A 57,671-nucleotide genomic window follows, 5' to 3' on the forward strand; every position below is an offset into this window, starting at 1 on the left:
TGCATTATTGTCTTGGAAGTGGCTTACTAGTTCTCTGGGAAGTAGTACCACCTGCATAAAAAGAAAGGCTGGAATTATTAGACAGATCTATCTTCCTAAATTTGTTCTGCCGCTTATAGATGTTGCGACTAACTTTGTAAAGTTTTTATTTGGGATCATCATTTTATTAATGATGATGGGGATATATAGAATTACTCCAACATGGCATATGCTCGAAATAGTTCCAATTTTAATTGTCAACTTTCTTTTTATCTATGGTATTAGTCTTAATTTTGCACATGTTGGAGCACTGTATTCTGACTTTAAAAATGTAATAAGTCATATGTTGCGTTTGTGGTTTTATGTCTCTCCAGGGATATATAGTTTATCCAGAATACCAGAGAAATATAGGTGGGTATGGAAGTTAAACCCAATTACCTCATTTTTTGAAAGTTATAGAAATGTGTTTATGTATGGAGCACCTCCTATGTATAAAGAGTTGGCAGTATGGTCAGTAGTAAGTATAATTATTCTTTTTGCAGGGATACATAAGATTTATAAATTTGATAAGAACTATGCTAAGGTGGTTTAAGAATGGATAAAAATATTATAGAAGCAAGAAATCTTACGTTAGAATATACTCTTATAAAGAGAACCGATTTGAAAAGAGGGATAATGGGGGCTTTAAAAAAGCATTCAGAAAAGAAAAAGTTTAAAGCTCTAAATGATGTTTCGTTCGAGATAAAGCATGGAAAAAAAATTGGATTAATCGGTTCCAATGGTTCTGGAAAATCCACACTTCTGAGGATGCTGGCGGGGACAATGGCTCAAGATAGTGGAGAGCTGAAGATAGACACGGAATCGGTATCCCTTATGGCTTTGGGAGTCGGTTTTGAAGGTGAGCTGAGCGGCAGAGAAAATATATATATAAATGGATTACTATTAGGATATTCTAAGGCTCAGATAGATGAAAAGCTAGAGGAGATAATTGAATTTTCAGAGCTAGAGGGATTTATAGAAAATCCTATAAAGACTTACTCTTCAGGGATGAAATCTAAACTTTCCTTTGCCATTGCAGCTCATATAGAGCCTGAGCTTCTCCTTATAGACGAGATATTCAGTGTGGGAGATGCGAAGTTTAGAAAGAAGAGTGAAGCTAAGATAATGAGCTTAATTCATGATGAAAGAACAGTGGTAATGGTATCTCATAATATGGGGATTCTAGAGAGACTTTGTGATGAGGTAATCTGGTTGGAAAAGGGTAAGATAAAGATGCAGGGTGAGGCTAAAAAAGTTTTAGAAGAATATAAGCTCGAAAATAAATAGGAGGAGAATTGTGGTCATTTATATAACCTCAGAGAAAAAAGACCTTTTACAATCTACGACAGCTCTATTAAGTTTCAAAGAGTCTCTACCCAATAGTGGAATAAACTACTATCTATTTACAGAAAAAAGTGAAATAAAATCAGAGGTACTTCAGAGGATCAGTAACTTCGGGATTGATATATTTGACTTCAAAGAGTTAAAAAGTGAGACTTACTTTTCGGATAGTAAGTTAGGAATTTTAGAGAAAGTAGCGTTAACAGTTCCAATTTTTGCTCTAAATAAAGGTTATGACTATTCTGTAAAAATCACTAAAGACACCCTTTGTAAAGGCAAAATTAACGAGCTAAACTTACCTAAAAGAAAGATTGTGTTCGCTGCTGGGAAGTCAGAAAATACACTCTTAGATCATACAGAAAATAATATTTTTTACAAAGACCGGTATAAAATTGGGAAAAAAACTCAGGAAAAAATAGCGATAAAGACAGAGCTTATTATTATAAATAACCTGCAATATGCAAAGTATGATATAGTGAAAAAAATAAATGATGTAGTGGAGAATGCAATCAATGTAAAAAATGGAAACAATGTTGAAATGATTCTGAATATGGTTATAGGCTTTTACTCCATCCCTTTTAAATATATTAATACTTTTAACTTTGTTAAAATTGCAAAAGAAAGAAATAAAATAATAAAAACTTTGGAAAAGCTTCATATTCAAAGAAAAATTATGGTTAAATTCTTCTTTGAAAGAATATGGAAAGGCAGGGGAAAGTAATATGAAAATTTTATTTTTAGCTACTTCTAATATTAATGCTGTTGGTGGAGATACAGTTCAGCTTTGTGCTAATATGAATATGTACGCTCAAGAAAATGAAGTTCATTACTTTTCCAGGTACAAACTTTATCATTCGGCAAACATAGAGGGGCTTTGTGAGAACATAGAGATGATTTTTCCTACAATAGAGCATGAAATTAATGAATTTTCTCTGAGTATTTCAAAATATATTAAGTACGCTGAGAGAATTGATGAAGAAGAAAATTTTGATTGGCTGTATGTAAGAGGCTCTGAACTTATAAAAGAGATTACTAAAGGGTCAAGATTAATTGAAAAAACAATAGTATATATAACAGACTATGAAACGTTGGAAGAAGAGGAATATATCAAAATTTTTAAAAAAGCCAGACTAATAAGGTGCCAAAGTAAACAACATATGAATATGTTAATTGAAAAGTACGGTGTTAAAAAAGATCAAGTTTTTGTCTCTCCTCCTATTTTAGAACCGATACCAGACATTTATAAGCAATCGAGAAGTTATGATATTGCTTATATAGGAAAAGTTCATAGGGACTGGAAGGTAGATGAATATCTAGAAATTCTTAAATTAGGAAAATATAAGGGCGCTCTTGCTTATTCAAGATTTTCAAAATATAGTGAGGATGAAATAGTTAAATTTGAAAAAGAGTTAGACTATCTAAAAGAAAACTGTGGACTTTTAGCTTTTAAAGGTATAAGTCGTGAGGAGTCATTGGAGCTTGCCTCACGAGCTAAAATAGGATATGCTTTTAGAAGTGAAAAGATAGATAATGAAAATTCATTTGAAATATCTTCAAAACTTTTAGAGTACTGTGAATTAGGGGTGGTACCGGTGTTACGCCGAACAGCAATTCACGAGGAAATTTTTGGGGAAGAGTTTATAGGATATTGCGAAGATTTAGAAGAATGTAAGGAAAAAATAGAGACAATCTTGAACCTAGATGATTTTACATTAAAAAAAATTAGGTCAAAGTTAAAAGAAAATGTGAAATTGTTTTATGTAAATGCTGTTTATGAAAATATTAAAAGGTCACTGATAAGTATTTAAATGAAAACAACATACAAAGAAAAAATATGAATAAGGAGTGGAAAATGATAAAACCTTTGGACAAGATATATGAGGCATATTTTAATAGTATGGGTGAAAAATTTGGAGAAAAAGTAAGAAAAAGAATACATTGGATCTGTCAAAAAGCAGAAGGAGAAAAAATACTGGATATTGGTTGTTCTCAAGGAATCGCTAGCATTCTTCTTGGAAGGGAAGGAAAATCAGTTTTAGGTTTGGATTTATTAGAAGAATCGATAGAATTTGCTAAAGAAATGCTTGCAAAAGAGGAGTCCACTACTAAAGAAAGGGTCATCTTTAAAAGTGAAAATTTTATGAATTTTGACTTTAAAGATGAAAAATATGATACGATCCTTTTAACAGAAGTATTAGAGCATGTTACAGATCCTAAAAGGTTTGTAGATAAGGCGAAAATGTTACTTAAAAATAATGGGAGAATGGTTGTTACTGTTCCCTTTGGAATAAATGATTATTTTGATCATAAAAAAACTTATTATGTAAATGATATTTTAGAGCTTATTCCTGATGATTTTGAAGTAAAAGATCTGAATATTATGGGGAGCTGGGTAGGAGTAGTTGCTAAAAAGAGTTCTAATAAAGAGAATAGTTTAGAGTATAAATATTTCTTGAAGAAAGCAGAAGAGGGATTTTTTACTCAAGAGCAAGAACTTTTAAAGTTTAAAAAGAGACTTCAAAAAAATATTAGTGTATTAAAAGAAGAAAAACAGCTTTCTGAAAGGAAGTTAGAAAAATTAGAGGTTTTAGAGAAAGCCAATGAAACCCTCGAAAAAAAGTTAGAGAAAGCCAATAAAGAAATTGAGAAATTAAAGTTGGAGCAATTAAAGCTACTTAACTCAGAAGAGAAAGCTTTGCTAGAGCTGAAGAAGGTAGTCAAAAAAAATAATATTTTATCCAATTCTAAGCTAGGAAGATTAACAATAAAGTACTGGGACTTCAGAAATAATATTAAGAAAAAGAGAGGCTTGTAATGGTAATAGATATAGAAAAAAGACTTCGAGAAATATCGAAATTAAAAGAAAAATTAAATCCAGCACATAGAGTAGATGATTCTAACAACAATTATACAGCTGGTGAAATCAACAAGGGGAATTATGATATAAAGTTTCTTGAGACAATTAGTGATATCTCAGAAAAAATACCTCAAAGTAATGGGTCGCGATATTATAAAAAACTAGATATTAAGGTTGGAATTATTGCAGATGAATTTTTATATAATTCATATAAGGAAATAGCTGAATTTGTGTATATAACTCCAGAAAACTATAAGGATAAAATACCCGACATTGATTTATTACTAGTTGTCAGTGCTTGGAAGGGTTTAAATGATGAATGGGTAGGCCTGACACAAAAAGCTCCGGATAAAAGAAATGTTTTGTTTAAGATTATAGAAAAATGTAAGAAAAATAAAATAAAAACAGTCTTCTACAGTAAAGAGGATCCGGTAAACTATGAACGTTTTATAGAAATAGCCAAAAAATGTGAATATGTATTTACTTCAGCCAAGGAAAAGATAGAAGATTATAAAAAAGAATGTGGCCACGAAAATGTAGATGTACTAACGTTTGGAATTAATCCGATTTATCATAATCCTATAGGACTGAGAAACTTTAATTTTGAAAAAAAAGTGGTTTTTTCAGGATCATGGATAGCTGAAAAATATCCTGAAAGAGGTCCGGAAACAATAGATATCTTTGACGGCATACTAAGAGCTGACCATGGTTTGAAAATAATTGATAGGAATTTCAACTTGAATCTAAAGAAATACAAGTTCCCTGAACAATACACTGAATTTGTATCTCCGGCAATAAATCATGAAAAACTACAAAAAGTTCACAAGCTCTATAACTGGGCTATTAACTTAAATAGTATTAAAGACAGTTTTTCAATGTTTGCTAATAGAGTTTATGAACTGCAAGCAATGGGAAATATATTACTATCTAATTATAGTATAGGGGTAAATTGTCTTTTCCCAAATGTTTTTATAGTAAACGATGGATCAGAAGTACAAAGAATTCTAAATGGGTTTAATGAGAAGGAGCTATATAGACACCAAGTACTAGGAATTAGAAATACGATGTCAGGGCATTGTAACTTTGACAAACTTCAAAGGTTATTTAGTATTGCTAAAAAAAATTATGAGTTTACTCCTCCTTTAGTAACTATATTATATGACAAGCTAACTGAGAGTATTCAAGAATCTTATAAAAGACAAACATATGAAAATAAAGAGCTGGTTTCAATAGAGGATTTTTCAATGAATCAGTATGAAAAATCAGATATCATTTGTTATTTTTCTGAAGAATATCTCTATGAAGAGTTTTATATTCAGGATATGGTAAATGGGTTTAAATATACTGACTCGGATTATATCACAAAGGATATGTATTATGAGGGCGATAAATTAGTCGAAGGAATTCAAAACAATTATGTCAGTTATATCAAAGATGAAGCAAGAACATTGTATTGGAAAAACTCCTTTACATATGAAGCTTTTAAAAAGAGAAAAATTGTAGGGAAAGTAGGCAACGGATACAGTATAGATCCTTTTGAAATAGAAGCTATCAATGAAAGAGTCGGAAAAATAAAAAAAGACTATAAACTATCATTAATAATACCTACTTATAATAATGGAGACCACTTGTGGAGTAAGTGTTTTAACAGTCTGAAAAGAAGTACTATGTTTAATGATATAGAAATAATTATTGTGGATGATGGTTCTACTGACAATTATACACCTAAAATCGTAGAGAGATTAGGAAGGCATTATGCCAATGTTAAGACATACTTCTATAATGATGGAGGAAGCGGAAGTGCTTCAAGGCCAAGAAATAAGGGAATAGAATTGTCAACTACAGAATTAATAACTTATCTAGATCCTGATAATGAAGCGGTTAATGATGGTTACTATAAATTGTATAAAAAAATGTTGTCAACCAATTCAGATATTGTAATAGGTGATTACTTGAAATTAACAAATAAAAAATCTCTTTTTTCTGTAAAGCATTTTTACCAAAAGGACATTAACAGTCCAAGAGATTATTTATTAAAAACTAATTTTAGAGCTCAAAGTATACAAGCATTAATAGTGAAAAAAGAAATTATAACAAAAAATTCTTTAGAGATGATTGAAGGAGCAATAGGACAAGATACTTTGTTTTTTCAAGAGTTAATTTTAAATTCTAAAAATATTATTTTTATAGATGAATTAATACACCTATACTATGCTGCAGTAGAAGGATCTGCAGTAAATAATATTTCAAGAAAATTTTTTGAGAGATACTTAATTATGGAAAAGGGAAGACTCGAAGCACTTGAATCCTATGGGTTACTAAAAAGTTATAAAGAGCAGAAATTTGAGTATTATTATAAAAACTGGTATTTAGAAAAATTAAAAAAAATAAAGCCTGATGACTATCTTTATGCTAAAAAGGTCTTATTGGAGATATTTAACCTGTATTCGACTTCAGGTAAAATAAAAGATGAAGAAATTAGAAAATTTGTTAAATCTTGATTTTCATAAGTTGATTTTATGTTGTTAATTCAAGTTAGCAAAATTTAAAAGAAAGTAATTAATAATATAAATTAAAATACTAAAAGGAGAGAAACTAGAAGATGAAAAAAATTAATGTAATTGGATTGGGGTACATAGGATTACCTACAGCTCTTATGTTCGCAAAAAGCGGAGTTAGCGTTGTAGGAACAGATTATAACAAGGAGTTGGTTGACTCTTTAAATAGAAATGAGCTAACCTTTGAGGAGGAAGGCCTTGAGGAACTATTCAAAGATGCTCGTACAAACGGGATAGAATTTTCAACGGAGTATCAGAAAACAGATACATATATAATAACAGTACCAACGCCATATTTAAAGGAATCTAAAAAATTAGATCCTAAATATGTAATATCTGCAGTAAACTCTGTGCTGGATATCTGTGAAAAAGGGACTAAGCTTATAATCGAGTCAACTATATCACCAGGTTCTATTAATAAGTTTGTAAGACCTGCCATTGTAGAGAGAGGATTTATTATAGGAGAGGATATTCACCTTGTTCATGCACCAGAGAGAATTATTCCGGGAAATATGATATATGAACTTGAATATAACTCAAGAACGATCGGTGCAGACAGAAAAAAAATTGGTGAAGAAGTTAAAGAACTTTATAAAAGCTTCTGTAAAGCAGACATAGTGGTAACTGATATTAGATCTGCTGAGATGTCTAAGGTAGTAGAAAACACATTCAGAGATATAAATATTGCATTCGCCAATGAGCTAACTCAGATTTGTAGAGAGGATGATATGGATGTATATGAAATTATTAAAATAGCTAATATGCACCCTAGAGTGAATATATTACAGCCAGGTCCAGGTGTAGGAGGACATTGCATTTCTGTAGACCCTTGGTTTCTAGTGGGAGACTACCCTGATCTAACTAACTTAATATTGAATGCAAGAAAGATAAATGATTCTATGCCAGATCATGTGCTAAAAAGAATAAGAGATATCATGAGAGAGCATAAAATTACAGACATTTCTGAAATTGGGTTATACGGTCTTACTTATAAGGAAAATGTAGACGATATGAGAGAGAGTCCGACACTACAGCTTTTAGAAAAGATGGATGAGCACCTAGCTTTTGGTGTAAAGGTATTTGATCCATTTATAAAAACTAAGCAGGTAGATAACCAGTTTGTAAGTTTTGAGGATTTTGTGGATCAAGTGAAAATAGTAGTTGTACTAGTAGGTCATGATCATATCAAAGAAAACATGGATAAAATCAAAGATAAGTTAGTTTTAGATACTAAAAACATTTGTACTTTTGAGAGTGCTTATAAACTGTAGTGTTTTTTTTCTTAGGTTTAATTTATTTAAGCAGAGTTCAGTAAGAGTTTAATTTTATTTAGTTTATTAAGGAAAAGACAGGAAATTCCTGTCTTTTTCTTAAAGTAGAGAAGTTGAGTATCTTATAGAAAAAAATTATAACAAATAGGAATAATGATAAAGCTAATAAAAAATAAAATATTTAAGAAATAAGAATTAATAGAGAGTTATTAAATTTTTGCTAAAAAAGTATGCTTGGAGGAGAGAATGAACAAGATAAAGGTAATGACAGTATTTGGAACCAGGCCAGAGGCCATAAAGATGTGTCCATTGGTGAAGGCACTGGAAAGAGATGAAAGGTTTGAATCAATTGTGTGTGTAACAGCACAGCACAGAGAGATGCTGGACTCTGTACTTGAGATATTTAATGTAAAGGCAGACTATGATCTGAATCTCATGAGTCACGGACAGACGATAATAGATATTTCCAGCAAGGTGCTTTACGGAGTAGATGAGGTAATAAAGAAAGCCGAACCTCACATTGTGCTGGTTCATGGAGATACCTCTACAACTCTTAATGCAGCTCAGGCGGCTTTTTACAATAAGGTTCCTGTAGGCCATGTGGAAGCTGGACTTAGAAGCGGAGATCTTTTTTCTCCATACCCAGAAGAGTTCAACAGAAAGCTAGTGGGAGGATTTGCAGATATACATTTTGCTCCAACAAAGGGAAATGTTAACAACCTTCTTAAGGAGGGAATAGCGGAGGAAAAGATTTCCTTAACTGGTAATACAGTAATTGATGCATTGTTTGAAGTGATAAGAAATGACTTTATATTTGAGGATGAAGTATTGAAAAATGTAGATTTTAACAATAAAAAAGTAATTTTATTAACCTGTCACAGAAGGGAAAACTGGGGTAAGCCAATGGAGGATATCTTTTCTGCAGTCAAAAAAATAGTGGCTGAAAATGAGGAGGTTGAAGTAGTTTTCCCTGTACATCTAAACCCTAAAATCAGAGAGTTAGCGAATAATGTGTTTGGCGAAGTTGAAAGAGTTCATCTTATTGAACCCCAGGACTATGAACCATTTGTAAATTTAATTTCTAAGTCACACTTAATTATGACTGACTCAGGTGGGATTCAGGAAGAAGCTCCTGCATTAGGTAAACCAGTGGTAGTTCTTAGAACTGAAACGGAAAGACCAGAAGCTGTGGAAGCCGGAACGGTAAAAGTAGTAGGAGTAGATAAAAATGTTATAATAAAAGAAGTAAACAAGCTTCTAGTGGATAAACACGCCTATGAGCATATGGCTAATGCAGTTAATCCCTATGGTGATGGTAAGGCATGCGGAAGAATACTGGAAGATATTGTAGAAAGGTTTATGTAGATGTTAAATAAAAAAAAAATTAAGAACTTACTTTTTAACTTTATAATATTTATGTATTCTTCAATGATATTTATTCTGAGTCTCATTATTAAGGGGTTCTTTAAAAATAGAAAGATCTGGTTAATATGTGAGACAGATGTGACTGCTCAGGATAATGGATATCACTTTTTTAAGTGGATGAGGGAAAATCATCCTGAAATAGAGACCCACTACTTGATAAATAAGAGATCAAAGGATTATGAGAAGGTGGCGAGTCTGGGGAATGTTGTTTCCAGGCTCAGCTTTTATCATATACTCTACCTCTTTATGGCAGAAAAACATATTGGGACCCATGATTACAGGCATTGGGCATATCCAGGCAAAAGATCAATATTTCAGAAATACTTTGAAAAGCATCTAAAGGGTGAATTTATACAATTACAGCATGGAATTCTTCATATGAGAGGGGAAAGAGGATTTCATTACAATCCTATGGAAGCTAAATATGATAAGGTGATAGTTTCTTCAGAGTGGGAAAAGAGGTTGTTGAATGAGCACTTTGGGCATCCTGACCAAAATTTAATAGTAACAGGACTTGCAAGATATGACAACTTGTATAAGAGTGATGTAGTAGAAGATCAGATATTCTTTATGCCAACCTGGAGAAAGGCAATAAGAAAGAGGGAGTTATTTATATGTTCAGACTACTATTTAAAAACTAAAGAGATCCTTGAAGATAAAAATCTTTTAAAAAAACTGAGGGAAAAGAAAATCAAAGTAAAGTTTTATCTCCATATAAAATTACACAAATTTATAGATTTATTTCAAGAGTTAGAAAATGATGTTATAGAGATAGTTGAAGCAGGAGATGAAGATGTGCAGACTCTTTTGAAGAAGAGTAAACTTCTTATAACGGATTATTCAAGTATTTCTTTTGATTTTATTTATATGGAGAAGCCAGTTCTTTTTTATCAATATGACTACAAAGACTATATAGAAAGTTATAGAGTTCAAGGCTATGAGGAATATAAAAATGATAGATTTGGATATATAGCTTATAACTCAAAGACTCTAATTGATAAAATTATCTATTACCTAGATAATGATTTTAAGGCAGAAGAAGAGTATATTAAAAAAAGTAATAAGTATTTTAAATTTAGAGATAATAATAATTGTCAGAGGATATATAATGAAATCATTGAACCGAGTAAAAAGGATTGCAAGTAGAATTGTAAAATGTGATAAAAAATCCATTTCATCAAAGGTTTTTAAAACTTTAAGTGGAATTTTAAAAGGGGGAGCAGCCCTTCTGTTAAGCAGAATTTTGAGAAGGAAGAGTACATGGCTCATAGGTGAGACAGATATTACAGCCCAGGATAATGGTTACCACCTCTTTAAATATGTCAGGGAAAACTACCCTGAAAAAGAGTGCTATTATCTTCTAGATAGAAAGTCACCAGATAAAGAGAAGGTAGAAATGCTGGGGAATGTTGTCTATCACGGAACATTTAAACACTTACTTTACCTTTTTCAGACTGAAAAGCATATAGGGAGTCATGATTACAGGTACTGGCACTATCCCGGATACAGCAAGATCTTTTCCAAATTTTTCGGTAGTTTTATAAAAGGAAAGTTTATCCAGATACAGCATGGGATTATTCATATAAAATCCGAAAGGGGTTTTCATTATGATCCTGAAAAGCCCTATGATGTAATATGTGTTAGTTCCCAGTATGAAAAAGTTCTTCTTAGGGATCATTTTGGTCACTCAGAAGAGGTGCTTAAAATTACAGGTCTCTGCAGGTATGATAAACTGGAGAATCAGGAAGTAGATGAAAAATCTATTATATTCATGCCAACCTGGAGGAAGGGACTGCATAAAAAAGAAGAGTTTTTATCTTCGGAGTACTACAGGCGGATAGAAGAATTCCTTTCTGATGAGGGGTTTATATCGCTATTGAGGACTCAAGGTATCAAGCTAGTTCTCTATCTACATGTAAAATTACAGCATCATAGCAGGTATTTTGAAAAATATGAAAATGATGTGGTGAGGGTAGTAGGATTAGGGGAAGAAAGTGTACAGGAGCTTATAAAAAAGGGGAACCTTATGATAACTGATTATTCCAGTGTTTCCCTGGATTTTGCCTATCTAAATAAACCGGTGCTATTTTATCAGTGGGATTTTTCGGAATATGTAGAGGGCTATGATGTGCAAAATCCAAAAGAATATCAGGAGATGAGGTTTGGTTATATCTGCAAGACTAAGGGTGAGCTTTTGGAGCATGTAGAAGAGTACCTATTAAATGACTTCCAAGTGAACCCAATTCATGGAGAAAAATCAGACTTATACTTTGAATATCGAGACCGAAACAATTGTAAAAGAGTTTATGAGGTCATTGAGGGGTTATAGTATGAAAAAATTAATATCTGATGTTTTGAATTTAATTCTCAGTTCTACAAAGCTTTTTCTGGCTTTTCTTTTAAAGGGTTTGATCAGGGAAAAACCTGAATCTTATATCATAGGTTCCAACTATGGAACAAAAAGAAGCGATAATGCGAAGGCTCTCTATAATTACATAAAATCTTTAGGAAAAGAGGTTTATTTTATAGAGGATATCCCAACGGGTAAAAATAGTTTGAAAAGGGGCAGCTTTAAATCCTTTATATACTATTTTAAAGCTAGTGGAGTTTTTTATTCTCATAGCTTCTCAGATATTCTTCCAAGTATGCATAAAGCAGGAATGATTGTTAAATATCTTGGTGGACCTAAAAAAGTATTTATACAGCATGGAGTCATATTTACTAAAAAGATAAATAACTATGTAAAATCTTTAAAGAATACTGTAGATTATTTTGTAGTTTCCTCTAAACTTGAAAAAAAGATAGTAGAGCAAATAGGGATACCAGAAGAAAAATTAAAGCTCCTAGGATTGCCAAGACATGATCTATTGCCGGAAAATATAAAAAAAACAGAAAAAATTTTTGTATTTCTGACCTGGAAGGAAGGAAGCTTATATCTAAGCAAACTAAGAGAAATTTTAGAAGTATTAAAAACTACAGATTATCCTGTGAAATTAGCCGTTCATAATATGGTAAAGGGTGATTTGGATATTGATGAAAAATATCTGACTAGTGACATAGGTAAGGAAGTAAGGGAAGCTTCTATTTTAATTACAGATGATTCAAGTGTGGCATGGGACTTCTTCTATAACGGCAGGGAGGTAATTTTTTATAAGTCTGAAGAAGAGTGGTATGTAGATGATGAGTTTCTCGAATACAGAAAGGTTAATTCCCAGGAGGAATTGAAGGATCATCTAAAAAAAGTTATAGATAATAACTTGAAGATAGAGGTACCAATGAAATTATTTGAACACAGGGACAGTAATAATTCTGAGAGGGTATTTGAAGTTTTAAATAATAATAGGGAAAATAATTAAAAAGGGAGGATGTATCCTCTTTTTTTGTTGTATAATATATACTGGACAATAAAATTTCAAGGAGTTGGAACATTGAATAATGATAAAAAAGTATACTTAAGAATAATATATTTTATTCTCTTATTTCTTATGATCAGAGGAGGGAATATATACTATGGTACCCCAATGAAGAGTTATAGTTATATAATATTTTTATTGATCTATCTATATTACTATCTCTTTGATATATTAAATTTCACAGATGAGTATGGGAGGTGGACTCCCTGGGTAAGATCTTCAGCAGTCAATATAGTTATATCTGTTATGTTGTGGTCTTTTTCAAAGAGTTATCTGGTTTTTTTCAAGTTTTTTTTACTATGGGTCGGAAGCAACTTATTGAGAATGGTTATGGTGAAGGTTTACAGGAAGGATGGAACCTATAGAGGGTTATATATAGGGAAAGCAGAGGATTATATTACTGTAAATAAAGGATTTGCAGAAAGAAACTTCGGACAACTGGAATACATTTCCATTGATAAAGTTAAGAGTTTTAAGGAGGTAGAGGAACTCCTTAGGGAAAGAAATCTGGATCTCATATCTGTTGAAGAGGAGTTTATGAGAAAGTATGAGGTAGAATTTTTAAAACTAAAGATAAAGGGGTATAAAGTTTATTGTGAATGGCAGCTGATGCAGGAGATCGAAAGAAAGATCTACGTGGAAAAGATAAAGGAAAAGTGGTTTTTGTACAGTGAGGGTTTTGAAATTTTACACAATACATTTCAAAAAAATTTAAAGAAAATATTTGATATTTCCATGGCTACAATAATAGGCATTTTAACACTTCCTGTAATGGGCTTAACCTTTCTTATAGTCAAACTGGATGGGGGGCCGGCTCTATTCAGGCAGAAAAGGGTAGGACTTAGAGGTGAGGAGTTCGAAATAATTAAGTTCAGGTCCATGAGTGTAGATGCAGAAAAACACGGAGCTCAGTGGGCCCAAAAAAATGATTCAAGAATAACTAAAGTAGGAAAATTTATTAGAAAAACTAGGATAGATGAATTACCACAGTTGTGGAATGTAGTAAGGGGAGAGATGTCCTTTGTAGGACCCAGGCCAGAAAGGCTGGTGTTTATAGAGAAGCTGGAAAAGGAAATTCCTTTTTATGATGTAAGACACTCTATAAAACCAGGACTAACTGGCTGGGCTCAGGTAATGTACCCCTATGGGTCCAGCGTAGAGGATGCGCTCCACAAGCTGGAATATGATCTATATTACCTTAAACACCAGAACTTTATGTTTGATCTTATGGTTTTCTTTAAGACTATAAAGGTGGTATTGAGCAGAAGAGGAGTTTAGGACCTCGAATAGGACTAAAATAATTACGATAAAGAAATCTGTACTAAAGCAGGGCTTGTGCAGTTAGGTAGAAAGGTAGGAAAATGCAGAAGTATGATTTAATTATTGAACCTAAAAAAAATAATGGAAAGTATTTTAAAGAATTATATGAATATAGAGAATTGCTTTATGTGTTAACCTGGAGAGACATAAAAGTAAGGTATAAACAGGCGGCAATAGGAGCATTATGGGCAATTATAAGGCCTATAATTACCATGATTGTATTTACAATAGTTTTTGGTAAGATAGCAAAGCTGCCCTCAGAAAAGAATGTCCCGTATGCAATAATGGTTTATAGTGCCTTGCTTCCCTGGCAGTTCTTTTCAAATGGTTTTACAGCTTGTGCAAATAGTTTAGTGACTTCTAGTGGAATGCTATCAAAGATATATTTTCCAAGATTAATACTTCCAGTATCCAGTATATTAACAGCCATGGTTGATTTTGTGATATCATTTATAATTTTTGTTCTACTGATGGTATATTACAAATATCTTCCGAGTAGTAATATCATATTTTTACCACTTTTTATTATCCTTACTTTTGTCACCGTTTTTGCTTTTGGAGTTATGATAGCTGCATTAAATGTAGAATACAGAGATTTTAGGTATATCATTCCATTTTTATTGCAGCTAGGATTATATATATCACCAGTAGGATTTTCTAGCTCGATAGTACCAGAAAAATATAAAGTGGCGTATAACCTGAATCCCATGGTTGGAATTATTGATGGTTTCAGGTGGTGCATACTAGGATCTGATGTATTAAATATAAAAAGTATTTTTACTTCAACAATAGTATTATTAACGGTTTTAATAGTTTCAGTAAAGATATTCAGAAGACTCGAGAGAACTTTTGCAGATAAGATTTAGAGAGGGTATTTATGAATAATATAGCAATCAAGGTAGAGAATTTAACAAAAGAATATAAGATATCACATGAAGTAAAAGACCCATATAAGAAACTCTCAGATGTAATGGTATATTTGTTTAAAAATATATTTACTCCCTGGAAGCTTTTTAATAGGACGGAAACAGAAGTATTTAAAGCTTTAGATGATGTCAGTTTTGAGATAAAAAAGGGGGAAAAGATAGCCATCATAGGAAGAAATGGGGCAGGAAAGTCTACTTTATTGAAAATTCTGAGCAGAATAACTGAACCGACGGATGGTAGTGTTAAGATTAATGGAAGAGTAGCCTCTCTACTAGAGGTAGGTACTGGGTTTCACCCGGAACTTACAGGAAGAGAAAATATATACTTGAATGGATCCATACTGGGGATGACAAGGGAAGAGATAGATAAAAAGTTTAATGAAATCGTTGAATTCTCAGGATGTGAAAAGTTTCTGGATACTCCTATCAAGAGATACTCCTCTGGAATGAAGGTAAGGTTGGGATTTGCAGTAGCAGCACATTTGGATTCTGAGATATTGATAGTAGATGAGGTATTAGCTGTAGGTGATGCAGAGTTTCAGAAAAAATGTTTAGGAAAAATGAATGAAATTTCGATGAAGGGCGAGAGAACGATTATATTTGTTTCGCATAATATGGAAGCTGCGAAAGAACTTTGTAATCAAACAATATTAGTAGAGCAAGGAAGTTTAAAGTTTTTAGGAGAAACTGTAATTGCGATTGAGAAGTATAATAAGAATCTAAACAAAATGGGCTTTCAAATAAATAAAAGTTTAGAGCAACTTGAATTTTTGGGTTTGGAGATTGAAGAAAGGGAAAAAAGTAGATACGATTTGAAATTAAACTTTAACTCTATAGGTAATATTAAAGATGTAGCGTTTAGCTTTATGGTATATTCAGACTCTTTGAAATCTATATTACATTATTCTGGAATAAATGTAAGAAAATATTTTGATATAAATATTGGAAAGTTTGAAGTTACTTTAAATATATTTGATTTGTTTTTGAATAGTGGAGAATATAAACTAGCTATACACTTTGAAACTAAAGATGGGAATATTTTATTAAATATTGATAATATTCCATTTATCAAGCAACGATCTAACAATGCTTTTATACTTCATAAATCATTATTAGACTTAAAAATTGATTTTAATATTAATTCTAAGTAATAGAAGGGGATAATTAAATGAAAAAACTTTTAAAAAAAATATACTTGAAAGTACCTATTTTTAGACAAATACATCATTTAAATAAAAAATTAGACCAGCAACAAAAAATACTTCAAGAAATGCAGAAATTAAATGATTGGCAATATCGTGATTTAATTGAATTAATTTCAAATGAACAAATAAAGCATAATTCAAATATAAAATTAGAGACTAATAATCCAATAGCCTATGAAAGTAATGATCACAAAAATCCTTTTGGAACATTACAAGATAACACAAGAAACCCAAAATTTATAAAAAGGTGTATAGACTTATATGGAAGCAAGATGTCATTCTTAGATTTGGGATGTTCTGGAGGAGGTCTTGTTTTTGATTTTGCATTAAGAGGCTATGAAGCAATTGGTTTAGAAGGCAGTGATTTATCAAAAAAATCCCAAAGAGCAAACTGGCGAACTATTCCTAATAATTTATTTACATGTGATATCACAAAGTCATTTCAATTAACAATGGATAATGAGTTGAAAAAGTTTAAGGTCATCAGTTGTTGGGAGGTTTTAGAACATATAAAAGAGGAAGATCTTCCTATAGTTTTTAATAATGTAAAAAAACATTTAGCTGATGGCGGGATTTTTATCGGTTCGATTTCAAAATGTTTAGATGATCCTTTACACGTTACCATTAAAGAAAAAAAGTGGTGGCAAGCTAAAATGTTAGAAGCAGAACTTCAAATGGTAGAAACAGAAGAGACATCATTTGAATTTTTAGATTTCTGTCGGGGGGTTGGTGGCGGACTATTTGATAGCCATAATTATAATGAAAGTCCTGAAAAGGGATTTCACTTTATAGCGAGGATGCCAATAAATGAATGATAAAATAAAAATATTACTGAAAGAAAAAATACTGAAAGAGAAGACTTACTTAAAGTTAAGAAGACTGTACTTTTGTGTGCTACTTTTTATTAAGAATACAAAACGAATTGAATATTCAATAAAAAAGAATGTGCGCATTCAAAAGGGAGAGTTTTCAGGAGCAAGGTGTTTTATAATAGGAGGAGCCCCTTCATTAAAAGCAATGGACTTAGAAGTCTTAAACGATGAATATACATTCGTTTGTAATAGAGGATATCTATTGAAGAAATTAGGTCTATCAAAAGTAAAATTCTACGGAATTTCAGATAATCAAGCGATGCTTGATTATGGCAAGTTAATTCCACGAGGTTATTATGAAGAATTTTTCCTTTTTAGAGATATAGTCCCAAGTAAAAATTTAAGGAATATATCTTATTTTTCAATGTATACAAAACGGTCGAAAAAAAGTATGTTTAATAATTTTTTTCAATTTGATTTAAGTAAACCGATAGCTCACTCATATACTATTGTTCTCCAACTTCTTCAAATAGCGGTTTGGCTAGGGTTTAAAGAGATATATTTTATAGGTGTTGATAACAATTTTAAAGAAACAGTTAATTCAAATATGCATTGGTACCGTGATACATTGCAGGAAAAAACAAATATTCAATTTTGGGATCACGACCCTGCAGAAGATAATTCAAGAGCTTTTTCTTATGCATACAAAATATTACAAAAAAAAGGAATTAGTATTTACAATGCTGGAGTTGGTGGGAATCTAAATAGTATACCAAGAGTGTGTTTTCAAGATCTATTTAAGAAAGAAAAAATTAATAAATAGGAGAGAGTTAATGGATATATTTTTTTCAGTAGATAAAAATTACCTGCCTTATCTATATATCACAATACATTCAATCTTAAAAAATGCTGATATAGAAGATAAATTTAATTTCTATATATTACAGAATGATTTTTCCATAGAAGATAAAAGAGCTTTTAATAAGCTACTAAATACGTATGACTTTTCCATTGAATTTTTGGATATTTGTACTGAAAAATTGGAAAAATGCAGGCCTGAAGGTTATCACTTACCTTTGCCTACATTTTATAGATATTTAATTCCTGAATTGAAGCCAGAATTACCTAAGGCAATTTATTTGGATGTTGATATTCTGGTTAAAGGGTCATTAAAAAACCTGTGGAAAACAGATATTTCTGATTATATGTTTGCAGCAGTAGAAGACTTCTATTATTTGAGTAAAGCTGACTATAAAGAGATGATTGGATTAGAGCAATCATCTAGTTATTTTAATGCTGGTATACTGTTAATGAATTTAAGAAAAATGAGTAATGATGATACTGGATTGAAGTTAATAAAATCTTCTATAGATAATATAAGTGTTTTCAAGCTTGGTGACCAAGATGCCTTAAATAAGGTATGTGAAGGTCAAATTCTAAAAGTTTCAGCAGACTTCAATTATCAAGCTTCAATGATTAAGAACTGCAAAAAGAAATTGAAACATAAAAAAAGTCATATTATCATTCATAATTTAGGGCCTGATAAAAAATATATTTATAATATATTTTATACTAAAGGTCTTGATTTTGAATATAAAATATTGGGGTTAAAGGTATATATAAAATCATTACCTTCAATATTAAGAGTTAAGCGTTCAGAGCTATTTTCTCTTATAAGAAATACACCTATCATCGGAGAACTAATATATCTTAATTACAAAAATATAAAATCGAAACTAGTAACAGTAAAACAGGGATAACGCCCATAGTAACTAACGGATATCAACTTATTGGTTTTTCTAAGAAGTAAGTCAGTAGAAGGAGAAAAAATGGAAATTTTGTATATAGGTGATTTTAAGAAGAAGAATGGCCCTTCAATGGTAGATATAAACTTAAATAAATATTTTCCTAAAGACATAGTTGTCTTTCATCAAATACAAAAAAAAATAGAGTTAAACCTTTTAAAAAAAATTATTAATTGTAAAATTATAGTTGTTTCGGGAATTTCATTTTTAGGTGCTTTTTCTTTTATTTTAGGGAAGCTATTCTCAAAAAAGAATTGTCTAATAATGCATGGAACTTTGAAACTAGAAAGAAAATTTAGGTTTGTTCCGAGGTATCGATATTATATTGAACTGTTTAGTATTTTTTGTGCAACTAAAATAATAGCTGTCTCTAAAAAATTTAGTAAAGACTTAAAAGATCTTTATCCTAGGAAAAAGAATAATATTGATTATGTGAATAATGGTGTTGAAGTGAAAAAAAAATCGAATTTATCAAAGGTAAAAGGAAAGGTATTAACGGTAGGTGGAGGGCGGAAAGAAAAAGGGATTTTAACTATATGTAAAGCACTTGATAAGTTGAAAGATATTGATATTGAGCTGTTAGTAGCAGGAGAAGATGGTGTCGATACTGAGGAAATTAAAAAATATTCCTTTGTAAATTATCTAGGTTTTATAGAACACATTCAGCTTACTGAATTAATGAAAAAAAGTGAATTATTTATACAGAATAGTGCCTATGAACCTTTTGGGATGGCTCCTCTGGAAGCATTAAATTATAATTGTAAACTGCTACTTTCTGAAAATGTGTCTTCTAAGGAACTATTAAATATTAGAAGTAGTAATATAATACATGATTATAAGAATATAGATGAAATAGCTAGCAAAATAGAAATATGTTTATTGAATGAGAATGATACTTTTTTTAAGCCTAATATCGATTTAAGTTGGTCAAAAAAATCAACTCAATACTTAAAAAGTATAAGAAATATAGGATGATATCATGAAAATAGAAATTTTAATATCCACAATGAATAGACGAAATATTGAAGAACTAGAGCTTGAAACAAAGAATATATTTTCAGATTGTCTTATTGTAAATCAAATAACTACTAATAATTTGAAATTGATTAAAGAAGAGTTGACAAAAGGGAACGTAAGATTAATTTCATTTAGAGAAAGGGGTCTTTCAATAAGTAGAAATAGAGCATTGGAGAAAGCTAAGGGGGATATTTTACTTTTGACAGATGATGATGTTTATTATAAAAAAAATTTTGAAAAAAAGATTATGAAAGAATTCGAGAAAGATAAAAATTTAGATATATTGACATTTAAAGCAGAAACTTCAATGGGTGAAGATTTTAAAAGATATTCAAAAAAAAGTTATACTCACAATAGAAGAAGTATTTTAAAAGTTTCTTCCATAGAAATAGCCATAAGGAAAAGCAGTGTAGAAAAATTTGATTTAAAATATGATGAATTATTTGGCTTAGGTTCTTTATATGAAACAGGAGAGGAAAATATATTCTTGCAAGAAGCTTTAAAAAAAGGTTGTTCTATAAAGTTTGTTCCTATATCTGTAGCTATTCACTCAAAGGAAACTTCTAATAGAATGTTAACAGATAGAACTTTGTTCTCTAAGGGAGCTCTGTTTTTTAGATTATTTGGATGGTTTTCTTTAATTTTCAATCTATCTTTTATTTTAAAAAAAAGAAAAAAAATTTTGACAAGGACCTCATTAATTAATGCTATGAGTGAAATGTATAGAGGAACTTTAGATTATATAAGGCGGTGTAAATGTGGGGAAAGCTTCAATAATAACACCTATGTATAATGCGGAGCAGTATATCGGAGAAACTATATGCTCAATTCTTGATCAGACTTATGCAAACTGGGAAGCCATAGTAATAGATGACAATTCCACTGATAATGGAGCTGAAATAGTAGAAAAATTTGTAGAAAAAGATAGTAGGATAAAGCTCATAAAGCTTCAAGAGAATGTAGGAGGAGCTGTAGCTAGAAATATGGGAATAAAAGCTGCAAAAGGAGATTACATAGCATTTTTAGATAGTGATGACCTATGGCATCCTGAAAAGCTTAACAAGCAGGTACAGTTTATGGAAAATAATAATTATAGTTTAACCTATACCTGGTATGAAAAAATAGATGTTAATGGTAATTCGTTAGAAAAAATAATGAGGTCGAAAAACAGAGTAAACTATGAAGAAATGTTAAAATATAACTATATTGGCTGCCTGACAGCTATGTACAGCGTAAAGAGGTTAGGAAAAATTTATATGCCTGAGATTGGGAAGAGGCATGACTACGCATTATGGCTAGAAATTTTAAAAAGGACAGAGTTTGCTTACTGTTTGGAAGAAACACTGGCACAGTATCGACTTGTGCAGGGATCTTTATCAAGTTCTAAAATAAGCCTAATAAATTATCACTGGGCACTATTTAGAAGAATAGAAAAATTTGGACCAATTAAATCATCTTATTATTTAATATATAATATAATCAATAGATTGTTTTTGAAGAAAAAATTTATAAGCAAGACAGAAAAACTAAATTAGCAGAGTGGATTATTCTATAAATTCCAGTGATAGAATGAAGATAAGGGTAACAGGATATATAGGATTATCTAATGTAGTGTTACTGGTTCAGAACTATGAGGTAACAGCGCAGGATATAATAAGATATGATTAATAGTAAAAGGTCGCCTATACGTAGATAAGGAATTGCTTAAGAATAAGGAACTTAACTTGAAAGCAAGAGAGTCTTATGAAGGTGCAGAGTATGCAGGGATAGGAATTCTAACAGGTCACGACACAGATAGAAACTATTTTAATACTAAACCTGTAGAGGTAGTAATCTACGAATCGTTTTTAAAATATGGAGATGGTTTCTTTAATTCTCAGTTTATAAATGATCTGATAAAGTTTAAAGAGAAATGAGTAAAAGATTTCCTAAAGATCTAAAGGATATTGAGGTAAAGGTGTATACAGGAGGCCTTTTATAAAAGATTAATTCCAGGGTGCAGTTTAGTGTGCCCTTTTTATATTTTATGACAATGAAAACTGAATGAAACGTCAGCTCTATTCTTATGTTATACTAGTATAGATAAAAGTTATTAAAAAGGAGGAGACTTGTGAAGGGGATAGTGATGGCAGGTGGCAGTGGAACAAGACTTTATCCTGTGACACAGGGAATAAACAAGCAAATGATTCCAATATATGATAAACCAATGATATATTATCCACTATCAGTTTTAATGCTTTCTGGAATAAGAGAGATTCTGATTATAACAACAATAGAAGACATAAGAAACTATAAAAAGCTTTTAGGGAATGGAGAAAGGTTTGGCGTTTCTATTACTTATAAAGTTCAGAAGGCGCCACATGGATTGGGAGAAGCTTTTATAATAGGAGAAGAGTTTATCGGCAGTGATAGTGTAGCTCTTATACTTGGAGACAACATATTCTACGGATCTTTTTTTAGCGATACCCTTAAAAAGTGTATATCTTTAAGCAGGGGAGCCAGGATTTTTGGTTATTTTGTAAAAGATCCCAAAGATTTTGGGGTTGTAGAATTTAATGAAGAGGGGGAAGTGATCTCACTAGAAGAGAAGCCATTGCATCCCAGATCAAACTATGCGGTTCCAGGCCTTTATTTTTATGATAATACCGTGATAGAGAAGGCGAAGAGGTTAAAGCCTTCTGGTAGAGGAGAGCTGGAAATTACAGATATAAACAGGCTATATCTAGAGGAGGGATCATTGAGCTGTATCAACATGGGAAGAGGAATGGCATGGCTGGATACCGGAACCTTTGATGGTCTTGTAGATGCCACTAATTTTGTGAAGGCTATTCAGGACAGGCAGGGGATAATGATAGCCTGTCTCGAAGAGATTGCTTTTAATAAAGGGTGGATAAGTAGGGAAGAGGTGCTTAAGACATCAAAACCACTGCTCAAAACGAATTATGGTGGATACTTAATGGATCTGGTTAAACTGAAGGAGAAGAGATGAGGACTTATCTGATAACGGGAGGCTCAGGTTTTATAGGGGCTAACTTTATAAAGTATATGCTCAGAATATATCATGATATTAATATTGTGGTATTGGATAAGCTGACCTATGCAGGAAACCTGGGAACAATAAGAGAAGAGCTTAAGGATTCAAGAGTTACCTTCATAAAGGGGGATATCTGCAATAGAGAGCTTGTGGAGAATATTTTTGCAAATCATGATATAGATTATGTTGTTAACTTTGCAGCTGAATCCCATGTGGACAGGTCTATTGAAGATCCTGGGATATTCCTAAAAACTAATATCCTGGGAACCCAGATACTTATGGATACAGCAAAGAAGCATTGGAGTATAGGCAGAGATGAGAAGGGTTATCCTACCTACAAGGAAGGAAAGAAATTTCTACAGGTGAGTACAGATGAGGTATATGGAAGCCTTAAAAGGGATATCCCAGAAGGGCGAGAGCTATCAATCGAAGGTGAAGAAATGAAAGATCTACTTCAGGGAAGAGAAGTAATACCCAAAACCTTTGGTGAAAAGCTCTTTACAGAGGAAACTCCTCTGGATCCAAGGTCACCCTATGCAGTGTCTAAAGCAAGTGCAGATATGCTTGTGAGGTCCTATGGGGAAACCTATAGGTTTCCTATTAATATAACTAGGTGTTCCAACAACTACGGCCCATATCAATTTCCGGAAAAACTTATCCCCCTTATTATAAAAAATATATTAGAGGGAGAAAAGCTTCCAGTATATGGAGACGGCAGACAGGTGAGGGACTGGCTCTATGTAGAGGACCACTGTAGGGGAATAGACCTGGCTTTAAAAAAGGGAAGACTTGGCGAGATCTATAATATAGGAGGTTTCAATGAGGAACAAAATATTAACATTGTGAAGCTGACTATAGACATTATAAGAAAATTGATAATTGAAAATGGACAGTTGAAAGATGAGTATAGGGGTGTTATAAGGTGTACTCCGGAAACTATCTCCTATGATTTAATAAATCATGTGCAGGACAGACTGGGGCATGATGCGAGATATGCTATAGACCCTGCCAAGACAGTAGGAGAACTAGGATTCTATCCAGAGACCCCATTCACTGAAGGAATTGAAAGGACAATTAGATGGTATCTTGAAAATCAGGATTGGATGAAAGAGGTAGTGACTGGAGATTATAAGGAATATTATGATAAAATATACGGTAGGAGGTAGATAAATTGCCTTTGAATTATAAACATCTAGACAAGAGGTGAAATGATTGAAGATAACAGTAGTGGGAACTGGCTATGTAGGGCTGTCGAATGCAGTCTTAATGGCTCAGAATCATGAGGTAGTAGCACTGGATATAATAAAAGAAAGGGTAGATATGATAAACAGTAAGAAATCTCCTATAGTGGATCACGAGATCGAGGAATATCTTGAGAATAGGAAGCTTAATCTAAGGGCAACTCTGGATAAGAAGGAAGCCTATGAGGGAGCAGAGTATGTGGTGATAGCAACCCCTACAGACTATGATGTGGAGAGCAACTACTTTAACACCAAATCGGTAGAGGCTGTAATAGCTGATGTAGTCGAGATAAATCCAGAGGCAGTTATGATAATAAAGTCAACGCTACCTGTAGGCTATACCAAGTCGGTTAAGGAAAAGTTTGGTACAGATAACATAATATTTTCTCCGGAGTTCTTGAGGGAGGGGAAGGCACTTTATGACAACCTATATCCGTCGAGGATAATACTAGGTGAGGACAGTGAGAGGGCAAGGGTATTTGCTGACCTCCTTGCAGGGGGGGCTATCAAGGAGGAAATACCTACACTATTTATCGATTCCACAGAAGCTGAAGCTGTAAAGCTGTTTTCCAATACCTACCTGGCTATGAGGGTGGCATACTTTAATGAGCTGGATACCTATGCTGAAATAAGAGGACTATCTACTAGAGAAATAATAGAGGGAGTGGGATTAGATCCTAGGATAGGAAGTCACTACAACAATCCGTCATTTGGATACGGGGGCTACTGCCTGCCAAAGGACACCAAACAGCTGAGAGCAAACTATGAGAGCGTACCAAACAATATCATCCAGGCTATAGTGGATGCCAATAGGACAAGGAAAGATCATGTAGCAGAACAGATATTAAAGAGGAGTCCAAAGGTTGTAGGGATCTACAGGCTTACAATGAAGACGGATTCAGACAATTTCAGGACATCTGCTGTACAGGGGATAATGAAGAGGCTAAAGGCTAAGGGCGTAGAGGTCGTAATATATGAGCCTGTATTTGAAGATGGAGATAAATTTTTTAACTCTCAAGTTATAAATGATCTAAATAAATTTAAAGAGGCTTCGGATATTATTGTCACAAATAGACTAAATGAAGAGTTAGTTGATGTGGAAGACAAGATCTATACAAGAGATATTTTTGCAAGAGATTAATATTTAAAAAGAGCACAGTGACAGTATTCTTTTTTATGTTTTACTTAAATATAATATAGAGAAGAAGAGTAATAGAAGTAAAGAGAGATTATATCCTGTAACAAAGGGAGTAAACAAGAAATTACTTCCTCTTTGCGATAAGCTAATGATATACTAACCACTATCTGTGTTAGTGTTAGTAGGAATAAGATAGATATTATTAATAACAGCTCTTAAGGATTTAAACATTTATAAAAATCATCTTGGCAATGGAGAGAAATTAGGGGTTAGTATAAATTATGAAACTCAAAAGGAACCTAAAGGGTTAGTAAAAGCTTTATAATTGAAGAAAAATTTATTTGAAATGACACTTTAAAAAGAAGGGAGCTAAAGTTTTTGTATATTTTGCAAAAATTCCTAGAAAGTTTGGTGTTAGAGATTTTGACAAAAATGAAAACGTCATTTTTATCGAAGAAAAGCCAAGGATATTTAAGTTAAACTATGTTATACCAAGACTTTATTTTTATTATAAGAATGTGGTACAGGAAGTTAAAATATTAAAGCCTCTAGAGAGAAGAAGCTAGAGATAATAGGCATTAATAAGTTCTATTTACAAGAAGAGAAATAAGTTCTTACAGGGAAATACAGGCGAGGTATAAGGAACTTTAAAGGGAGGATTTATAGATGGAAATACGTTAATTAAAAACAAAAAGTTAATAGCCGCAAATGGAATAAAATTAGAAGACTTAAATAAAGTTTTGGAGGGTAGAAAGATTATACCAAAGGTATTTGTAGAAGAGGTCTGTTTTAGAACCAAGAAGTTCCTATGAAGTTTATGAGACTAGTACAGATATGCTTAAGAAAGCTTATGTAGATATTTATATGTTTCCTGCAAAGATTACTAGGTAAGGCAACAACTATGGATCATATCAATTTCCAGAGAAATTGATTCCAGTGATTATCAAAAAATTTTGAAGAAAGAGAATACCTTGTATATGTAGATTATCATTGTAGGGAATAGCTCTAATAATATAAGTATGATTAATGGTTATATTTTTAGCGAGAGAATGAAATGAAGTTAGAAATTAAGTTGTTTAAGTTTATGATATGATTTATAGAAGTTTTAATAGGGTCAAATAAAGGCATGGAGTTAGGAAGAAATACATTGGATTTGTATTAAAAATATAGGAAGAATGAATAGATTGAGAGGAGTTAAAGAATTTTATTATGAGAAAGATTACAATTTTTAACACTTGGTGTTCAAGCAATAATACAGGTGATGAAATAATTATGTCAGCATATGTTCCAATAATAAAAGAAGTTTTTAAAGACGATCTTTTTGTAGAGTTACCGACTCATACTGGTCTTGGAGATGCGGGACATAAAACTTTTGAAGGTAGTAATTATGGAATTGTTTGTGGGACTAATCTATTATCCACTAAAATGAAAGCAACAGCAAGTAGAAATCAATGGAAAATTGGGTTAATAGATGCTATTAATCTTGGGAATGTTGTATTAATGGGAGTTGGAGCTTCAAAATATACAACTAAAGTATCGATCGCTTCTAAGTTTATATTGAAAAGAATTTTATCAAAAGATAAAATTCATTCAGTTAGAGATGAATATACTAAAAATAAGTTAAATGAAATTGGAATAAAAAATGTATTAAATACATCATGTGCCACAATGTGGAGTTTAACCTCTGAACATTGTAAAGGGATACCAAGAACAAAAGGGAAAAGTGTTGTAACAACATTAACAGATTATAATAGAGATTTAGAAAAAGACAAAAGAATGTTTGAAATCTTACAAGCTAATTATGAAAAAGTTTACTTTTGGCCTCAATCATTTAAGGATATAGATTATTTTAATCGTTTAAATATTGAAAAAGTTATAACTATTGCTCCAAATCTTTTTAGTTTCGATAAAATATTGAAGGAAGAATCGTCGATAGATTTTGTAGGAACAAGACTTCATGGAGGAATAAGAGCTATGCAAAACTTAAGGAGAACAATAATTATAGGAATTGATAATAGAGCTTTAGAAAAAAAATCTTTTGGAATAAAGGTAGTTGAAAGAAGCGAGATAGATTCTTTAGGTGAAATTATAAATGAGGAGTTTTATACAGCGTTAAATCTTCCTTGGGAAGATATTGCAAAATGGAAAGAGCAATTTAAAGAAAAAAGTACGGAAACAGCATACAAACCAATGTTTTCTTTCTATGATAAAAGAAGAACAATAAAAATAATGAGAAAAATATTGGGTAATTTTAAAGCACTATAAAATATTAAGGGGGAATTATAAGGTAATGTAACACCTTTTGTGTTTTCTCCTAACTTAATTACTGAATAAGCCAGCAGGCTCTTTAGAATAAATATTCTGAGAGCCTGTTTTCATATTTAATTGCCAATTGTCCCAGGATCTGATCCCAGCTTACCTCCCAGCTCCTTAGAGCATACGGATATTTGGCTTTCCAGGAATCCTTAACGGAATTAAGAGCGGCTATGCCTGCTTCATCATTAGGAGCTGTATATATGGATTTTAAGTTATGCGCAAAAGATTTCCTGTCTTTGTAGCTTACATATTTTAAAGTATTCCTGATCTGATGAACTATACACCTCTGAAACTGAGCCTGGGGGAATACACTTAGAATAGCATTATCAAAGCCATTCAGGCCGCCTACAGAGGCTATTAAGATATCTTTAATCCCTCTGTTTTTAAGGTCAGTCATTACAGATAACCAGAACTTCGAAGTTTCATTTTCACCTATGTATATTCCAAGAATTTCTTTTCTTCCTTCCAGAGTAATTTCCAAGACAACGTAGGCAGCCTTTTTAACAATCCTATTTTCCTCTTTTACCGAGTAGTGTATGGCATCAAGGAAGATGAAGGGGTATACAGGGTCAAGAGGTCTGTTCTGCCATTCCTGAATCAGAGGAATTAGTTTATCTGTTATTCTGCTCACGCTTTCAGCAGAAACGCTGACTCCATAGATATCCTGAACATGGGAGCTGATGTCTATGGTGCTCATACCCTTTCCATAGAGCGATAGTATATTGTCTTCCAGGTTTGATATATCTCTTTGGTGCTTTTCAACAATCTTAGGCTGGTACGCGCCTTCTCTATCTCTAGGGACTAGCAGGTCAAGGTTTTCAGCGCTTGATTTAACGGTTTTCTTGTACTTTCTATTTCTGATGTTGTTGGTTGATTTATTAGCTAAATCATACTTGGAGTATCCAAGTTCCTCTTCAATTTCAGACTCTAGAGCTTCCTGTATGGTATCTTTAAAGATATCCTTTAAAGCATTTTCGATATCTTTGATGGATTTAAAGTTTCCTTCTCTGACAAAATCTCTAACAAGTTCCTTTGGTAATCCAGACATAAAAAATTCCTCCCTTAATTACCTCGATACAACAGTATCATTCAGTAATCAAGAGAAGGATCTAAAAATACAAAACTATTTACATTACCAATTATAATTAAAGAAGAGACCTGAAAGCGTATAACAGCTTAAAGGCCTCTTTTATTATTAAGTTGTTTTAGGAATGACATACTTGCTTTTAGGGCTTCCTAAGTATAGCCCACATAAAGTGGAAGCTGGAGTCATAGCATAGGTTTTTGTAAGAGAAGCTCCTGTTTTTTCTCCCTCTACTATCTTGAAGATCTCCTCCTTCATAGAATGATGAGGCAAGGATGGATATCCAATAGCTGGTCTCAATCCTATATTCCAGTTGCTATTGCTTATATAGCTTTGAAGGTACTCAGAAGTAGCTTCAGTCAGAGTATTGGCTAGTAACTGATGGGTAATGTTATCCTCCTCTACAGCTCTTATAGAAGCCACAAAGCCCCCTATATAGTCCTCCTCCTCTATATAATCGGCCAGGGACTCATTTGTTTCTCCAAGGTCCCTTACAAGGGGAAGTTCTATTCCCTCTACCTCTACTGTATCCTCTATTCTTCTGCAGGGAAAAATCCCTACTGCAGCCTTGGCTTTTACATCTTTCAACTTCCAGTTTTCTAGAATCTCCTTAGCTTCATCTAAAGTCCTTTCCTCATGAGATGTCCCCTTTACCTTTAGTGCATGTAAAAGGATATTCCAGTTTATATGTGGCTCCAGCTTATCCAAAGGTATCTCCATATACTCCCTTCCTATCTTTTTAGGTGGTACTGGGGAATATCTCACCTGTTTCCTGTTCCTTCTGGCCTCTTCAACGTTCTTTAAAGGTTTCTTTTCCTTATTGTTGTAGTAAGCCTCTGAAATTAAGCTGTAGTTATTCATAACAGAATCTATATATTGAAAGTTGTCGATACTCAAAAGGCTTCCCACTACAGGAAGGGTTGAGGATGCATCGGTAACATGGAAGACTTTTCTTTTATATTTAGGTTCCAGCTTAAGGGCTGTATGGAGTCTGGAGGTGGCAGCTCCCCCAATTAGGATTGGGATGTTAAGTTTCTTCTCATGGAAGAGGGACACAACCTTCTCCATCTCAGTTAGAGAGGGGCTTATCAGACCGCTCAGGGTAACCAGGTCTACGTTGTTCTTGACAGCTTCCTCCAGTATGATCTCCTTTTCAACCATTACTCCCAGATCTATTACCTCATAGCCGTTGCACTTCAGCACAGTGGCAGTAATATTCTTTCCGATATCGTGGACATCTCCTCTTACTGTAGCCATGAGGATTCTTCCTCTGGCGGTTCTTTGTATCTCAGACCCCTTTTCCATAAGGGGAGTTAGAAGATTTACAGCTTCCTCCATTGCAGAGGCAGATCTTATTATCTGGGGAAGATAGAGTTCACCATTTTCAAATCTATCTCCCACAGCAGTCATCCCCTTCATGAGGATATCCTGGATAATATTCAGAGGTTTGTAGTGGTTGAGAGCTTCCTCTATATCCTTCCTGAAGGTGGAGCTTCCCCCTCTAAGGATAGCAGATTTAAGTCTCTCCTCTACTTTCTCCTCCTTAACTATCTCCTCTATTTTTTTTTGAGGAGTAGTATCAAAGTTGTAGTCAAGGATCTTCTCCACCACATCCTGCCCCTCTAGGAGCTCCTCTATTATCCCTCTGAGATCTTCTGAAGGATTCCCCTCCTCACCGGGGTTCACTATAGCCATGGAAAGTCCCTTCTCCCTGGCTTTTGCTAAAAACACACTGTGGATAGCTCTTCTCAGGGGATTATTTCCCCTGAAGGCAAAGGAAAGGTTGCTTACCCCTCCAATGGTTCTGGCACCTGGAAGGTTATCCCTGATCCAGCTCACAGCTTGGAGAAAGGATACAGCATGGTACCTGTCCTCATTCCTTCCCGTTCCTATGGTGAGGATATTGGTGTCGAAAACAATATCCCTTCCATCCCATCCGCTATCTGTAAGAAGTTTGTAGGCTCTTCTGGCTATCTCAATCTTTCTTTCAGAGGTAACTGCCTGCCCTCCCTCATCGAAGGCCATGACCACAACAGCACTTCCATACTTTTTTATCAGAGAGGCTTTTCTGAGAAACTCCTCTTCTCCCTCCTTGAGGCTTATTGAGTTAACAATTGCCCTTCCAGGTATATTTTTCAGGGCTTCTTCAACTACACGGAAGTTGGAGGAATCTATCATCACAGGGACCTTGGAGGTATAGGCATCGTTCCCCAGGATCTTCAGGAAGGTTTTCATCTCCTCTACAGAGTCAAGGAGAGCATCATCCAGACTTAGATCTATAATATGGGCACCCCTCTCAATTTGATTTCTAGAGATCTCCAGAGCTTCCTCATACTTTTTTTCCTCTATGAGTCTTCTGAACTTTCTGGAGCCAGCCACATTATTTCTCTCTCCCACTACTAGGAAATCTAAGCTCTTGGGAAGAAGAGCATTTCCCGAAAGAAATGGGATATCTTTTATTTTTGCAGGAACACGGGGTTTCTTTCCTTGAGAGTAGCTGCTTATAAGGTCGATATGATGTGGTGTGGTCCCGCAGCATCCCCCTATAATATTGATCCCACAACTGTCTATGAGAGGCTTTAAGTATTCCAGGGTTGTCTCAGGGAGCTCATCATACCTTCCCTCAGCATTTGGAAGGCCTGCATTGGGATAGATGGAGAGATATTTATCGGTAACCTCTCCTACTTTTCTAACCAGGGGAATGAGGTCCTTGGCTCCAAAGGAACAGTTTAGTCCATAGGAGACGATGGAATCCCTGTCCACCGATCTTATAAGGGAGTAGATATCCTGTCCCGACAGAAGTCTTCCCTCCCTGTCTACAGTTGCAGATATCATAATCGGGAGCATCCTTCCCTTGAGTTCAAAGATCTCTTCTGCAGCTATGACAGCAGCCTTGGCATTTAGTCCGTCAAAGATGGTTTCGATAAGAAGGATATCAGCCCCTCCCTCCATAAGCCCTTCAACTTGAACCTTATATGCTTCAAGGAGCTCATCAAACTCCACATCCCTGGATATAGGGTCCTCCTTTGTGGGGATGGAAGCACTCTTACTTGTAGGTCCCAGAGATCCCGCCACCCATATCTTTCTACCGCTTTTTTCTTGGGCTTCCAGGGCTGCCTCCCTTGCAATGGCAGCTCCCTCACATGCCAGTTTGTATGCCAGGTCTCCTATACCGTACTTCTCCAGGGAGATCCAGTTAGCATTGAAGGTATTGGTTTCTATAATGTCGGCCCCAGCCTGGATATACCTTTTGTGGATATCCAAGATTACATCCCTTCTTGTAAGGTTAAGGATCTCATGACAGCCTGCCAGTTCCCTATCGTTATATATATAGCTTTCACTATCTAAGCTGTAGTCCTGTATAGCGGTACCTGTAGCACCGTCAAGGATCATTATTTTCTCATTTAATATATCTATCAATTCTTTCTTCATAACTTCCCCCAGTTTCTTTGGTAGTTTTCAAAAATTTGTGTCGATACTCTCCTAGAGATCTACTCGGTTATTAGTGCAATTCGTGATAGCTTCTTAATCAGTTCAAATAATAGCAAATATCTAGTCGGCGATGTATGTAAACCTATTCTGTTTCAATTAGTTCCTTGTGGAGGGCACACTGGGCTCTCTTCACATCCTCCTCTGGGATGATACAGGAGATATTGATCTCCGAGCAGGAGACTCCCTCTACCTCTATCCCCTCCCTGGATAAGATATCAAAGACAGTGGCAGCTGTCCCCTTGGACTTTACACCCAGGCCAATAACCGATACCTTGGCAAGTTCCTTCCTCCACGAAACCTCTCCTGTTTCTATCGCCGAAAGAGCACTATCCAGATACTCCTCTTTGATGATACAGGAGATCTCCGTTCTTCCCCTCTGATAGTTGTGGGTAATGACATCTATATTAGCTCCGCTCCTTGAGATAGCCCCGATGGTATCTGAAAGTGAGAGACACCTTCCCTCTATGGATACCTTTGTGAGGTTTTCTGTAGCAGCTATTCCTCTGATTACATGCTTTTCCATATGCTTCTCCTCCCCTATTCTTGTTCCCTCCCTCCAGTTAAAGGAGGACCTCAGGTGTATATCTATTCCATATTTTGCAGCTAACTCCACACTCCTTGAGTGAAGGACCTTAGCTCCGGAACCAGCCATCTCTATCATCTCCTCATAGGAGATGTCGGAGTGTTTGACCGCTCCCTCCACAATACGGGGATCGGCACTGTATACTCCATCTACATCTGTATAGATATCCACCTCTCTAGCTCCCAGAGCAGCCCCCAGAGCTACAGCACTGGTATCTGAGCCACCCCTTCCCAGAGTTGTTACAGCTCCACCTGGAGTAACTCCCTGGAACCCTGCCACTATCACAACATAGCCTTCATCCAGCTTCCTCTTGACCATCTCAGTATGGATTTCTTTTATCCTGGCGCTGTTGTGCTCTCCCACAGTTATAATTCCCAGCTGGGAAGCTGTATAGGATATGGCCTTTACTCCAAGGTTCTCCAGAGCCATTGCCATGAGGGCTATGGAGATCTGCTCCCCTGTAGAGAGGAGGACATCCAGTTCCCTTCCCCTGGGGTTGCTGTTTATAGATTTGGCTCTTTCTATAAGTTCATCGGTCATCCCCCCTGGAGCTGAGACCACCATAACTATCTGATGCCCCTCCTTTATCCTGTCTCTGACATTGTAGGCCACCTCCATTACCCTTGTTACATTCTTAACAGATGTACCCCCGTATTTCTCCACAAGTAGTGCCATAGCTTTCCCCCTCTTAGGTTTGAATTTTTTTGACGAAACCTTCCTCCTTTGCTATAAATTACTTAAAATAAAGGCTGTTAAATTTCTCTTAAAGCCTTGATTAAATGTCGGCTGCAGATAGTCGGCGAGCTTCACAGAATAAATTGCGTCGTTTCGTTATACAGAATAGGTTCTATCTAGAGCCAATGAAAAGAAACGGAAACTTTGCTCTGCTTTGAAAGACAATGATCGAAAGACTTGAACTTTGGGCACCTTTTTTTCAAGAGAAAGGTGCAAATAAAGTAACTTAAAACGGAGTTTTTTTTGAGATCTCCATATTTATTTAATCTCACTTATAAAATTTAACCACTCTCTGTAAAACTCCTCCCTGTGTGTATCCCAGGTAAGAGAAGGTTCTCTGGAGGGGTCGTTTTCTGGAAAGTAGTTTTCAGGAAGCTCCCTCCCGTCCCTTCCATACTCATATTGCAGCCTCTCCTTCTGATACTCCCCGTGACCGCTGATAAAGATCTCCCTGTAGTCCGGTGAGCTGCACATATAGACCCCAGCTTCCTCAGAGAAGTTTAATACCTTTAATCCGGCCTTCTCTATGGACTCCCTTCTGTTGTAGGTCCCCCTGGAGTGGGGAGCCAGAAAATCCTCCCCTATGAAGGGATTTTCAAGGTTTCTGTGGTGGAAGACCCCGAAGAGCTTCCTCTCAAGGGAGTGCTTTTCGATCTTATACCTTGAATAGAGGGCCCCCTGGGCTCCCCAGCAGATATAGATGGAGGGAAGGGTATTATCCTTAAAGAACTTGTCCAGCTCCTCCCAGTAACCTACTTTCTCAAAGGGGAGTTCCTCCACAGGGGCCCCGGTAACTATTATTCCGTCATAATTTCTCTCCTTATAGCTGTGAAGGGGATAGTAGTTATCTTTGAGGTACTCCCTAGAGGAGTTCTTAGGATTATGGGTAGAGGGATAGAGAAACTCCACCTCTACCCTTCTATCATATCTTCCAAGAACAGTGAAAAACTGATACTCCACCTCATCCTTGTAGGGCATGAGGTTAACTATCCCTATCCTTATATCTCCCCTTCCCTTGGTGAACGTAATCCCCTCCAGAGCAGCTCTCTCAGCTCCCTTGAACTTCCTATCTATATAGATCCCCATTAGACTACCTCCTCAAAGGACTCCCTTATATTCTCAATCCTTCTCATGATCTCTCTTGTCACCTCTACCTTGTTCATGGTATAGATATGCACCCCCCTTACTCCCGAGGAGATAAGGTCTATTATCTGCTCCACAGCATAGGCTATTCCAGCTTCCTTAAGGGCCTCGGGCTTATCTTCATACCTGTCCAGTATCTTTTGAAACTTAGGAGGGATGCTGCATCCGCAGAGTTCAGTAATCTTCTTGATCTGCCTGGCATCGGTCACAGGAATAACTCCCGGAATGAGGGGGATGTGGATCCCAAGCTTTTCTACCTTCTCCTGGAACTCATAGTAGAAGTTGTTGTCGAAGAAGATCTGGGAGATGAGGAAGTCCGTTCCTGCTTCTACCTTCTTCTTCAGATAGAAGAGATCCAGGAGATCATTGTTCTCCAAATGGCCCTCGGGATAGTACGCTCCCCCTATGGTAAAGGTATCCTTCCTTCTAATCCTTGTTACTAGGTCTGAGGCATAGTTGAAATCTCCCCCCAGCAGCTCTCCCTCTAAAGGTTCATCTCCCCTGAGGGCAAGGATATTGTGGACACCGTTATCCTTGAGCTCCTGAAGGGTTCTGTCTATCTCCGCAGTGGTTGCTCCTATACAGGTCAGGTGTGCCAGAGCTTCGATATTGTGAATATTTTTTATTCTGGAGGCTATCTCTACGCTCCTCCCCCTGGTAGTCCCTCCGGCACCATAGGTAACGCTGATATAGTCGGGCTTTAGTTTAGCCAGTTCATCCATGGTGGAGTACACCCTCTCTATGGGATACTTCTCATTGGGTGGAAATATCTCAAAGGATATAACAGGTTTCTTTCTCTTATACAATTCATTTATAGACATAGGTCTTCCCCCTCTTTATTTCACATGTAATAAAATTATGTAGACGTTCTTGCTTCTGTTGAATTATGGGCCTCTCCCCTAAATAGTTAATCTACCTTAGCTATCTCACTATGAGACTTTAGAACGTTAGTTTCAGCCTCTAAACTCCTTGAGATAGCTCTCTCCAGGTCCTCGATAAGGTCCTCAGCGCTTTCTATCCCCACAGAGATCCTTATGGTTTCAGGTTTTATTCCGCACTGAAGGAGCTCCTCAGTGCTAAGCTGACCGTGAGTAGTGGTAGCTGGATGGATAATAAGGGACTTGGCATCAGCCACATTGGCCAGATGGGAGAAGAGCTCCAGGGAATCTATAAACCTTCCGGCTCTCTCCCTTCCCCCCTTAAGTCCAAAGGTGAAGATGGATGTAGGTCCATTCTTAAGATACCTTTCTACTAACTTTTTTTGCTCCTCCCCTGAAAACTCCGGGTGGGTGATCCACTCTACCTCTGGGTGGTTATCCAGGTAGCTGGCTATCCTTCTGGCATTCTCCACATGTCTTTCAAGCCTCAGGGAGAGGGTCTCCAGCCCCTGGAGGATGAGGAAGGAGTTAAATGGAGAGAGAGCTGCTCCAGTGTCTCTCAGGAGCTTTACCCTAGCTCTGAGAATATATGCTGATTCTCCCAGGTTGGAATACTTTAAACCATGGTACCCCTCATCTGGAGTGTTGAAGTTTTGAAACTTGTCTTTGCTCCAGTCAAACCTTCCTCCATCTACAACTACCCCGGCTATGGTAGTCCCGTGGCCTCCCAGGAACTTAGTAGCTGAGTAGACCACTATATCAGCCCCATGCTCCAAAGGCTTGATGAGGTATGGTGTGGCAAAGGTGTTGTCCACAATGAGAGGTAGCTCATGGCTGTGTGCCAGGGCAGAGATAGCCTCTATATCGATTACCTGACCACTGGGATTTCCAAGGCTCTCTATATAGACCCCTCTGGTTCTTTCGGTTATCAGTTTCTCTATCTCCTGGGGATTTTCTGGATCGAAAAACCTGGTGGTTATTCCGAAATCCTTCAGGGTATTTGCCAGAAGGTTGTAGGTACCCCCATATAGGTTGTTAGAGGCGATGATCTCATCCCCGGCTCTTGCTATATTTAAGATTGAATAGGTAACAGCAGCAGATCCAGAAGCCACAGTCAGAGCCCCCACTCCCCCCTCAAGGAGGGTCATCCTCTTCTCCAGAACCTCAGTAGTGGGGTTTCCCAGACGTGTATAGATATTTCCGGGCTCCTCCAGATTAAATAGCCTTGCAGCATGGGTGGTATCTTTAAAAACGTAGGATGATGTCTGATAGATTGGTACTGCCCTTGCTCCTGTGGCAGTATCTGGCTCCTGTCCTCCATGTAGCTGTAGTGTCTCAAATCTGTAAGTCATACTTCTCCTCCTAGATATAAAAAATAAGATATAAAAAAGACTCCATTCACCTAAATGAGTCTTTAGATGAATAGAGTCTTCGACAAGTATGTACTTATCCCCTTCATATCCATCTTCTCAGGAATTAGCACCACACCCATTGGGTAGGTTGCTGAAGCTTCATAGGGCCAGTCCCTCCACTTCTCTTGATGGGATTGTCTTTTACAGCAAGACAATCATATTCAGTTTCAATAACCCCTTGAGAGTTATTAGATACGACTTTATCACAGGGGGATGCAGCATGTCAATATTTTTTTAAAAAATTATTTAAATTTAGCCAAACTTTTACCCTATAGCGGGTGAAACGCTTTTTCTTTTCATTGGGAGTGGAGGGATTATTAATTCTAAAAAAAAGTAAGTTTTACTTCACAAAATATGGAAAAAAATAGTATTATATAATTTAATTAGTGGTTTATTTTTTTAAGACAAATAAAACAATGTTCATTATATAAAAACCTTTAAATATATAACTTTTGAAGATTTACAATTTTTATTAAGAAGTATGACAACTCTGAAACTTGACTGAGGAAAGTGTTTGATAGGAATTTATTTTTACAAAAAAATTTTCATTGAGTAGACAAAATCTACTGACTTAAGGTGGGAATTCTGATAACATAAAATGCTAAGGGGAGGTGGCTATGGACACATTACTTGTGATGAACCGAATTATGGGAAGGTATAAGTCTATATTAAAAAACGAAGAAGTAAATCTGACATTTAACGAGACGCTGGCCATAGAAGCAATCAAGAGAAAAAGGTGCACTAAAAATAATGTAAAAGATGTCCTTTTGAAGGATAAATCTTATATCTCTAGACTTATAGACAGTCTTCTTTCACGGGGAATTCTTGAAAAATCAGGAAATGAGTATCTCCTGACAGGTGAGGGAGAGGAGATCTACAGAAGGACAAATGAGATCTACACCTTTATAAGAGAGGAATACAAGAAGGAAATAACTGATGAGGAGTTGGATGTAATAATAAAAAGTCTCAACAGTATAGAGGAAGCTTTAAAGAGCTATTAAAATTAAGTTTGGAGCAGTTATCAGTCTTTGGTCTAACAGGAGGAAGAGCTATGCTTGGGGTAATTGAAGAAAGGAAAGTAATGGAAGTTTCCAGGGAAGCTAAGGGAATGGAAGATTTAAAGAGGGAGAAGGATCACTACTGTCAGGAGATGAGTGGAAGAGCTGGCTGTAAGTGGCTTCAAAGTGGTGACTGTGTAATATCCAACAAAAAGTGTGAAAAATCATAGAGTATTTAAAAAGAACCGAGTAATCGGTTCTTTTTTTGTTATAAGATGTATTCATTTCTTGTCATGACATACCATTTTTCTAAAGTTTACTAAAGTAAACTAAGAACAAAGGCAAAACGAATCAAAGAAAGTCTAGTCCTATGTAATGTCTCTCTGGTAAGTCTATTAATATACGACCTTTGACAGCTACAATCTTCTTTTTAAGAGAAACAACTTAATGTATAGCAGTCGATAAACTTAATTAGTTTAACGGTCCAGATAAAGCTTGGAGTCAAAGGCACATCGACTACTTCGGACACTTTAAACTACATATATTTAATAAATATTTCTATATTTCTAGTTATGAATTTAAATGGTTAACTGCAGATGGCCGTTCTACTTCACTTATTATCTCTACTTCGTTTCGTCCTGTAGAATAGATTCTATCTAGCACCTGTAAAAAGAAACGGAAAATAGGTCATACTCATTAAGACTATTATCGGAAGTCTTGAACTTTTGGCACCTTTTTTTGACCTGACCAAAGGGAAGAAATGCCCTTGGGGTACAAGAGAAAGGTGTAAAATAGATTTTACTTTAAGAACCTTAATTAAAAATATCACAGACTATAAAAAATTTTATCCTTTGAGAAGAATATTAGACGTCACTCTAAACTTCTCAGGGATTAACTTAATAAGAGGAGTTTCCCCCTTGAGGTTTTCATGTTCCCTGTCTGCCCCCATCTCGATGAGGAGAGAGCAGATGTTGGGGTGGTAGAGGGAGTAAAATAGAGGGGTTTCCCCCTGAAAATCCCTTCTCTCCAGAGAGGCACCTCTGTCCAGAAGAAAGTTAACTCCCTCCAGGTATCCCAGGCTGCAACAGTGCATCAGGAGAGTCACACCGTTATCCCCTGCCATATCTATATCCCATCCTCTCTCTACGAGGCTGTCCGTTACATAGCTCATGATATCCAGGTCCTCTGTATCTATTGCTTTATAAAGGGATTTGGGAGATAGAGGAGCTACCTCCATCTCAATGAGCTTTCTTATACACTTGATACTTCCTCCTGTTAGAGCCAGATCCAGGGAAGAGCTTCCCTGACTATCCTTTATGTAGAGATCCTTCTTCTCTCCTTTTTCTATAAGGATAAGGGCAAACTTCTCAAACTCCTTGTTTGCAAGAGATTTTAGCAGGGGAGTAAGTTTAGAAGCAGAGCTTTTGATATCCATCTCTACTTCCCTTTCCAGAAGTATCTCGAAAATATTCATGGCATTTCTATGGTTGGTGATTCCCTTCATAAGGACATTTTCATTGTGACAGTCCCGCAGGTTGGCCTCAGCTCCATACCTGAGAAGCTTTTTAACCAGGTCGATATTGGACTTTTCCACAGCACACATGAGGGGAGTACTGCCAAAACGATCTTTGGAGTTGGGGGAAGCCCCCATCTCCAGAAGTACTCTTGCCCCCTCATAGTAGAAGGAGTCCACAGCCATATGAAGAAGGGACTTCCCCTCTTCAAAGGATCTTTTTATGAGGATGCCGGGAATAGCTGCCAGTTCCTTTAACCTTTCCAGGTTGCTGTGGTTAACTGCCAGTTCCGAAGCTTCTTTGAACCGGTACTCTATCTCGGATTCCTGAAACTCATGGGCCAGGTGGATAGAGTGGATGACTCCAGCCTGGGCAATAAGGGTATTCCTTAAGGTCCCCCTGTCTGTATGTAGGGTAAGGTTATAGGCTCCCTCCTCTATCTCCTCCAGTGTAAGAGTAGATCTTCCCCTTATATATCCCACCTCCCTGTCGTCCAGCCACAGGTTTCCTCCAGTGAAGAGGGGGTTTTTAATCTGTAGAGACACAAGGTGTTTTTTTATCTTCACACTTCCCCCTACTTATTCATTACCTGAATGGATTTTATATCTAAAAACTCTGGTCCATTGTCCACAGGGTATCCATCGATAACCTCTCCCTCTACCTGAACACTCTTGTTGTTGTACTCATTGAGGTCGATTGTATCGGACTTTACTGCATAGAAATTTCCCTCATCTGTAGTCAAAGTGTGAGTTCCATACTGCCAGATAGACATCTCTATAGGCTCAAGGACTCCTGCATAGTTGAAGCTGTGGGCTTCCCTCTCTATGGTATCTGTAGAACTACATGCTGTGAGAGCAAGGCATGTAAGGATTAGAAATAAAAGTTTTTTCATTGAACTTCCCCCTCTTTTTTATTTAGTTGATATATAACTAATCTTAACATAAAACCCCGGCCCTTTCCATAAAAAGAGGAGGTTAAAGGCAGTAAAAAAGCAGCCTGAATTTCAGGCTGCTTATCTTTATCTGTCATTCTTCTTAGATTAGTGATACATCGAAGATGTCTAGGTCTCTGTCAGCTACATCCTTTTCCATGATGTTCATGATAGCGTTTAGAGTATCTAGAGATGTAAGCACCTCTACTCCATACTCGATAGCTGTTCTTCTAATTCTGAATCCGTCTCTCATAGTGTCTCCAGCCTTTGTCGGAGTATTTATAAGAAGGTCGATCTGACCAGTCTTAAGAGCGTCTAGGATATTTGGAGTTGCCTCAGACAGCTTGTTTACTACCTCAGCCTCTACTCCATTCTCATTTAGGAACTTAGCTGTTCCAGTAGTTGCATACAGGTTACAGTTCTGCCCCTTTAGTCTATGAGCAAGCCCCAGGAACTCCTCCTTGTCCTTGTCTCTAATAGTTACAAGAACATTCTTTTCCTTGATCTGGCTGATTCTGTTTCCACCAACTAGTCCCTTATAGATAGCCTCATCTATATTGGAAGCTACTCCTAATACCTCTCCAGTGGATCTCATCTCAGGTCCAAGGGATACCTCAACGTTGTTAAGCTTTTCAGTTGAGAATACTGGTACCTTTACAGCAACTACATCTGGTTTCTTGTAGATACCAGTTCCGTAGTTAAGATCCTTAAGCTTCTGACCAAGCATTACCTTTGTAGCGATGTCGATCATAGGTACGCCAGTTACCTTTGAGATATATGGTACAGTTCTAGATGATCTAGGGTTTACCTCGATTACATAGATTTCATTTTCATATGCGATGAACTGGATATTCATCATTCCAGATACCTCTAAGGCATTGGCAATCTTCTTTGAGTACTCCAGGATCTTCTCTTCAGTTCCCTCATACAAATTTTGAGATGGGTACACTGTGATAGAGTCTCCAGAGTGAACTCCAGCTCTTTCCAGGTGCTCCATTACTCCTGGGATAAGTACATCCTCACCGTCACAGATAGCGTCGATCTCTATCTCAATACCGTTAAGGTACTTGTCGATCAGTACTGGGTTCTCAGGATCTCTCAGGAATGATGCCTCTAGGTACTTAACCAGGTTGTACTCATCGTGGCAAACTTCCATTCCCTGTCCACCTAGTACATATGATGGTCTTACAAGTACTGGGTACTTTACCTTGTTGGCAATCTCGATACCGTCCTCGGTATTCCATACAGCCCTTCCTGTAGGTCTAGGGATATCAAGCTTCTCCATCATAGCCTCGAATCTCTCTCTGTCCTCAGCCTCATCGATCTTGTCTGCAGATGTACCGATTATCTTAACTCCTCTAGCTGCTAGGTCGTTGGCAAGCTTGATTGCAGTCTGTCCACCGAACTGAAGTACTACTCCCTCTGGGTTCTCCTTCTCGATGATGTTCATTACATCCTCTGTTACCAGTGGTTCAAAGTATAGCTTGTCTGCAGTTGAGAAGTCTGTTGATACTGTCTCTGGGTTGTTGTTTATGATGATAGTCTCGATTCCCATCTTCTGAAGGGACTTGATGTTATGTACTGTACAGTAGTCAAACTCGATTCCCTGTCCAATTCTTATTGGTCCAGATCCTATTACTACAATCTTTCTCTTATCCGATACAACTACCTCGTCATACTGGTCGTATGTAGAGTAGTAGTAGGATGATACTGCCTCAAACTCTGCTGCACAAGTGTCAACCATCTTGTAAACTGGCCTGATGTTGTAAAGGCTCTTCTTAGCTATGATATCAGCTTCAGATACACCCATAAGCTCCGCGATCCCCTTATCTGAGAACCCTTTCTTCTTAAGGTTTCTCAGGAACTTTTCATCCAGATCCTTGAGGGTCATTCTCTTAAGAAGCTCCTCCTGCTTTACGATCCACTCGATCTTCTCCATGAAGAACTTGTCCATTCCAGTAATCTTCTGAAGAGTTTCCTTTACATATCCCCTTCTAAGCATCTCAGCTGCTACGAAGATTCTCTCGTCGTCTGGTCTCATTACAGCCTTTTTCAGTTCCTCTATAGTCATCTCCTTGGCAACTCTGTTCTCCAGGTTGTACTGACCGATCTCTAGGGATCTGATTCCCTTTAGGAATGCTGCCTCAAAGTTGTTACCGATAGCCATTACCTCTCCAGTAGCCATCATCTTTGTACCCAGTTTTCTATCTGCTTTCTTGAACTTGTCAAATGGCCACTTAGGAAGCTTACATACCACATAGTCAAGGGCAGGCTCGAAGCAGGCATATGTCTGACCGGTAACCTCGTTCTTTACCTCATCCAGTGTGTATCCAAGGGAAAGCTTTGCAGCAACTCTTGCAATAGGGTATCCAGTTGCCTTTGAAGCCAGTGCTGATGATCTGGATACTCTTGGGTTGATCTCGATGATAGCATACTCAAATGACTTAGGGTGTAGAGCTATCTGAACGTTACATCCACCGATAACACCGATCTCATCAAGGATTTCAAGGGAAGCGGTTCTTAGCATCTGGTACTCTTTGTCTGAAAGGGTCTGAGATGGAGCTACTACTATGGAGTCTCCAGTGTGGATTCCTACTGGGTCGATGTTTTCCATGTTACAAACTGTGATACAGTTACCATTCTTATCTCTCATTACCTCATACTCAATCTCTTTCCAACCTAGGATGGATTTCTCAAGAAGAACCTGTCCTACTCTTGATAGAGACAGTCCCTTTAGCAGGATGTCCTCTAGTTCCTGTGGAGTGTAAGCGATACCTCCTCCAGATCCTCCAAGGGTATAAGCCGGTCTTACTACCAGTGGGTAACCGATCTCTCCGGCAAACTTAAGTCCGTCTTCAAGACTTTCTACAATCTTAGATTCGATGGTAGGCTGTCCGATCTTTTCCATAGCGGCTCCGAATAGGTCTCTGTCCTCTCCTCTTTTGATTGAATCGATAGGAGTTCCAATTACCCTTACTCCGTACTTCTCAAGGATTCCCTTGTCCTCTAGCTCAACTGCCATGTTTAGAGCTGTCTGTCCCCCCATTCCAGCAAGGATTGAGTCTGGTCTTTCCTTAGCGATTACCTTTTCTACGAATTCTACTGTGATTGGCTCGATATATATTCTGTCTGCTACAGCCTTATCTGTCATGATAGTTGCAGGGTTTGAGTTGATCAGTACTACCTCGATTCCCTCTTCCTTTAGTGCTTCACAAGCCTGAGTTCCAGAGTAGTCGAATTCCGCTGCCTGACCGATAACGATTGGACCAGATCCTATTACAAGGGTTTTCTTTATAGTTTTATCTAACATAGTTAATATCCTCCCGAAAAAAAGTTGAAAAGCTGCCATCTATTCAGTGGCCAGGGGCTGCAATAAGCAACCGCCATTTGTGTATCCTCGTCAATGTGAAAGTTTTGTAGTGTTTAATCCTACTATCCGATTAACTCCAGGAAGTCATCGAAGATGTATCCCGAGTCCTTTGGTCCAGGCCATGCCTCTGGGTGGTATTGTACACAAAGGATCTTAAGATCTCTGCTCATCATTCCCTCGATAGAGTTGTCGTTTAGGTTTACGTGGGTAACCTCCATACACTCAGGCATCTTGTCGATTACATATCCGTGGTTCTGAGATGTGATGAAGATCTTATTCTTGGTAAGGTCCTTTACCGGGTGGTTACATCCTCTGTGACCATACTTCAGCTTAGCTGTAGATCCTCCCAGGGCCCATGCAAGAAGCTGGTGTCCAAGGCAGATACCGATAATAGGAAGTTTTCCTACCATCTTCTTGATCTCCTCGATAGTCTCTGTAAGGTCAGCGGGATCTCCAGGTCCGTTTGACAGGAAGATTGCGTCTAGATCGTGGTCTAGGATCTCCTCAGCAGTGGTTCCAAATGGGAATACTGTGATGTCGCATCCCCTTGCTTCGAAGGATCTAAGGATATTTCTCTTTACACCGAAGTCCAGAACTCCGATCTTCTTCCCCTCTCCAGGGATGTGGTACTTCTCCTCGCAGCTTACAGTAGCTACTGCATTCTTGTTGCAGAAGGAGTTGAACTTCTCCTTTAGCTCCTTTTGAGTAAGGTCCTCTGTGGTGATGATAGCTCTCATGGAACCATTTTCTCTTATGATCTTAGTAAGGTGTCTTGTGTCTACACCCTTGAATCCCATTACCTTGTGCTGTTTCAGGTAACCGTCTAGAGTAAGCTCACATCTGAAGTTGTTTGGAAGTTTTGCATCTTCCTTGATTACAAATCCCCTTACCTTTACTCCGTCGGACTCCAGGTCCTCCAGGTTTATTCCGTAGTTCCCCATAAGAGGGTAGGTCATAACAACGATCTGTCCGTAGTAGGAAGGGTCTGTAAGTAGCTCCTGGTAACCAGTCATTCCTGTGTTGAATACCAGCTCACCTACACTCTCCTTTAAATAACCAAATGCTTTCCCCTCAAAGGCCATACCATTCTCCAGTATCAGCTTAGCTTTCATAAGTTGATCCTCCTTAATATAATTAAATTATTTTTACCTATAAAAAAAGGAATAAGGACTAATAAATCAATTAGTCTTTATTCCCATAAATATAACAACTATTAAAATCAAATGTATCATTTGAAAAATTCAAAATATAGAAATTAGTAACATCAACAGCAAGAATGAAGCCACTCAGGAGCCTCTGGAATATAGATAGAATAGAAACAATAAATAGTAATAACATTGGAGATGGAATAGTTAATTTAGGTTTTAACGATCTTTTCTTCTTCATAGTTACCACTCGCCTCCTCATATCCTTGCTAAAATTTCTAAGAAGGATTATAACAATGAACAAAATAAAAGTCAATGAATATTTCCAACTATTATTTTTCAGGGAGTGTACTAATATGAGATTTAAGATGTTAACTTGTCCATAAAGTGAAAAAAGTATTTTTAAAAGGACTAGTGTTTACAGGGGTGATAGAGATGTTTTCAAGAGGAGGGCCTCATATAAAAGGTACCAAAAAAATGTGGTGTTCCATGGAAAAAAATCCATAAAAATTATACGAAAATATTAAAATATAAGGTTAATTTAATGTTAAAAACTTCTCTAAAAAAGCCTATGAAAAAAACTTTTGACAAGAAATTTCAATTATGATACATTGAGGATGTAGCAGAGATGTTACACCACAAAAGAATAGCAGTGTCATTTATATATGTCAGGAATGGGCCTGACGTCTCTACAGTTAACCGTAAATTAACTACTATAGATGAGGTATGAGCAGAGGTCGAAGCTGTTTTATTGATTTTTAGTTTACTTCATTTTTATAGTATGTAGTTTAACTGTAGTGTCAATTTACTTAGCGTTCTTATAATTAAGGAGAGATCAATGTTTTATATACCGATGAAAAAATCTGTAATTAAAGTAGAAAAGATATCTTTTATAAGAGGGTCTAAGTATAGTCTAATCTGGAATTAGTGTGTACTTAGGCCTTTTTATATTTTAAGATATTGGTTAGGAGGGGTTACTTAATGAAAACGGATATTCAAATCGCTCAGGAAGCGAAGATGCTGAAGATCAGTGAGATCGCAGCTAAGATTGGACTTAGTGAAGATGACTATGACCAATATGGAAAGTATAAGGCGAAGGTTGATTCAAACCTTCTTAAGAGACTAGAGGACAAGAAGGATGGTAAACTAATCCTTGTAACTGCAATCACTCCTACTCCAGCTGGAGAGGGGAAGTCCACTGTAAGTGTGGGACTTACTCAGGCGCTGAACAGACTTGGTAAGAACTCCATAGCAGCTCTTAGAGAACCATCTCTAGGACCGGTATTCGGTATCAAGGGGGGAGCTACAGGGGGAGGGCACTCCCAGGTAATTCCAATGGAGGATATAAACCTTCACTTTACAGGGGACCTTCATGCCATCGGAGTGGCACACAACCTAATCTCAGCTTGCCTGGACAACCACATCAAGCAGGGGAACGACCTGGATATAGATGTAACAAAGATAACATGGAAGAGAGTTATGGATATGAACGACAGAACTCTTAGAAATATAGTAGTAGGAATGGGAGGTTCCCCAAGCGGAATCCCTAGACAGGATTCCTTCCAGATAACAGTGGCTTCAGAGATAATGGCTGCCCTTTGTCTGGCAAACTCCCTGGCAGACCTTAAGGAGAGGATCTCCAAGATGGTTCTTGGATACACAAGGGGAGGAGATCTTGTAAGAGTAGCTGACCTGAAGGTAGAGGGAGCTGTAGCGGCCCTTCTTAAGGAAGCAATCAAGCCAAACCTGGTACAGACTCTGGAAAATACCCCGGTATTTATCCACGGTGGGCCATTTGCAAATATCGCCCACGGATGTAACTCGGTAATGGCTACCAAGCTGGCTCTTAAGTTATCCGACTACACTGTAACTGAGGCTGGATTTGCAGCTGACCTGGGAGCGGAAAAGTTCCTGGATATAAAGTGCAGGGAAGCAGGGATAACACCAAATGCAGTGGTCATAGTGGCTACTGTAAGAGCTCTTAAGCACCACGGGGGAGCAAGGGAGCTAGGGGAGGAGAACCTGGGAGCTCTTTCTGCTGGACTTGCCAACCTGGATAAGCATATAGAAAATATGAAGAAGTTCAACCTGCCTGTGGTAGTGGCAATGAACAGATTCCTTACAGATACAGATGCAGAGTTTGACCTAATAAGAGAGAGATGCGGAGAGCACGGAGTACCAGTAGCCCTATGTGATGTATGGGCTAACGGAGGAGCAGGGGGAGAGGAGCTTGCCCAGATGGTACTTTCTGAGATAGAGAAGGAGGAGGACAACTATACTCCACTCTATGAGCTGGACCTTCCAGTGGCTGAAAAGATCGAAAAGATCGCCAAGGAGATCTACGGTGCTGACGGAGTAACCTTCTCAGCTAAGGCTAAGAAGATGCTAAAGACTCTGGAGGACTTTGGTTACAACAACCTTCCAGTGTGTATGTCCAAGACTCAGAAATCCATCTCAGACAATGCACACCTTCTGGGAAGACCTAGCGGGTTTACAGTAAATATCAATGAGCTGAGACTATCAGCTGGAGCAGGATTTGTAGTAGCTATGGCTGGAAACATTATAGATATGCCTGGACTGCCTAAGAAACCGGCGGCAGAGCTTATCGATATAGATGAGAACGGAAAGATAACTGGATTATTCTAATAAAAAACACAAAAGATTGATATAATCACTTATATATACCCATAATATGGTTGGGAGTTTCTACGTGACGCCGTAAATGTCACGCTATAGGTGAAGGTAGAGGGGTAACTATACCCAGATTGAGTTTTATCGCTCAAATACTTTCACTTTGAAAAGTATTTGAGCGTTTTTTATTATAAAAAAAGGGTTTTAGGAGGAAGAATGAACTATCGTATCTATGTGGAGAAAAAAAACGGCTTCGATGTAGAAGCTAAGGGTTTATTTGGAGAGTTGAGGGAAGGTCTTGGGCTTAAGGGGTTGTCCAATGTCAGAATCCTTAACTGCTATGATCTATTTAATATAAATGAGGATGAGCTTGAAAAAGCCAAGAAGCTTGTATTTGCAGAAGCACCTACAGACCTAATCTACGATGAGGTGGAGCTTAAGGAGGGGAGATACTTCGCAGCAGAGTACCTTCCAGGGCAGTTTGATCAGAGAGCAGACTCAGCTATGCAGTGTCTGAACCTGGTATCCGATGCCAACTCAGAGGTAGTGGTGACAAGCGGTAAGCTGATTATCCTTGAGGGAGAGGTTGCAGATACCGATCTTGAAAGGATAAAGAAGTTCTATATCAACCCTGTGGAGATGAGGGAAAAGGACCTGGCTAAGCTTCAGGTTGAGAGTATAGAGGCTCCCAAGGAGGTTCCTGTTCTAGAGGGGTTCACAGATCTTACAGAGGATGAGATGGAGAGCTTCAGAGGAGCTGAGGGGCTGGCTATGACAGTGGCAGATCTTCTCCATGTACAGAAGTATTTCAGAGATACAGAGGACAGAGATCCTACAGAGACTGAGATAAAGGTGCTGGATACCTACTGGTCGGACCACTGCAGACATACAACATTTGAGACAAAACTGACTAACATAATCCTTCCCAAGGGAAGGTTTGAAGAGGTCCTTCAGGAGACCTTTGATGAGTATCTTAAGAGCAGAGAGGTAGTCCACGGTGAGAGGTTAGAGAAGAAGTACATCTCCCTTATGGATATGGCAACTATAAGCGGTAAGGAGTTAAAGAAGACGGGAAGGCTGGATGACCTTGAAATATCAGAGGAGATAAATGCCTGCTCCGTTTATATAGATGTAGATGTAGATGGTGAAACTGAAAAGTGGCTTCTTATGTTTAAGAATGAGACCCACAACCACCCTACAGAGATAGAGCCCTTTGGAGGAGCTTCCACATGTCTTGGGGGAGCAATAAGAGACCCTCTATCTGGAAGATCCTATGTATACCAGGCAATCAGAGTAACGGGAGCAGCTAATCCACTGGAGAAGCTAGAGGATACAATCCCTGGTAAGCTTCCTCAGAAGAAGATAACAAGGGAAGCAGCTCACGGATATGCATCCTATGGAAACCAGATAGGGTTGACTACCGGACACGTAGCTGAGATCTATCACGAGGGATACAAGGCTAAGAGGATGGAGGTAGGAGCTGTAGTTGGTGCTGTACCTGCAGAGTGGGTAAGAAGAGAGTCACCAGCAGCAGGAGATATCGTTATCCTTCTGGGAGGAAAGACTGGAAGAGATGGATGCGGTGGAGCTACAGGATCATCCAAGGAGCATACAGATGACTCTCTGGCTACATGCGGAGCAGAGGTACAGAAGGGGAATGCCCCAGAGGAGAGAAAGATCCAGAAGCTATTCAGAAAACCTGAGGTTACCAAGCTTATCAAGAAGTGTAACGACTTTGGTGCAGGGGGAGTATCTGTAGCAATTGGAGAGCTTGCACCGGGACTTGAGGTAAATCTGGATGTAGTACCAACAAAGTATGCAGGATTAAATGGAACGGAACTTGCTATCTCAGAGTCACAGGAGAGGATGGCAGTTGTAATAGAGGCAAAGGACAGAGAAAAGTTTATAGCTCTGGCTGAACAGGAAAATCTACTGGCAACAGAGGTTGCAGAAGTTACCGACAGAAACAGACTGGAGATCCTGTGGAGGGGACAGAGGGTAGTGGACCTCTGCAGAGACTTCTTGGATACCAACGGAGTAATGGGAGAGAATGAGGTAGAGGTAGAGGAGCCTGTGGGAACTTCACCACTAGAAAAAGAACTGTTTACAGAGAGCGACAACAGATGGCTGGATATGATGGGATCTCTAAATGTAGCTTCCCAGAAGGGCCTTATGGAGATGTTTGATTCCTCCATCGGAGCTACTACGGTATTAATGCCATTTGGAGGGAAGTATCAGATGACTCCAACGGATCTGAGCATCCAGAAGCTTCCTCTATTAAAGGGAGAGACGGATACAGCTTCAGCTATCTCATGGGGATTTGACCCAGACCTTTCCTCTTGGTCACCATTCCACGGGGGAGCCTATGCAGTTGTGGAGTCCCTGGCTAAGATAGTGGCAGCAGGGGGAGACTACAGGAAGATCAGGATGTCCTTCCAGGAGTACTTCAGAAAGCTTGGGAATGACCCGGTAAACTGGGGTAAACCATTCTCGGCACTACTTGGTACCCTCTTTGCACAGAAGCAGTTTGAGCTGGCAGCAATCGGTGGAAAGGACTCTATGAGCGGAACATTCAATGAACTTCACGTGCCGCCAACACTTATCTCCTTTGCAGTGGCACCAGTAAAGGCAAGTGAGGTGGTATCACCGGAACTTAAAGGATCTGGAAACAGGATCTACCTTGTAAAGCACAATATGAGAGAGGACCTCATGCCTAATGTGGAGGAGCTGAAGTCAACATTTGAGTTCATCCATGAGAATATAAAGAATGGAAAGATAATATCAGCAAGTACTATAAAGAAGGGTGGAATAGCTGAAACTATAGCTAAGATGACCCTTGGAAATAGAATCGGAGTTAAGATAACTTCAGATGAGGAGCTATTTAAGCTATCTTACGGTTCCTTTGTAGTTGAAACAGCAGGGGAGTTCACTGGAGGCAACCTTATCCTTCTAGGAGAGACAACTGAGGAGGCAAAAATTGTCGCCGGCGACACTGTTGTAGACCTGGGAGAGATGGAAAAGATATGGCTAGGGAAGCTGGATACAATCTTCCCACATACTATAAAGAATGAAAATGAGGAGTATGAGTTTGCAGGTTACCATACAGAGAAGGTAGTGGCTCCAAGAGAGGCAATAGAAACTCCAAGGGTATTTGTACCTGCCTTCCCTGGAACAAACTGTGAGTATGACTCCATGAGGGCCTTTGAAAAAGCAGGAGCAGAGGCTGTTACAATGACTTTTAGAAATCAGAGCCAGAAGGATATAGATGATTCCATAGAGGAGATGGTGGCTAATATATCTCAGTCTCAGATACTTATGTTCCCAGGAGGATTCAGTGCAGGGGATGAGCCAGACGGATCTGGCAAGTTTATCGCAACGGTACTGAATAATCCCAAGGTAGCAGAGGCAATCAACGAGTTCCTAAAGAGAGACGGATTAATTTTAGGAATTTGTAACGGATTCCAGGCACTTATCAAATCGGGACTTCTTCCATATGGAAGGGTGGGAACTGTGGGAGAGGATTCACCTACCCTTACATTTAATAGTATCGGAAGACACATCTCCCAGATGGTTACTACCAAGGTGGTATCAAATAAATCTCCGTGGCTAAACGGAATAGAGCTGGGATCGGAGCACCAGATAGCTGTATCCCACGGAGAGGGAAGATTTGTGGCAAGTCCAGAGGTAGTGGAGGAGCTATTCAAAAATGGTCAGGTAGCTACCCAGTATGTAAACTTTGACGGAAAGCCTACTACTGAGTTCAGGCACAATCCAAACGGATCTGTCATGGCTATCGAGGGTATCACCTCCCTAGACGGAAGGATCCTTGGTAAGATGGGACACTCGGAAAGAGTGGGAGAGAACCTCTATAAGAACATCATAGGGGAGAAGGAACAGAAGATCTTTGAAAACGGAGTAAGATACTTTACAGGGAAGTAATTCGTACCTTTCTCTTGAAAAAAAGGTACCTAAAGTTCAAGACCTATTAAAAATCTCTATTTTATACCAAAGAAAATCTGAAAAAATCGTATGGACTGATAAATTTTCGGGAAAGTCCACGAGTATTTTTCAAGATTTTCTCCTTGGTATTCCATTTACAAGATTTTCAAATGGTCGATTTAAATAGTGAGGAGAAGAAAATGGCGAAAATTGGAATAATAATGGGATCGGATTCGGATCTTCCAGTAATGAGTGCAGCAGCTAAGATACTAGAGGAACTTGGAGTGGAGTTTGAGCTCACAGTGGTATCTGCCCACAGAACTGTAGACAGGATGTATGAATATGCAAGGACTGCTGATGAGAGAGGAATCGATGTAATCATCGCAGGAGCAGGGGGAGCAGCCCACCTTCCAGGGATGGTAGCAGCCATAACCCACCTACCTGTGATAGGAGTACCTGTAAAGAGCTCTAACCTGAGCGGACTAGATTCCCTCCTATCCATCGTACAGATGCCAGGGGGAGTACCTGTAGCTACTGTGGCTATAAACGGAGCCAAGAATGCCGGAATACTGGCAGCTAAGATGGTTGGAATCAAGGATGGTATGGTAAAGGAAGCTGTAAAGAGCTATATGGAAGATATGAAAGCCGAGGTAGAGGCTAAGGCTGAGAAGGTAGAGAATATAGGGTACAGCAAGTATTTAGAGACCATGTAAACAGGGGAGTAATAAGGTGAAGAGATTAGGAATAATTGGCGGAGGTCAGCTTGGAAAGATGACCATACTAGAAGCTAGAAAGATGGATATTCATACCTGTGTACTGACTAGTGAGTATCCCTCACCTGCCAGTGAGATAGCAAATGAATATGTGGTGGGAAGTCTCTATGACACTGAAAAGATAAAAGAGGTAGCAGCTAAGTGTGATGTGCTTACCTATGAGATAGAACATATAAATGTAGAGGTCCTAAAGGAGCTGGAAGAGCAGGGAAAGAAGATATTTCCCTCCTCAAAGGTTATAGAGCTTATCCAGGATAAGTCGAAGCAGAAGGAGCTTCTAGACAGAGAAGGAATCCCTACTTCCAAGTGGAAGAGGATAACAGAGGAAAATATAGAGGAGCTGGTAGAGGAGTTTGGTCTGCCGGTTGTACAGAAAAGTTGTAAGGGTGGATATGACGGAAGGGGAGTGTTCATTCTAAAGGACAGAGAAGATGTAGAAAAGATCATAGGGGGAGACACCTTCTTCGAGGAATTTGTAGAGTGTGAGATGGAGATCGCTGTAATGGTAGCCAGAAACTCTCAGGGGCAGATGAATACATATCCAGTGGTTGAGATGGTATTTGATGACAGAACCAATATCTGTGATACAGTCATAGCTCCAGCAAGGATAAGCAGGGAACAATCTGAAAAAGCCACCGAGCTTGCCAGAAGGTGCGTAGAAGCACTGGACGGCGTGGGGATATTCGGAGTGGAGATGTTTTTAACTAAGGATGGGGAGATACTTATAAATGAAGTAGCACCAAGACCCCACAACTCAGGGCACTACACAATAGAAGCCTGCAAGACATCTCAGTATGAGCAGTTTATAAGGGCTGTGATGAACTATAAGCTTGGAAGTACCGATCTCTTATCACCATCCTGTATGATAAATATCCTGGGAGAGGACGGATATACAGGGAAGGTAAAGGTAACCGGCCTGGAGGATATGATGATGGTAGACAGTGCTTATCTTCATATCTATGGCAAGAAGGATACCGAGCCATTTAGAAAGATGGGACATATTACAACACTGGATAACACTCAGGAGGGAGCTCTAAGTAAGGCTCTTGAGGCAAGGGAGTGTCTGAAGGTAATCAGTGAAAACTCTTAACTCATAGTTTATCCTTGAAATAACTTTAGAGGGTAGACTGACATCGATGGGGGCTATGGGATTCAGTCGATGACAATAAACTGGAGGTAGAAAAATGGTAAAGCAAGAAATGGTCTATGAAGGTAAAGCTAAACAGGTTTTTTCAACAGCCGATGAGAATCTAGTAGTAATCCACTTTAAGGATGACGCAACTGCTGGAAATGGTGAGAAGAAGGGAACTATTGAAAATAAAGGAATCATCAACAACAAGATCACAGCTACTCTATATGAGATGCTTGAAAAAAATGGTATAAGAACTCACTACAAGGAAAGATTGAGCGACAGGGATCAGCTCTGTGAAAAGCTTGAGATTATACCTCTAGAGGTAATCGTAAGAAATGTAATAGCAGGATCTATGGCAAGAACACTGCATATTGAGGAGGGAACTACTCCAAAAACTACGATCTTTGAGATCTGCTATAAAAATGATGAGTGTGGAGATCCGCTGATCAATGACCACCACGCTGTGGCTATGGGACTTACTACATATGAGGAGCTAGAGAAGGTCTATGCTACAACAGCACAGATCAACGACCTTCTTAAGACAACATTTGACAGTGAGGGAATTACACTGGTTGACTTCAAGATAGAGTTTGGAAGAAACAGCCAGGGAGAGGTGCTTCTTGCAGATGAGATAACTCCAGATACATGCAGATTATGGGATAAGGAAACTGGTCAGAAGCTTGATAAGGACAGGTTCAGAAGGGACCTTGGGGGAATCGAGGAAGCATATATTGAAATCTTAAAGAGACTGGGGGCGTAGCTATGTGTCCAATGGATAAGTTTAATATAGATAAGATGGAAGAGGAGTGCGGAGTATTTGGTGTTTACTCCAATGAAAGAAAGGATGTAGCGGGTCTGGCATACTATGGACTCTATGCCCTTCAGCACAGGGGACAGGAGAGCGCAGGAATAAGCGTTTCCAATGCCGGGAAGATAAAAACTCATAAGGGTATGGGTCTTGTGGCCGATGCCTTCAGTACAGAGACTCTAGCTGGTCTCGTGGGGAATGCAGCTATTGGTCATGTGAGGTATTCAACCCAGGGAGCCAGCCAGCTTGCCAATGCCCAGCCCCTTGAGTCCAGCTATAAACTGGGGCAGATAGCTGTGGCACACAACGGAAACCTTGTAAATGCAGGGGTAATAAGAGATCTTCTAGAGGATACTGGTGCAACATTCAGCACTACCATAGATTCAGAGGTAATTATAAAGATGATAGCCAGAAAGGCTGCTAATGGTGTGGCAGAAGCTGTTAAGAGTGCAGTGGGAGCTATTCAGGGGTCCTATGCCCTTGTTATCCTAGCCAACAACGAGCTTATTGGTGTAAGGGATCCCCTTGGAATAAGACCTCTCTGCCTGGGACAAAATGAAGCAGGGGACTACTTCCTGGCATCGGAATCATGTGCTCTGGACTCTGTAGGAGCAACCCTTATAAGGGATATAGAGGCTGGGGAGATGGTGATCATCAATGAGGAGGGAGTAAAATCCATTAAGTACGCTGAGAAAACTCAGAATGCTCCTTGTTCCTTTGAGCAGATCTATTTTGCCAGACCAGACAGTATTGTAGACGGTATAAATGTATATAATGCAAGGGTAGAGGGAGGAAAACTCCTGGCTAAGCAGATGAAGGTAGAGGCTGATATAGTAATAGGTGTACCAGACTCGGGAGTTCCGGCAGCTGTAGGTTATGCAGAAGCCAGCGGAATACCATATGGTGTGGGACTTATAAAGAATAAGTATATAGGAAGAACCTTTATAAAGCCATCTCAGGAGCTGAGAGAAAGGGCTGTACAGGTTAAACTGAATCCTTTAAAATCTAATATAGAGGGTAAGAGGGTAGTTGTGGTAGATGACTCCCTGGTAAGGGGAACAACCAGCAAGAAGCTTATAGATATGCTCAGAAGAGCCGGAGCAAAGGAGGTACACTTCAGATCAGCTTCTCCAGCTGTAAAGCACTCGTGCTTCTTTGGGATAGATACAGCAGCAAGGAGCGAACTTCTTGCCAGCAGGATGAGTATAGAGGAGATGGCTGAGACTATAGGGGCAGATACACTGGACTTCCTGTCTCTGGAAAACCTCTATGCCTCCCTTGGAAAGAGGGAGTGCTGTGTGGGATGCTTCAACGGGGCATATCCTGTGCAGGCACCTATGGGTTTCCAGGAGGAGATGTCGGCTGAGAAGTGTTAGTGAGAGTGTGGCTTTAATCGGTTAAAAGTTTAAATCAATAGTTATCCATAAAAATGGTTTTAGGAGGAAAGATGTCAATTTCATATAAAGATGCAGGGGTAGATAAGGAAGAGGGATACAAGGCTGTAGAGCTGATGAAGAAGTCGGTGGCAGCTACTCATAACAGCAGTGTTCTAAATGGTCTTGGGAGTTTTGGAGCCCTGTATGAGCTGGGACAATATAAAAATCCGGTAATGGTCTCTGGAACAGACGGTGTAGGTACAAAGCTGGATATAGCTTTTAAAACTGGAGTATATAATACAGTGGGGATCGACTGTGTGGCTATGTGTGTAAATGACATCCTGTGTCACGGAGCTAAGCCCCTGTTCTTCCTGGACTACATGGCCTGCGGTAAACTGGAAGCAGATGTGGCAGCCAGTATGGTCTCTGGAGTGGCAGCTGGATGTCAGGCAGCGGGAGCAGCCCTTGTAGGGGGAGAAACTGCAGAGATGCCAGGATTCTATAAGGAAGGCGACTATGACATTGCAGGATTCAGCGTTGGTATCGTTGAAAAGGATGAGATAATTAATGGAAGCACAGTGGAGGAGGGAGATGTACTTATCGCTCTTCAGTCCAGCGGAGTGCACAGCAATGGTTTCTCTCTGGTAAGAAAGTTATTTACAGATTTAGATGAGGAGTTTGACGGTAGGAAGATAGGGGAGATCCTTCTTGAGCCTACTAAGATATATGTGAAGCCGGTCCTTGAAGTATTGAAGGAGCACACTGTACACGGGATGGCCCACATCACCGGTGGAGGGCTTCCTGAAAACCTTCCTAGAACAATGAGGGAAGGCTATGAAGCAGTTGTAGAAAAATCAAAGATCAAGTCCCTTCCGGTATTTGACTATATCAGAGAAAAGGGAGTACCTGAGGATGAGATGTACGGGACATTCAACATGGGGGTAGGTTTTGTACTGGTGGTTCCTGCTTCTGAAAGGGATGGAGTACTGGCTAAACTTGAATCCCTTGGAGAGACAGCTTTTGAAATAGGCTATGTTCAAAGAGGAGAGAAGGGAATATGCTTAAGATAGCAGTGTTAGTATCTGGAGGGGGAAGCAACCTCCAGTCGATAATAGATATGGCAGATGAAATAGGGTGCAGTATAGAGCTGGTGGTGGCAGACAGAGGATGCTATGGCCTGGAGAGAGCTGCAGAGCACGGGATAGAAGGCGTGCTCCTGGACAGAAAAGTTTACAAGAAGAATCTTTCAGAAATGCTGGATGAAGTTCTGAGGGACAGGGTAGATCTGATAGTATTAGCAGGGTTCCTATCTATCTTAGATGAGAACATTACAAATAGATGGAAGGGGAGGATCATAAATATCCACCCTTCGCTACTTCCAAAGTTTGGGGGGCCTGGGATGTATGGAATGAACATACACAGGGCTGTAGTAGAGGCCGGTGAAAGAGAGAGCGGGTGTACCGTTCACTATGTGGATGCCGGTGTAGATACAGGAGAGATAATCTTTCAGGAGAGGGTAGAGGTAAAACCTAACGACACTCCGGAAGATCTTCAGAAAAGGGTGCTCACCTTGGAGCACAGGCTGCTGCCACAGGCTATTAAGAATATAGCCATGGCACACTAAATTGCTTGGAACTGCAGGCCTAAAAAACTTTATTGAATAAAACTCCTAAAACCTAATGAGATAAAGTTAATTAAAAATCCTAAAACCTAAAACCTGAAAAAATGATTAACCCGGGCCTGCAGTTTCATATAGATCTTCTGAGATGAATGGGTTTAGGTAGGTTTGAGGAAGGAGTTTGTGGGAAATTGGATTCTGGGGAAGTATTAAAGGTATGAAGAAGTCTAATCTAGCAGATAAGGAGAAGAAAATGAAGAGAGCGTTAATTTCAGTCTACGATAAAACTGGGATAGTTGAATTTGCTGAATTTTTAATAGATAGAGGGGTAGAGATAGTATCTACCGGGGGAACATACAGACACCTTGTGGAAAATAATGTCGCTGTAACTGAGGTAGTAGAAGTTACCAAT

At 37.9% G+C, this 57,671-nt stretch carries 47 protein-coding genes, 1 pseudogene and 3 riboswitches (2 of these 51 cut by a window edge); of the genes and pseudogenes, 37 read left to right on the forward strand and 11 right to left on the reverse strand.

The window, feature by feature from the left end:
* The 26 genes and pseudogenes from QMG11_RS11535 to QMG11_RS11655 all read left to right on the forward strand — a co-directional run.
* A protein-coding gene (locus QMG11_RS11535; RefSeq protein ID WP_281836139.1) for an ABC transporter permease crosses the window boundary here: on the forward strand, positions 1-571 show its 3' portion. The gene continues 218 nt to the left of window position 1, outside the view; 571 of the gene's 789 nt are visible here — the last part of the coding sequence; its start codon lies beyond the left edge, outside the window; the stop codon is at positions 569-571.
* Positions 572-573: 2 nt separating this feature from the next.
* The gene (locus QMG11_RS11540) at positions 574-1,305 is read left to right on the forward strand and encodes an ABC transporter ATP-binding protein (RefSeq protein WP_281836140.1); all 732 of its coding nucleotides are present in this window, start codon (positions 574-576) and stop codon (positions 1,303-1,305) included.
* Positions 1,306-1,315: 10 nt separating this feature from the next.
* Entirely contained in the window at positions 1,316-2,080 is a 765-nt protein-coding gene (locus QMG11_RS11545) for a hypothetical protein (protein WP_281836141.1), read from the forward strand.
* A gap of 1 nt (position 2,081) precedes the next feature.
* Positions 2,082-3,167: a hypothetical protein gene (locus QMG11_RS11550; RefSeq protein WP_281836143.1), complete on the forward strand. Its 1,086-nt coding sequence runs from the start codon at positions 2,082-2,084 to the stop codon at positions 3,165-3,167.
* Between the two features lie 44 nt (positions 3,168-3,211).
* Positions 3,212-4,174 carry a class I SAM-dependent methyltransferase gene (locus QMG11_RS11555; RefSeq protein ID WP_281836145.1) on the forward strand — a complete coding sequence of 321 codons (963 nt, stop codon included), beginning with the start codon at positions 3,212-3,214 and terminating at the stop codon, positions 4,172-4,174.
* Positions 4,174-6,717, forward strand: coding sequence for a glycosyltransferase (locus QMG11_RS11560; RefSeq protein ID WP_281836147.1), 2,544 nt, complete (start codon positions 4,174-4,176; stop codon positions 6,715-6,717). Before QMG11_RS11555 ends, QMG11_RS11560 begins: the two co-directional genes overlap by 1 nt.
* A 101-nt stretch (positions 6,718-6,818) precedes the next feature.
* Entirely contained in the window at positions 6,819-8,045 is a 1,227-nt protein-coding gene (locus QMG11_RS11565; RefSeq protein ID WP_281836149.1) for a nucleotide sugar dehydrogenase, read from the forward strand.
* A gap of 246 nt (positions 8,046-8,291) precedes the next feature.
* A complete protein-coding gene (wecB, locus tag QMG11_RS11570; protein WP_373877232.1) occupies positions 8,292-9,410 on the forward strand; it encodes a non-hydrolyzing UDP-N-acetylglucosamine 2-epimerase in 1,119 nt (372 codons plus the stop codon).
* The gene (locus tag QMG11_RS11575) at positions 9,411-10,616 is read left to right on the forward strand and encodes a CDP-glycerol glycerophosphotransferase family protein (RefSeq protein WP_281836151.1); all 1,206 of its coding nucleotides are present in this window, start codon (positions 9,411-9,413) and stop codon (positions 10,614-10,616) included.
* The gene (locus QMG11_RS11580; protein WP_281836152.1) at positions 10,579-11,799 is read left to right on the forward strand and encodes a CDP-glycerol glycerophosphotransferase family protein; all 1,221 of its coding nucleotides are present in this window, start codon (positions 10,579-10,581) and stop codon (positions 11,797-11,799) included. Before QMG11_RS11575 ends, QMG11_RS11580 begins: the two co-directional genes overlap by 38 nt.
* A gap of 1 nt (position 11,800) precedes the next feature.
* Entirely contained in the window at positions 11,801-12,826 is a 1,026-nt protein-coding gene (locus QMG11_RS11585) for a CDP-glycerol glycerophosphotransferase family protein (RefSeq protein WP_281836154.1), read from the forward strand.
* A gap of 129 nt (positions 12,827-12,955) precedes the next feature.
* Positions 12,956-14,161: an exopolysaccharide biosynthesis polyprenyl glycosylphosphotransferase gene (locus QMG11_RS11590; protein ID WP_281836239.1), complete on the forward strand. Its 1,206-nt coding sequence runs from the start codon at positions 12,956-12,958 to the stop codon at positions 14,159-14,161.
* 83 nt (positions 14,162-14,244) lie between these two features.
* Positions 14,245-15,069, forward strand: a complete 825-nt coding sequence (locus tag QMG11_RS11595) for an ABC transporter permease (protein WP_281836156.1) — start codon at positions 14,245-14,247, stop codon at positions 15,067-15,069.
* Positions 15,070-15,080: 11 nt separating this feature from the next.
* The gene (locus tag QMG11_RS11600; RefSeq protein ID WP_281836158.1) at positions 15,081-16,280 is read left to right on the forward strand and encodes an ABC transporter ATP-binding protein; all 1,200 of its coding nucleotides are present in this window, start codon (positions 15,081-15,083) and stop codon (positions 16,278-16,280) included.
* A gap of 17 nt (positions 16,281-16,297) precedes the next feature.
* Positions 16,298-17,149, forward strand: coding sequence for a class I SAM-dependent methyltransferase (locus tag QMG11_RS11605; RefSeq protein WP_281836159.1), 852 nt, complete (start codon positions 16,298-16,300; stop codon positions 17,147-17,149).
* Complete coding sequence (locus tag QMG11_RS11610; protein ID WP_281836160.1) at positions 17,142-17,969, forward strand: hypothetical protein; 828 nt, start codon at positions 17,142-17,144, stop codon at positions 17,967-17,969. Before QMG11_RS11605 ends, QMG11_RS11610 begins: the two co-directional genes overlap by 8 nt.
* Before the next feature lie 10 nt (positions 17,970-17,979).
* Positions 17,980-18,906, forward strand: coding sequence for a glycosyltransferase family 8 protein (locus tag QMG11_RS11615; protein WP_281836161.1), 927 nt, complete (start codon positions 17,980-17,982; stop codon positions 18,904-18,906).
* A gap of 69 nt (positions 18,907-18,975) precedes the next feature.
* On the forward strand, positions 18,976-19,926 hold the full coding sequence (locus QMG11_RS11620; protein WP_281836163.1) for a glycosyltransferase family 4 protein: 951 nt from the start codon (positions 18,976-18,978) through the stop codon (positions 19,924-19,926).
* Between the two features lie 4 nt (positions 19,927-19,930).
* Positions 19,931-20,761, forward strand: coding sequence for a glycosyltransferase family 2 protein (locus QMG11_RS11625; RefSeq protein WP_281836165.1), 831 nt, complete (start codon positions 19,931-19,933; stop codon positions 20,759-20,761).
* Positions 20,727-21,503, forward strand: a complete 777-nt coding sequence (locus QMG11_RS11630; protein ID WP_281836166.1) for a glycosyltransferase family 2 protein — start codon at positions 20,727-20,729, stop codon at positions 21,501-21,503. Before QMG11_RS11625 ends, QMG11_RS11630 begins: the two co-directional genes overlap by 35 nt.
* A gap of 189 nt (positions 21,504-21,692) precedes the next feature.
* Positions 21,693-21,884 (forward strand): hypothetical protein, encoded by a 192-nt coding sequence (locus tag QMG11_RS11635; RefSeq protein ID WP_281836167.1) that lies wholly within the window; start codon positions 21,693-21,695, stop codon positions 21,882-21,884.
* A gap of 194 nt (positions 21,885-22,078) precedes the next feature.
* Positions 22,079-22,957 carry a glucose-1-phosphate thymidylyltransferase RfbA gene (gene rfbA, locus QMG11_RS11640; protein ID WP_281836168.1) on the forward strand — a complete coding sequence of 293 codons (879 nt, stop codon included), beginning with the start codon at positions 22,079-22,081 and terminating at the stop codon, positions 22,955-22,957.
* Positions 22,954-24,168, forward strand: a complete 1,215-nt coding sequence (locus QMG11_RS11645; RefSeq protein ID WP_281836170.1) for a dTDP-glucose 4,6-dehydratase — start codon at positions 22,954-22,956, stop codon at positions 24,166-24,168. The genes rfbA and QMG11_RS11645 overlap by 4 nt, the downstream gene beginning before the upstream one ends.
* A 46-nt stretch (positions 24,169-24,214) precedes the next feature.
* The gene (locus QMG11_RS11650) at positions 24,215-25,384 is read left to right on the forward strand and encodes a nucleotide sugar dehydrogenase (RefSeq protein ID WP_281836171.1); all 1,170 of its coding nucleotides are present in this window, start codon (positions 24,215-24,217) and stop codon (positions 25,382-25,384) included.
* A 374-nt stretch (positions 25,385-25,758) separates the two neighbouring features.
* Positions 25,759-25,947, forward strand: a pseudogene (locus QMG11_RS20055) (sugar phosphate nucleotidyltransferase); the annotation flags it as partial.
* A gap of 643 nt (positions 25,948-26,590) precedes the next feature.
* Positions 26,591-27,646, forward strand: coding sequence for a polysaccharide pyruvyl transferase family protein (locus QMG11_RS11655; protein ID WP_281836172.1), 1,056 nt, complete (start codon positions 26,591-26,593; stop codon positions 27,644-27,646).
* 82 nt (positions 27,647-27,728) lie between these two features.
* Here the strand turns inward: QMG11_RS11655 and QMG11_RS11660 are convergent, their stop codons facing one another.
* From QMG11_RS11660 to QMG11_RS11685, 6 genes are all read right to left on the reverse strand, one after another.
* Complete coding sequence (locus tag QMG11_RS11660) at positions 27,729-28,745, reverse strand: IS256 family transposase (protein WP_281836174.1); 1,017 nt, start codon at positions 28,743-28,745, stop codon at positions 27,729-27,731.
* A 147-nt stretch (positions 28,746-28,892) separates the two neighbouring features.
* The gene (gene metH / locus QMG11_RS11665; protein WP_281836176.1) at positions 28,893-32,213 is read right to left on the reverse strand and encodes a methionine synthase; all 3,321 of its coding nucleotides are present in this window, start codon (positions 32,211-32,213) and stop codon (positions 28,893-28,895) included.
* A gap of 142 nt (positions 32,214-32,355) precedes the next feature.
* On the reverse strand, positions 32,356-33,531 hold the full coding sequence (locus QMG11_RS11670; protein WP_281836177.1) for an aspartate kinase: 1,176 nt from the start codon (positions 33,529-33,531) through the stop codon (positions 32,356-32,358).
* Between the two features lie 318 nt (positions 33,532-33,849).
* Complete coding sequence (locus QMG11_RS11675; protein WP_281836179.1) at positions 33,850-34,677, reverse strand: homoserine O-acetyltransferase/O-succinyltransferase family protein; 828 nt, start codon at positions 34,675-34,677, stop codon at positions 33,850-33,852.
* Entirely contained in the window at positions 34,677-35,555 is an 879-nt protein-coding gene (metF, locus tag QMG11_RS11680; RefSeq protein ID WP_281836181.1) for a methylenetetrahydrofolate reductase [NAD(P)H], read from the reverse strand. The genes QMG11_RS11675 and metF overlap by 1 nt, the downstream gene beginning before the upstream one ends.
* Positions 35,556-35,641: 86 nt before the next feature.
* Entirely contained in the window at positions 35,642-36,964 is a 1,323-nt protein-coding gene (locus tag QMG11_RS11685) for an O-acetylhomoserine aminocarboxypropyltransferase/cysteine synthase family protein (protein ID WP_281836183.1), read from the reverse strand.
* Between the two features lie 107 nt (positions 36,965-37,071).
* Positions 37,072-37,159: riboswitch (SAM riboswitch) on the reverse strand.
* A gap of 482 nt (positions 37,160-37,641) precedes the next feature.
* On the opposite strand from QMG11_RS11685, the gene QMG11_RS11690 reads away from it, so the two are divergent.
* Together QMG11_RS11690 and QMG11_RS11695 are read left to right on the forward strand one after the other, a co-directional pair.
* Entirely contained in the window at positions 37,642-38,025 is a 384-nt protein-coding gene (locus tag QMG11_RS11690) for a winged helix DNA-binding protein (protein WP_281836185.1), read from the forward strand.
* 50 nt (positions 38,026-38,075) lie between these two features.
* Positions 38,076-38,252: a hypothetical protein gene (locus QMG11_RS11695; RefSeq protein WP_281836186.1), complete on the forward strand. Its 177-nt coding sequence runs from the start codon at positions 38,076-38,078 to the stop codon at positions 38,250-38,252.
* Between the two features lie 614 nt (positions 38,253-38,866).
* Here QMG11_RS11695 and QMG11_RS11700 read toward each other — a convergent pair.
* The 5 genes from QMG11_RS11700 to QMG11_RS11720 form a co-directional block, all read right to left on the reverse strand.
* Positions 38,867-40,102, reverse strand: a complete 1,236-nt coding sequence (locus tag QMG11_RS11700; RefSeq protein WP_281836187.1) for an ankyrin repeat domain-containing protein — start codon at positions 40,100-40,102, stop codon at positions 38,867-38,869.
* 8 nt (positions 40,103-40,110) lie between these two features.
* Entirely contained in the window at positions 40,111-40,428 is a 318-nt protein-coding gene (locus QMG11_RS11705; RefSeq protein WP_281836188.1) for a putative periplasmic lipoprotein, read from the reverse strand.
* Between the two features lie 142 nt (positions 40,429-40,570).
* On the reverse strand, positions 40,571-43,777 hold the full coding sequence (gene carB / locus QMG11_RS11710; RefSeq protein WP_281836189.1) for a carbamoyl-phosphate synthase large subunit: 3,207 nt from the start codon (positions 43,775-43,777) through the stop codon (positions 40,571-40,573).
* A 122-nt stretch (positions 43,778-43,899) separates the two neighbouring features.
* Positions 43,900-44,949 carry a carbamoyl phosphate synthase small subunit gene (locus QMG11_RS11715; protein WP_281836190.1) on the reverse strand — a complete coding sequence of 350 codons (1,050 nt, stop codon included), beginning with the start codon at positions 44,947-44,949 and terminating at the stop codon, positions 43,900-43,902.
* Positions 44,950-45,019: 70 nt separating this feature from the next.
* Positions 45,020-45,223: a hypothetical protein gene (locus QMG11_RS11720; RefSeq protein WP_281836192.1), complete on the reverse strand. Its 204-nt coding sequence runs from the start codon at positions 45,221-45,223 to the stop codon at positions 45,020-45,022.
* 398 nt (positions 45,224-45,621) lie between these two features.
* A riboswitch (purine riboswitch) is annotated at positions 45,622-45,718 on the forward strand.
* Between the two features lie 245 nt (positions 45,719-45,963).
* Here QMG11_RS11720 and QMG11_RS11725 point away from each other — a divergent pair.
* From QMG11_RS11725 to purH, 9 genes are all read left to right on the forward strand, one after another.
* Entirely contained in the window at positions 45,964-47,628 is a 1,665-nt protein-coding gene (locus QMG11_RS11725; protein ID WP_281836194.1) for a formate--tetrahydrofolate ligase, read from the forward strand.
* 9 nt (positions 47,629-47,637) lie between these two features.
* A riboswitch (purine riboswitch) is annotated at positions 47,638-47,735 on the forward strand.
* A gap of 94 nt (positions 47,736-47,829) precedes the next feature.
* Entirely contained in the window at positions 47,830-51,552 is a 3,723-nt protein-coding gene (locus QMG11_RS11730; protein WP_281836195.1) for a phosphoribosylformylglycinamidine synthase, read from the forward strand.
* 200 nt (positions 51,553-51,752) lie between these two features.
* Positions 51,753-52,265 (forward strand): 5-(carboxyamino)imidazole ribonucleotide mutase, encoded by a 513-nt coding sequence (purE, locus tag QMG11_RS11735; RefSeq protein ID WP_281836196.1) that lies wholly within the window; start codon positions 51,753-51,755, stop codon positions 52,263-52,265.
* A 16-nt stretch (positions 52,266-52,281) separates the two neighbouring features.
* The gene (gene purK, locus QMG11_RS11740) at positions 52,282-53,415 is read left to right on the forward strand and encodes a 5-(carboxyamino)imidazole ribonucleotide synthase (RefSeq protein WP_281836197.1); all 1,134 of its coding nucleotides are present in this window, start codon (positions 52,282-52,284) and stop codon (positions 53,413-53,415) included.
* Positions 53,416-53,509: 94 nt separating this feature from the next.
* On the forward strand, positions 53,510-54,217 hold the full coding sequence (gene purC, locus QMG11_RS11745; RefSeq protein WP_281836198.1) for a phosphoribosylaminoimidazolesuccinocarboxamide synthase: 708 nt from the start codon (positions 53,510-53,512) through the stop codon (positions 54,215-54,217).
* A gap of 2 nt (positions 54,218-54,219) precedes the next feature.
* Entirely contained in the window at positions 54,220-55,641 is a 1,422-nt protein-coding gene (gene purF / locus QMG11_RS11750) for an amidophosphoribosyltransferase (protein WP_281836199.1), read from the forward strand.
* A gap of 71 nt (positions 55,642-55,712) precedes the next feature.
* On the forward strand, positions 55,713-56,711 hold the full coding sequence (purM, locus tag QMG11_RS11755; protein ID WP_281836200.1) for a phosphoribosylformylglycinamidine cyclo-ligase: 999 nt from the start codon (positions 55,713-55,715) through the stop codon (positions 56,709-56,711).
* Positions 56,699-57,265 carry a phosphoribosylglycinamide formyltransferase gene (gene purN / locus QMG11_RS11760; RefSeq protein WP_281836201.1) on the forward strand — a complete coding sequence of 189 codons (567 nt, stop codon included), beginning with the start codon at positions 56,699-56,701 and terminating at the stop codon, positions 57,263-57,265. The genes purM and purN overlap by 13 nt, the downstream gene beginning before the upstream one ends.
* Before the next feature lie 247 nt (positions 57,266-57,512).
* Positions 57,513-57,671, forward strand: the start of a protein-coding gene (gene purH / locus QMG11_RS11765) for a bifunctional phosphoribosylaminoimidazolecarboxamide formyltransferase/IMP cyclohydrolase (RefSeq protein ID WP_281836202.1). It continues 1,338 nt past the right edge of the window; the window shows 159 of its 1,497 coding nt (coding positions 1-159); it begins with the start codon at positions 57,513-57,515; its stop codon lies beyond the right edge, outside the window.

Origin of the sequence: Propionigenium maris DSM 9537, assembly GCF_027925155.1 — a bacterium.
Lineage (GTDB): Bacteria > Fusobacteriota > Fusobacteriia > Fusobacteriales > Fusobacteriaceae > Propionigenium > Propionigenium maris.

Bases quoted from the DNA above. Each gene is read 5' to 3' on its own strand.
- QMG11_RS11540 (WP_281836140.1), top strand. From the start codon at position 574: ATGGATAAAAATATTATAGAAGCAAGAAATCTTACGTTAGAATATACT.
- QMG11_RS11550 (WP_281836143.1), top strand. From the start codon at position 2,082: ATGAAAATTTTATTTTTAGCTACTTCTAATATTAATGCTGTTGGTGGA.
- QMG11_RS11555 (WP_281836145.1), top strand. From the start codon at position 3,212: ATGATAAAACCTTTGGACAAGATATATGAGGCATATTTTAATAGTATG.
- QMG11_RS11560 (WP_281836147.1), top strand. From the start codon at position 4,174: ATGGTAATAGATATAGAAAAAAGACTTCGAGAAATATCGAAATTAAAA.
- QMG11_RS11565 (WP_281836149.1), top strand. From the start codon at position 6,819: ATGAAAAAAATTAATGTAATTGGATTGGGGTACATAGGATTACCTACA.
- wecB (WP_373877232.1), top strand. From the start codon at position 8,292: ATGAACAAGATAAAGGTAATGACAGTATTTGGAACCAGGCCAGAGGCC.
- QMG11_RS11575 (WP_281836151.1), top strand. From the start codon at position 9,411: ATGTTAAATAAAAAAAAAATTAAGAACTTACTTTTTAACTTTATAATA.
- QMG11_RS11580 (WP_281836152.1), top strand. From the start codon at position 10,579: ATGAAATCATTGAACCGAGTAAAAAGGATTGCAAGTAGAATTGTAAAA.
- QMG11_RS11585 (WP_281836154.1), top strand. From the start codon at position 11,801: ATGAAAAAATTAATATCTGATGTTTTGAATTTAATTCTCAGTTCTACA.
- QMG11_RS11590 (WP_281836239.1), top strand. From the start codon at position 12,956: ATGATCAGAGGAGGGAATATATACTATGGTACCCCAATGAAGAGTTAT.
- QMG11_RS11595 (WP_281836156.1), top strand. From the start codon at position 14,245: ATGCAGAAGTATGATTTAATTATTGAACCTAAAAAAAATAATGGAAAG.
- QMG11_RS11600 (WP_281836158.1), top strand. From the start codon at position 15,081: ATGAATAATATAGCAATCAAGGTAGAGAATTTAACAAAAGAATATAAG.
- QMG11_RS11605 (WP_281836159.1), top strand. From the start codon at position 16,298: ATGAAAAAACTTTTAAAAAAAATATACTTGAAAGTACCTATTTTTAGA.
- QMG11_RS11610 (WP_281836160.1), top strand. From the start codon at position 17,142: ATGAATGATAAAATAAAAATATTACTGAAAGAAAAAATACTGAAAGAG.
- QMG11_RS11615 (WP_281836161.1), top strand. From the start codon at position 17,980: ATGGATATATTTTTTTCAGTAGATAAAAATTACCTGCCTTATCTATAT.
- QMG11_RS11620 (WP_281836163.1), top strand. From the start codon at position 18,976: ATGGAAATTTTGTATATAGGTGATTTTAAGAAGAAGAATGGCCCTTCA.
- QMG11_RS11625 (WP_281836165.1), top strand. From the start codon at position 19,931: ATGAAAATAGAAATTTTAATATCCACAATGAATAGACGAAATATTGAA.
- QMG11_RS11645 (WP_281836170.1), top strand. From the start codon at position 22,954: ATGAGGACTTATCTGATAACGGGAGGCTCAGGTTTTATAGGGGCTAAC.
- QMG11_RS11655 (WP_281836172.1), top strand. From the start codon at position 26,591: ATGAGAAAGATTACAATTTTTAACACTTGGTGTTCAAGCAATAATACA.
- QMG11_RS11660 (WP_281836174.1), bottom strand. From the start codon at position 28,745: ATGTCTGGATTACCAAAGGAACTTGTTAGAGATTTTGTCAGAGAAGGA.
- metH (WP_281836176.1), bottom strand. From the start codon at position 32,213: ATGAAGAAAGAATTGATAGATATATTAAATGAGAAAATAATGATCCTT.
- QMG11_RS11670 (WP_281836177.1), bottom strand. From the start codon at position 33,531: ATGGCACTACTTGTGGAGAAATACGGGGGTACATCTGTTAAGAATGTA.
- QMG11_RS11675 (WP_281836179.1), bottom strand. From the start codon at position 34,677: ATGGGGATCTATATAGATAGGAAGTTCAAGGGAGCTGAGAGAGCTGCT.
- metF (WP_281836181.1), bottom strand. From the start codon at position 35,555: ATGTCTATAAATGAATTGTATAAGAGAAAGAAACCTGTTATATCCTTT.
- QMG11_RS11685 (WP_281836183.1), bottom strand. From the start codon at position 36,964: ATGACTTACAGATTTGAGACACTACAGCTACATGGAGGACAGGAGCCA.
- QMG11_RS11690 (WP_281836185.1), top strand. From the start codon at position 37,642: ATGGACACATTACTTGTGATGAACCGAATTATGGGAAGGTATAAGTCT.
- QMG11_RS11695 (WP_281836186.1), top strand. From the start codon at position 38,076: ATGCTTGGGGTAATTGAAGAAAGGAAAGTAATGGAAGTTTCCAGGGAA.
- QMG11_RS11705 (WP_281836188.1), bottom strand. From the start codon at position 40,428: ATGAAAAAACTTTTATTTCTAATCCTTACATGCCTTGCTCTCACAGCA.
- carB (WP_281836189.1), bottom strand. From the start codon at position 43,777: ATGTTAGATAAAACTATAAAGAAAACCCTTGTAATAGGATCTGGTCCA.
- QMG11_RS11715 (WP_281836190.1), bottom strand. From the start codon at position 44,949: ATGAAAGCTAAGCTGATACTGGAGAATGGTATGGCCTTTGAGGGGAAA.
- QMG11_RS11720 (WP_281836192.1), bottom strand. From the start codon at position 45,223: ATGAAGAAGAAAAGATCGTTAAAACCTAAATTAACTATTCCATCTCCA.
- QMG11_RS11725 (WP_281836194.1), top strand. From the start codon at position 45,964: ATGAAAACGGATATTCAAATCGCTCAGGAAGCGAAGATGCTGAAGATC.
- QMG11_RS11730 (WP_281836195.1), top strand. From the start codon at position 47,830: ATGAACTATCGTATCTATGTGGAGAAAAAAAACGGCTTCGATGTAGAA.
- purE (WP_281836196.1), top strand. From the start codon at position 51,753: ATGGCGAAAATTGGAATAATAATGGGATCGGATTCGGATCTTCCAGTA.
- purC (WP_281836198.1), top strand. From the start codon at position 53,510: ATGGTAAAGCAAGAAATGGTCTATGAAGGTAAAGCTAAACAGGTTTTT.
- purF (WP_281836199.1), top strand. From the start codon at position 54,220: ATGTGTCCAATGGATAAGTTTAATATAGATAAGATGGAAGAGGAGTGC.
- purM (WP_281836200.1), top strand. From the start codon at position 55,713: ATGTCAATTTCATATAAAGATGCAGGGGTAGATAAGGAAGAGGGATAC.
- purN (WP_281836201.1), top strand. From the start codon at position 56,699: ATGCTTAAGATAGCAGTGTTAGTATCTGGAGGGGGAAGCAACCTCCAG.